Source organism: Streptomyces sp. NPDC006691, assembly GCF_042869955.1.
Lineage (GTDB): Bacteria > Actinomycetota > Actinomycetes > Streptomycetales > Streptomycetaceae > Streptomyces.
The window spans coordinates 226,962-282,768 of sequence record NZ_JBIAGW010000003.1; the positions used below are offsets into that span (position 1 = coordinate 226,962).

Annotated in this window: 54 protein-coding genes, 1 tRNA gene and 1 pseudogene (2 of these 56 only partly in view); 29 read left to right on the plus strand and 27 right to left on the minus strand. The window is 72.1% G+C overall.

Going from position 1 to position 55,807, the window contains the following annotated elements; genetic code table 11:
- The 4 genes from ACFYNP_RS07800 to ACFYNP_RS07815 form a co-directional block, all read left to right on the plus strand.
- A protein-coding gene (locus ACFYNP_RS07800) for an energy-coupling factor transporter transmembrane component T (protein WP_388783578.1) crosses the window boundary here: on the plus strand, positions 1–1,224 show its 3' portion. The gene continues 51 nt to the left of window position 1, outside the view; 1,224 of the gene's 1,275 nt are visible here — the last part of the coding sequence; its start codon lies beyond the left edge, outside the window; it ends in the stop codon at positions 1,222–1,224.
- A complete protein-coding gene (locus ACFYNP_RS07805; protein WP_388783581.1) occupies positions 1,221–2,918 on the plus strand; it encodes an ABC transporter ATP-binding protein in 1,698 nt (565 codons plus the stop codon). The genes ACFYNP_RS07800 and ACFYNP_RS07805 overlap by 4 nt, the downstream gene beginning before the upstream one ends.
- Positions 2,915–3,793 carry an ECF transporter S component gene (locus ACFYNP_RS07810; protein WP_388783584.1) on the plus strand — a complete coding sequence of 293 codons (879 nt, stop codon included), beginning with the start codon at positions 2,915–2,917 and terminating at the stop codon, positions 3,791–3,793. Before ACFYNP_RS07805 ends, ACFYNP_RS07810 begins: the two co-directional genes overlap by 4 nt.
- A 306-nt stretch (positions 3,794–4,099) precedes the next feature.
- On the plus strand, positions 4,100–4,522 hold the full coding sequence (locus ACFYNP_RS07815) for a lytic transglycosylase domain-containing protein (protein WP_388407985.1): 423 nt from the start codon (positions 4,100–4,102) through the stop codon (positions 4,520–4,522).
- Here ACFYNP_RS07815 and ACFYNP_RS07820 read toward each other — a convergent pair.
- The 4 genes from ACFYNP_RS07820 to ACFYNP_RS07835 form a co-directional block, all read right to left on the minus strand.
- The gene (locus ACFYNP_RS07820) at positions 4,468–5,763 is read right to left on the minus strand and encodes an alpha/beta hydrolase (protein WP_388783587.1); all 1,296 of its coding nucleotides are present in this window, start codon (positions 5,761–5,763) and stop codon (positions 4,468–4,470) included. The genes ACFYNP_RS07815 and ACFYNP_RS07820 overlap by 55 nt on opposite strands.
- A gap of 250 nt (positions 5,764–6,013) precedes the next feature.
- The gene (locus ACFYNP_RS07825; protein WP_388783590.1) at positions 6,014–6,430 is read right to left on the minus strand and encodes a hypothetical protein; all 417 of its coding nucleotides are present in this window, start codon (positions 6,428–6,430) and stop codon (positions 6,014–6,016) included.
- Between the two features lie 424 nt (positions 6,431–6,854).
- Positions 6,855–7,100: a hypothetical protein gene (locus tag ACFYNP_RS07830; protein ID WP_388783593.1), complete on the minus strand. Its 246-nt coding sequence runs from the start codon at positions 7,098–7,100 to the stop codon at positions 6,855–6,857.
- 244 nt (positions 7,101–7,344) lie between these two features.
- On the minus strand, positions 7,345–8,514 hold the full coding sequence (locus ACFYNP_RS07835) for a steroid 3-ketoacyl-CoA thiolase (protein ID WP_388407977.1): 1,170 nt from the start codon (positions 8,512–8,514) through the stop codon (positions 7,345–7,347).
- Positions 8,515–8,750: 236 nt separating this feature from the next.
- On the opposite strand from ACFYNP_RS07835, the gene ACFYNP_RS07840 reads away from it, so the two are divergent.
- The 3 genes from ACFYNP_RS07840 to ACFYNP_RS07850 all read left to right on the plus strand — a co-directional run bounded on the left by ACFYNP_RS07840 (position 8,751) and on the right by ACFYNP_RS07850 (position 11,849).
- On the plus strand, positions 8,751–9,998 hold the full coding sequence (locus ACFYNP_RS07840) for a cytochrome P450 (protein WP_388783596.1): 1,248 nt from the start codon (positions 8,751–8,753) through the stop codon (positions 9,996–9,998).
- A 111-nt stretch (positions 9,999–10,109) separates the two neighbouring features.
- Positions 10,110–11,045, plus strand: a complete 936-nt coding sequence (locus ACFYNP_RS07845; protein WP_388783599.1) for a phosphotransferase family protein — start codon at positions 10,110–10,112, stop codon at positions 11,043–11,045.
- Positions 11,046–11,138: 93 nt separating this feature from the next.
- Complete coding sequence (locus ACFYNP_RS07850; RefSeq protein ID WP_388783602.1) at positions 11,139–11,849, plus strand: pyridoxamine 5'-phosphate oxidase family protein; 711 nt, start codon at positions 11,139–11,141, stop codon at positions 11,847–11,849.
- Between the two features lie 283 nt (positions 11,850–12,132).
- Here ACFYNP_RS07850 and ACFYNP_RS07855 read toward each other — a convergent pair whose 3' ends face one another.
- Together ACFYNP_RS07855 and ACFYNP_RS07860 are read right to left on the minus strand one after the other, a co-directional pair.
- Complete coding sequence (locus ACFYNP_RS07855) at positions 12,133–12,636, minus strand: GNAT family N-acetyltransferase (RefSeq protein ID WP_388783605.1); 504 nt, start codon at positions 12,634–12,636, stop codon at positions 12,133–12,135.
- Positions 12,637–12,689: 53 nt separating this feature from the next.
- Complete coding sequence (locus ACFYNP_RS07860) at positions 12,690–14,732, minus strand: DHA2 family efflux MFS transporter permease subunit (RefSeq protein WP_388407963.1); 2,043 nt, start codon at positions 14,730–14,732, stop codon at positions 12,690–12,692.
- A 194-nt stretch (positions 14,733–14,926) separates the two neighbouring features.
- On the opposite strand from ACFYNP_RS07860, the gene ACFYNP_RS07865 reads away from it, so the two are divergent.
- Together ACFYNP_RS07865 and ACFYNP_RS07870 are read left to right on the plus strand one after the other, a co-directional pair.
- The gene (locus tag ACFYNP_RS07865) at positions 14,927–15,790 is read left to right on the plus strand and encodes a peptidoglycan-binding protein (protein ID WP_388783608.1); all 864 of its coding nucleotides are present in this window, start codon (positions 14,927–14,929) and stop codon (positions 15,788–15,790) included.
- A 231-nt stretch (positions 15,791–16,021) separates the two neighbouring features.
- Positions 16,022–16,696, plus strand: coding sequence for an HAD-IA family hydrolase (locus ACFYNP_RS07870; protein ID WP_388783611.1), 675 nt, complete (start codon positions 16,022–16,024; stop codon positions 16,694–16,696).
- Positions 16,697–16,787: 91 nt separating this feature from the next.
- On the opposite strand, the gene ACFYNP_RS07875 is transcribed toward ACFYNP_RS07870, so the two are convergent.
- Both ACFYNP_RS07875 and ACFYNP_RS07880 read right to left on the minus strand, forming a co-directional pair.
- On the minus strand, positions 16,788–17,369 hold the full coding sequence (locus tag ACFYNP_RS07875; protein ID WP_100576747.1) for a TMEM165/GDT1 family protein: 582 nt from the start codon (positions 17,367–17,369) through the stop codon (positions 16,788–16,790).
- A gap of 255 nt (positions 17,370–17,624) precedes the next feature.
- Positions 17,625–18,377: an ABC transporter permease gene (locus tag ACFYNP_RS07880; RefSeq protein WP_388407955.1), complete on the minus strand. Its 753-nt coding sequence runs from the start codon at positions 18,375–18,377 to the stop codon at positions 17,625–17,627.
- 514 nt (positions 18,378–18,891) lie between these two features.
- On the opposite strand from ACFYNP_RS07880, the gene ACFYNP_RS07885 reads away from it, so the two are divergent.
- The 4 genes from ACFYNP_RS07885 (at position 18,892) to ACFYNP_RS07900 (ending at position 22,752) form a co-directional block, all read left to right on the plus strand.
- Positions 18,892–19,560 (plus strand): HNH endonuclease family protein, encoded by a 669-nt coding sequence (locus tag ACFYNP_RS07885; protein WP_388783614.1) that lies wholly within the window; start codon positions 18,892–18,894, stop codon positions 19,558–19,560.
- A gap of 108 nt (positions 19,561–19,668) precedes the next feature.
- Entirely contained in the window at positions 19,669–21,345 is a 1,677-nt protein-coding gene (locus ACFYNP_RS07890; RefSeq protein ID WP_388783617.1) for an alkaline phosphatase D family protein, read from the plus strand.
- Positions 21,346–21,427: 82 nt separating this feature from the next.
- Positions 21,428–21,886: a DoxX family protein gene (locus ACFYNP_RS07895; RefSeq protein WP_388407949.1), complete on the plus strand. Its 459-nt coding sequence runs from the start codon at positions 21,428–21,430 to the stop codon at positions 21,884–21,886.
- Between the two features lie 227 nt (positions 21,887–22,113).
- Positions 22,114–22,752 carry a DedA family protein gene (locus ACFYNP_RS07900; protein WP_388407947.1) on the plus strand — a complete coding sequence of 213 codons (639 nt, stop codon included), beginning with the start codon at positions 22,114–22,116 and terminating at the stop codon, positions 22,750–22,752.
- 35 nt (positions 22,753–22,787) lie between these two features.
- On the opposite strand, the gene ACFYNP_RS07905 is transcribed toward ACFYNP_RS07900, so the two are convergent.
- Entirely contained in the window at positions 22,788–23,018 is a 231-nt protein-coding gene (locus ACFYNP_RS07905; RefSeq protein ID WP_100576741.1) for a DUF2277 domain-containing protein, read from the minus strand.
- A gap of 131 nt (positions 23,019–23,149) precedes the next feature.
- On the opposite strand from ACFYNP_RS07905, the gene ACFYNP_RS07910 reads away from it, so the two are divergent.
- Together ACFYNP_RS07910 and ACFYNP_RS07915 are read left to right on the plus strand one after the other, a co-directional pair.
- The gene (locus ACFYNP_RS07910) at positions 23,150–23,563 is read left to right on the plus strand and encodes an RNA-binding S4 domain-containing protein (RefSeq protein ID WP_388783620.1); all 414 of its coding nucleotides are present in this window, start codon (positions 23,150–23,152) and stop codon (positions 23,561–23,563) included.
- 159 nt (positions 23,564–23,722) lie between these two features.
- Positions 23,723–23,986 carry a hypothetical protein gene (locus ACFYNP_RS07915; protein WP_388407943.1) on the plus strand — a complete coding sequence of 88 codons (264 nt, stop codon included), beginning with the start codon at positions 23,723–23,725 and terminating at the stop codon, positions 23,984–23,986.
- 109 nt (positions 23,987–24,095) lie between these two features.
- On the opposite strand, the gene ACFYNP_RS07920 is transcribed toward ACFYNP_RS07915, so the two are convergent.
- The 4 genes from ACFYNP_RS07920 to ACFYNP_RS07935 form a co-directional block, all read right to left on the minus strand.
- Positions 24,096–25,181 (minus strand): magnesium and cobalt transport protein CorA, encoded by a 1,086-nt coding sequence (locus tag ACFYNP_RS07920; RefSeq protein WP_388408494.1) that lies wholly within the window; start codon positions 25,179–25,181, stop codon positions 24,096–24,098.
- Between the two features lie 85 nt (positions 25,182–25,266).
- On the minus strand, positions 25,267–25,848 hold the full coding sequence (locus ACFYNP_RS07925; protein WP_388783623.1) for a DUF1990 family protein: 582 nt from the start codon (positions 25,846–25,848) through the stop codon (positions 25,267–25,269).
- 266 nt (positions 25,849–26,114) lie between these two features.
- On the minus strand, positions 26,115–26,564 hold the full coding sequence (locus ACFYNP_RS07930; protein WP_388407939.1) for a hypothetical protein: 450 nt from the start codon (positions 26,562–26,564) through the stop codon (positions 26,115–26,117).
- Positions 26,565–26,804: 240 nt separating this feature from the next.
- Positions 26,805–28,304, minus strand: a complete 1,500-nt coding sequence (locus tag ACFYNP_RS07935; RefSeq protein ID WP_388783626.1) for an MFS transporter — start codon at positions 28,302–28,304, stop codon at positions 26,805–26,807.
- Between the two features lie 120 nt (positions 28,305–28,424).
- Here ACFYNP_RS07935 and ACFYNP_RS07940 point away from each other — a divergent pair, with 120 nt between their 5' ends.
- Positions 28,425–28,949 carry a MarR family winged helix-turn-helix transcriptional regulator gene (locus ACFYNP_RS07940; RefSeq protein ID WP_388407933.1) on the plus strand — a complete coding sequence of 175 codons (525 nt, stop codon included), beginning with the start codon at positions 28,425–28,427 and terminating at the stop codon, positions 28,947–28,949.
- Between the two features lie 71 nt (positions 28,950–29,020).
- On the opposite strand, the gene ACFYNP_RS07945 is transcribed toward ACFYNP_RS07940, so the two are convergent.
- Positions 29,021–29,092, minus strand: a tRNA-Val gene (locus tag ACFYNP_RS07945).
- Between the two features lie 182 nt (positions 29,093–29,274).
- On the opposite strand from ACFYNP_RS07945, the gene ACFYNP_RS07950 reads away from it, so the two are divergent.
- The 6 genes from ACFYNP_RS07950 to ACFYNP_RS07975 all read left to right on the plus strand — a co-directional run bounded on the left by ACFYNP_RS07950 (position 29,275) and on the right by ACFYNP_RS07975 (position 33,570).
- Positions 29,275–30,636 carry a hypothetical protein gene (locus ACFYNP_RS07950; protein WP_388783628.1) on the plus strand — a complete coding sequence of 454 codons (1,362 nt, stop codon included), beginning with the start codon at positions 29,275–29,277 and terminating at the stop codon, positions 30,634–30,636.
- A gap of 102 nt (positions 30,637–30,738) precedes the next feature.
- Complete coding sequence (locus ACFYNP_RS07955; protein WP_388407929.1) at positions 30,739–31,257, plus strand: DUF4383 domain-containing protein; 519 nt, start codon at positions 30,739–30,741, stop codon at positions 31,255–31,257.
- Between the two features lie 178 nt (positions 31,258–31,435).
- Positions 31,436–32,131 (plus strand): FadR/GntR family transcriptional regulator, encoded by a 696-nt coding sequence (locus ACFYNP_RS07960; RefSeq protein ID WP_388783631.1) that lies wholly within the window; start codon positions 31,436–31,438, stop codon positions 32,129–32,131.
- The gene (locus ACFYNP_RS07965) at positions 32,128–32,670 is read left to right on the plus strand and encodes a PfkB family carbohydrate kinase (RefSeq protein WP_388783634.1); all 543 of its coding nucleotides are present in this window, start codon (positions 32,128–32,130) and stop codon (positions 32,668–32,670) included. The genes ACFYNP_RS07960 and ACFYNP_RS07965 overlap by 4 nt, the downstream gene beginning before the upstream one ends.
- Positions 32,671–32,901: 231 nt before the next feature.
- Positions 32,902–33,168: a PfkB family carbohydrate kinase gene (locus tag ACFYNP_RS07970; protein WP_388783637.1), complete on the plus strand. Its 267-nt coding sequence runs from the start codon at positions 32,902–32,904 to the stop codon at positions 33,166–33,168.
- Positions 33,169–33,354: 186 nt separating this feature from the next.
- The gene (locus ACFYNP_RS07975; RefSeq protein WP_388407923.1) at positions 33,355–33,570 is read left to right on the plus strand and encodes a zinc ribbon domain-containing protein; all 216 of its coding nucleotides are present in this window, start codon (positions 33,355–33,357) and stop codon (positions 33,568–33,570) included.
- Between the two features lie 133 nt (positions 33,571–33,703).
- On the opposite strand, the gene ACFYNP_RS07980 is transcribed toward ACFYNP_RS07975, so the two are convergent.
- The 4 genes from ACFYNP_RS07980 to ACFYNP_RS07995 form a co-directional block, all read right to left on the minus strand.
- Entirely contained in the window at positions 33,704–34,363 is a 660-nt protein-coding gene (locus ACFYNP_RS07980) for an O-methyltransferase (RefSeq protein WP_388407921.1), read from the minus strand.
- A 41-nt stretch (positions 34,364–34,404) separates the two neighbouring features.
- The gene (locus ACFYNP_RS07985; RefSeq protein ID WP_388783639.1) at positions 34,405–35,256 is read right to left on the minus strand and encodes an HAD family hydrolase; all 852 of its coding nucleotides are present in this window, start codon (positions 35,254–35,256) and stop codon (positions 34,405–34,407) included.
- Positions 35,253–37,742: a phosphoribosyltransferase gene (locus ACFYNP_RS07990; protein WP_388783642.1), complete on the minus strand. Its 2,490-nt coding sequence runs from the start codon at positions 37,740–37,742 to the stop codon at positions 35,253–35,255. The genes ACFYNP_RS07985 and ACFYNP_RS07990 overlap by 4 nt, the downstream gene beginning before the upstream one ends.
- A 74-nt stretch (positions 37,743–37,816) precedes the next feature.
- The gene (locus tag ACFYNP_RS07995) at positions 37,817–38,980 is read right to left on the minus strand and encodes an HpcH/HpaI aldolase/citrate lyase family protein (RefSeq protein ID WP_388783645.1); all 1,164 of its coding nucleotides are present in this window, start codon (positions 38,978–38,980) and stop codon (positions 37,817–37,819) included.
- 209 nt (positions 38,981–39,189) lie between these two features.
- Between ACFYNP_RS07995 and ACFYNP_RS08000 the strand changes: the two genes are divergently transcribed.
- Positions 39,190–39,987, plus strand: a complete 798-nt coding sequence (locus tag ACFYNP_RS08000) for a TerD family protein (protein ID WP_388407910.1) — start codon at positions 39,190–39,192, stop codon at positions 39,985–39,987.
- 28 nt (positions 39,988–40,015) lie between these two features.
- Here the strand turns inward: ACFYNP_RS08000 and ACFYNP_RS08005 are convergent, their stop codons facing one another.
- The 6 genes from ACFYNP_RS08005 to ACFYNP_RS08030 form a co-directional block, all read right to left on the minus strand.
- A complete protein-coding gene (locus tag ACFYNP_RS08005; RefSeq protein WP_388407909.1) occupies positions 40,016–40,753 on the minus strand; it encodes a Tellurium resistance in 738 nt (245 codons plus the stop codon).
- 151 nt (positions 40,754–40,904) lie between these two features.
- Positions 40,905–42,047: a DUF475 domain-containing protein gene (locus ACFYNP_RS08010; RefSeq protein WP_388407906.1), complete on the minus strand. Its 1,143-nt coding sequence runs from the start codon at positions 42,045–42,047 to the stop codon at positions 40,905–40,907.
- 160 nt (positions 42,048–42,207) lie between these two features.
- The gene (locus ACFYNP_RS08015) at positions 42,208–42,783 is read right to left on the minus strand and encodes a TerD family protein (protein ID WP_053727176.1); all 576 of its coding nucleotides are present in this window, start codon (positions 42,781–42,783) and stop codon (positions 42,208–42,210) included.
- 91 nt (positions 42,784–42,874) lie between these two features.
- The gene (locus ACFYNP_RS08020; RefSeq protein ID WP_345260924.1) at positions 42,875–43,450 is read right to left on the minus strand and encodes a TerD family protein; all 576 of its coding nucleotides are present in this window, start codon (positions 43,448–43,450) and stop codon (positions 42,875–42,877) included.
- Between the two features lie 173 nt (positions 43,451–43,623).
- Positions 43,624–44,082, minus strand: a complete 459-nt coding sequence (locus ACFYNP_RS08025) for a peroxiredoxin (protein ID WP_100576725.1) — start codon at positions 44,080–44,082, stop codon at positions 43,624–43,626.
- Between the two features lie 114 nt (positions 44,083–44,196).
- On the minus strand, positions 44,197–44,619 hold the full coding sequence (locus ACFYNP_RS08030; protein WP_388407902.1) for a DUF3052 domain-containing protein: 423 nt from the start codon (positions 44,617–44,619) through the stop codon (positions 44,197–44,199).
- A gap of 440 nt (positions 44,620–45,059) precedes the next feature.
- Here ACFYNP_RS08030 and aceE point away from each other — a divergent pair, with 440 nt between their 5' ends.
- The gene (gene aceE / locus ACFYNP_RS08035) at positions 45,060–47,792 is read left to right on the plus strand and encodes a pyruvate dehydrogenase (acetyl-transferring), homodimeric type (protein WP_388783648.1); all 2,733 of its coding nucleotides are present in this window, start codon (positions 45,060–45,062) and stop codon (positions 47,790–47,792) included.
- A gap of 209 nt (positions 47,793–48,001) precedes the next feature.
- On the opposite strand, the pseudogene ACFYNP_RS08040 reads toward aceE, so the two are convergent.
- From ACFYNP_RS08040 to ACFYNP_RS08050, 3 genes and pseudogenes are all read right to left on the minus strand, one after another.
- Positions 48,002–48,313 (minus strand): annotated as a pseudogene (locus tag ACFYNP_RS08040) (small hydrophobic protein).
- Positions 48,314–48,365: 52 nt separating this feature from the next.
- On the minus strand, positions 48,366–48,734 hold the full coding sequence (locus ACFYNP_RS08045) for a peptidase inhibitor family I36 protein (protein WP_388407897.1): 369 nt from the start codon (positions 48,732–48,734) through the stop codon (positions 48,366–48,368).
- Positions 48,735–48,897: 163 nt separating this feature from the next.
- Complete coding sequence (locus ACFYNP_RS08050; RefSeq protein WP_388783650.1) at positions 48,898–50,496, minus strand: MFS transporter; 1,599 nt, start codon at positions 50,494–50,496, stop codon at positions 48,898–48,900.
- Between the two features lie 116 nt (positions 50,497–50,612).
- Here ACFYNP_RS08050 and ACFYNP_RS08055 point away from each other — a divergent pair, with 116 nt between their 5' ends.
- The 5 genes from ACFYNP_RS08055 to ACFYNP_RS08075 form a co-directional block, all read left to right on the plus strand.
- Positions 50,613–51,284: a TetR/AcrR family transcriptional regulator gene (locus tag ACFYNP_RS08055; protein WP_388783652.1), complete on the plus strand. Its 672-nt coding sequence runs from the start codon at positions 50,613–50,615 to the stop codon at positions 51,282–51,284.
- A 215-nt stretch (positions 51,285–51,499) separates the two neighbouring features.
- Positions 51,500–52,711, plus strand: a complete 1,212-nt coding sequence (locus ACFYNP_RS08060; protein ID WP_388783655.1) for an alpha/beta hydrolase — start codon at positions 51,500–51,502, stop codon at positions 52,709–52,711.
- 129 nt (positions 52,712–52,840) lie between these two features.
- Positions 52,841–53,707, plus strand: coding sequence for a DUF4429 domain-containing protein (locus tag ACFYNP_RS08065; protein WP_388407886.1), 867 nt, complete (start codon positions 52,841–52,843; stop codon positions 53,705–53,707).
- A 119-nt stretch (positions 53,708–53,826) separates the two neighbouring features.
- Entirely contained in the window at positions 53,827–55,131 is a 1,305-nt protein-coding gene (locus ACFYNP_RS08070) for a sensor histidine kinase (RefSeq protein WP_388783658.1), read from the plus strand.
- Positions 55,128–55,807, plus strand: the 5' portion of a protein-coding gene (locus ACFYNP_RS08075; RefSeq protein WP_388407880.1) for a response regulator. The gene runs 7 nt beyond the window's last position; the window shows 680 of its 687 coding nt (coding positions 1–680); the start codon lies at positions 55,128–55,130; its stop codon lies off the right edge, out of view. Before ACFYNP_RS08070 ends, ACFYNP_RS08075 begins: the two co-directional genes overlap by 4 nt.

Consider the following 55,807-nt stretch of genomic DNA (forward strand, 5'->3'; position numbering starts at 1 on the left):
GCGGGCGGGGAACCCAGCCCGGCCGGAGGCCGGGCGTTCACCCAGCGGTCCGCGCCCGCACGCCGTTCCCCCCGCCGGAGGCGGACGCCGGCCGCGCCCGTCGCGAGCCGGAGCAACGCCGTGCACCCCGGCGCCTGGTGGCTCTGGGCGCTCGGGCTCGCCACGGCCGCGTCGCGCACGAACAACCCCCTCCTGCTCGGCCTCCTCGTCGGGGTCGCCGGATACGTCGTGGCCGCCCGCAAGACCGACGCCCCCTGGGCCCGGTCCTACACCGCGTTCATCAAGATCGGCCTGTTCGTGGTCGGCATCCGACTCGTCTTCAACCTGGTCCTCGGTTCACCGATCCCCGGCAGCCACACCCTGTTCACGCTGCCCCAACTCCCGCTCCCCGACTGGGCGAAGGGCATCCGCGTCGGCGGCCGGGTCACCGCAGAGGGCATGCTCTTCGCGTTGTACGACGGCGCCCGGCTCGCCACCCTGCTGATCTGCGTGGGCGCGGCGAACGCGCTCGCCAACCCCGCCCGCCTCCTCAAGTCCCTGCCGGGCGCGCTGTACGAGGCGGGCGTCGCCGTGGTCGTCGCGATGACCTTCGCGCCGAACATGGTCGCCGACGTCGTACGGCTGCGGACCGCGCGCCGGCTGCGTGGCCGCCCCACGGGCGGTATCAGGGCGATCGCCCAGATCGGCCTGCCGGTACTCGAAGGCGCCCTGGAGCGCTCGGTCGCGGTGGCCGCCTCGATGGACGCCCGCGGCTACGGCCGTACCGCCCAAGTACCGACCCCCGTACGTCACTTGACCACCGCCCTGACCCTCGGCGGTCTCCTCGGCGTCTGCGCGGGGACCTACGGACTGCTCGCCTCCGAAGGTGCCGGGTACGGCATCCCCGTCCTCGCGGCGGGGCTGGCCGCCTCCCTCGCCGGGCTCCGGCTCGGCGGCCGCCGCCAGCTCCGCACCCGCTACCGGCCCGACCGCTGGGGCGCCCGGTCCTGGCTGGTGGCGGGTTCCGGCGCGATGGTCGCGGCGCTGATGCTCTGGGCGGGTACGTACGCACCGGACGCCCTGACCCTCGGGGTCGTCCCCCTGAGCGCACCGGCCCTGCCCCTGTGGCCCGCGCTCTCCCTGCTCGCCGGCCTGCTCCCCGCGTTCGTCGCACCCGTACCGGCCGCATCACCCGTACCACCCGCGCCGCCCGCGCCGCCCGCGCCACCGAAGGAGTCCGCGTGATCCGGTTCGAGAACGTCTCGGTCACCTACGACTCCACGCCGGAGCCGACCGTACGGGGAGTCGAACTGACCGTCCCCGAGGGCGAGTTGGTCCTGCTCGTCGGCCCGTCCGGAGTCGGCAAGTCGACCCTCCTCGGCACGGTCTCCGGGCTCGTCCCGCACTTCACCGGGGGCACCCTGCGCGGCCGGGTCACGGTGGACGGCCGCGACACCCGCACCCACAAACCGCGTGAACTCGCCGACCTGGTCGGCACGGTGGGCCAGGATCCGCTGGCGCACTTCGTCACCGACACCGTCGAGGACGAACTCGCCTACGGCATGGAGTCGTTGGGGCTCGCCCCCGCCGTGATGCGCCGTCGGGTCGAGGAGACCCTCGACCTGCTGGGCCTCGCCGAACTGCGCGACCGCCCCATCGCCACCCTCTCCGGCGGCCAGCAGCAGCGGGTCGCGATCGGCTCGGTCCTCACCCCGCACCCGAAGGTCCTGGTCCTGGACGAACCGACGTCGGCACTCGACCCGGCCGCCGCGGAGGACGTCCTCTCGGTCCTCCAGCGCCTCGTGCACGACCTCGGCACGACGGTCCTGCTGGCCGAGCACCGCCTGGAGCGGGTGATCCAGTACGCGGACCAGGTGATCCTGCTCCCCTCCCCCGGCGAGCCCCCGCTCCTCGGCACCCCCGCCGACATCATGCGCGTCTCCCCTGTCCAGCCCCCGGTGGTGGCCCTGGGCCGCCTCGCGAAGTGGAACCCGCTCCCGCTCTCCGTACGGGACGCCCGCCGCATGGCGGGCCCGCTGCGCGACCGGCTCTCAACGCTCGCACCCTGCGCGCCCACCGCCGAAGGCACCGAGCCGCCGGTGGCCGCCCCTCGGCCCGCGGCGGCGCGGCGCACCCTCGCCGCCCTCTTCCGCCGCCCGCCGGGGCACCCCGGCACCCCCGCCACAACGGCGCCGGCCACCGCCACCGCCCTCGGCGTGCGACGCGGCCGGGTGGAGGCCCTGCGCCGCGTGGACCTGACCGTCGCCCCGGGCGAGACCATCGCCCTGATGGGCCGCAACGGCGCCGGCAAGTCCACCCTCCTCGCCACCCTCGTCGGCATGATCGAGCCCACCTCGGGCTCGGTGACGGTGGCCGGCCGCACCCCGCACCGCACCCCGCCGCGCGAACTGATCCGGGAGGTCGGCCTCGTACCCCAGGAGCCGCGCGACCTCCTGTACGCCGACACCGTCGCCGCGGAGTGCGCCGCCGCGGACCAGGACGCCGGGGCTGCCCCGGGAACCTGCCGCGAGCTGGTGTCCACGCTGCTTCCCGGCGTAGCGGACGACACGCACCCCCGCGACCTGTCCGAGGGCCAGCGCCTCGCCCTCGCGCTGGCGATCGTCCTGACCGGCAGGCCTCCCCTGCTCCTCCTGGACGAGCCGACCCGCGGCCTGGACTACGCGGCCAAGGCCCGCCTGGTCACCGTGCTGCGCGCACTCGCCGCCGAGGGGCACGCGATCGTGCTCGCCACCCATGACGTGGAGCTGGCCGCCGAACTCGCCCACCGGGTGGTGATCCTGGCGGGCGGCGAGGTCGTCGCGGACGGCCCGACCGCCGAGGTGGTCGTCTCCTCGCCGGCCTTCGCCCCCCAGGTCGCCAAGGTCCTGGCCCCCCAGCACTGGCTCACCGTCGCGCAGGTGCGCGAGGCCCTTTCATGAGCCGCACGAACGCCACGGGCGTGAGCCGCACGAACCGCACAAGCCCTACGAGCCGCACGAGCCGGGACGTCACGAAGGCGGCCCGGGCCATCCGCCTGGGCCCCCGCGCGGTGGTGGCCCTCTCCCTCATCACCCTCATCGGCATCGCGGCCTTCGGCTGGCCGCTGCTCGCCGACGCCGACTCCGGTCTCGCCCACGCCCAGGACGCCCCCTGGCTCTTCGCCGCGCTGCTCCCGCTCCTGGTGGGTGTGGTGGTCGCCACGATCGCGGACGACGGCATGGACGCCAAGGCCGTCGCGATGCTCGGCGTGCTGGCCGCGGTCGGGGCCTCGCTGCGCCCGCTGGGCGCGGGCACGGCGGGCCTGGAGCCGATGTTCTTCCTGATGGTGCTGAGCGGCCGGGTCCTCGGGCCGGGCTTCGGCTTCGTGCTCGGCTCGGTGACGATGTTCGCGTCCGCCCTGCTGACCGGCGGGGTCGGCCCGTGGATGCCGTTCCAGATGCTCGCGATGGGCTGGTTCACGATGGGCGCCGGCCTGCTGCCGGGCCCGCACCGCCTGCGCGGCCGGGCCGAACTGGTCCTGCTCGCCTTCTACGGCGCCCTCGCCTCGTTCGCGTACGGGACGGTCATGAACCTTCAGGGCTGGACCTTCATCGGCGGGATGTCCTCGGGCGTCTCCTTCCACCCCGGCGCCCCGCTGTCCGAGAACCTGGTCCGCTTCTTCACGTACTGCGCGGCCACCTCGCTCGGCTGGGACCTGGGTCGGGCGGCGCTCACCGTGGTGCTGACCCTGACGCTCGGTGCGACCGTCCTCAAGGCACTGCGACGCGCGACGAGGCGTGCCGCCTTCGAGGCCCAGGTCACATTCGAGGCCTGAAAAGGGTCCCTCCGGGGTGAGGCGCCCCACAGGACCTTCGTCCTCTACGAGGCGGAATAGGGGCCCACGGCCATGATCCAGAGGCCCCTCCGCAGCCACGTTGACCTGGACTTATGCATCCCTTACACCCCCGGGGACGTTCCACCCCCCATGCGACTCCCACTAGTAAATGGGGTGATTGCGGACCTCCCGGGGACCCGGTTACAACTGTTCGAGTCGCCGGAACCGCACGGTCCACACACGGGCCACTCACATCGGGTTCCCTCGCCAAGGAGGTCCTTGAACCTCCGGCGGAGTGCGACCCCCATGTCCCCGACGTTAGGTTTCGCGTTGTCTTTCGCCGCCCGCATCTCCGCTCGCAAGAAGTCCATCGCCGCCGCCGGCGCCACGCTGCTGGCCGCCTCCGGCATCGCCATGGCCGCCGTCCCGGCCCAGGCCGCACCGACGAGCGCCCAGGCGATCGCGCAGCAGATGATGCCGTCCGACCAGTTCCAGTGCTTCAGCAAGATCGTGACCCACGAGTCCGGCTGGAACCCGTCCGCCACCAACTCCTCCTCCGGCGCCTACGGCCTGGTCCAGGCCCTGCCCGGTTCGAAGATGGCCTCCGCCGGTGCCGACTGGAAGTCCAACCCGGCCACCCAGATCAAGTGGGGCCTGAACTACATGAACGACCGCTACGGCAGCCCGTGCGGCGCCTGGAACTTCTGGCAGCAGAACAGCTGGTACTGAGCCGTACCGGCAACGGAGTCGAAGAGCCGCACGATCCGCGGCACCGACTTCTTGAAGGCCCCGTCGTGGCCGACCGCTCCCTGGTCGGCCACCGGGGCCTTCTTCCCGTGTGCGGCCAGCTGCCGGGCGCAGCTGAGCGTGTTGCCGATCGGGACGTCGGTGTCGCCGCTCGCGGTGTAGAGCCGCACCGGCACGTCGGGCTTCCAGTCGCAGGTGTGGTCGTTGTCCCGCAGGGCGTCGAGCAGGGCGCCGCGGGGGTGCTGGAGCCGTGCGTAGAACTCCGGCGTGAGCATCTCCTGCACCGTGCCGGGCAGCGCCCCGAGTACCTCCTCCGTGGTGTGGTGGCTGTCCAGGAGCTCCTCGACGACCCGGGCGTACGGCTCCCGGAAGGCGTTCCCCGTGTCTCCGTACAAGGGGCGCAGCCTGTTCTGCGCGGTGAGCCAGTACGCCATGTACAGCACCCCGCTGGTGTCGTTCACCCGCCCGTCGAAGAGTGCGGGCAGCTCCTGTCCCGCGATGTCGTACGGCCCCGAGACCGGCGCGAGCGCCTTCAGCCGGAAGTGGGTGTCCGCGCCCCGGCTCAGCGCCCGGCCGAGCGCCATGGCGACCTGGCCGCCCTGCGAGAACCCGGTCCCGTAGACGTCCCCGGTCAGCGGGCGCCCCAGCTCGCGGGCGGCCGTGCGGGTGGCGCGCAGCATGTCGAGCGAGGCGGACACGGCGGAGGCGGTGTCCATGTACGGGTGCCGCCCCGGCCCCTTGCCGAGCCCCAGATAGTCGGGCGCGGCGACGGCCCGCCCGGCCGAGGCGTGCAGATACGGCGAGAGCCGGCCGTCGTCCTCGCCGACGGAGGGCGCGTAGTCGCGGTCGACCATGGTGCCGTGGGTGTCCGCGACGAGATCGAGCCGGGTGTGGCGCCCGTCGTCGGGCAGCACGAGCAGGCCGGTGGCGGTGGTGCGGCTGCCCTGCGGGGTGATGGTGCGGTACGTGAGCCGGTATCCGCGTACGCCGTAGCGGACCTGGGCGCTGTCGATGCCGGCCGACGTGAGGAAGGCGGAGACCTGGGTGGGGGTGCGGGTGGACACGTCCTCGACCGAGACGAGGTCGCCGCGGTGGGCGGCCGGCTGGGCCCGGGCGGGGTGCGCCCGGGCGGCCGGCTGGGCCTGGGCGGCGGGGGCGTAGCCCCCAACTCCCGCTGCGAGGAGGGTGGTTACCGCGGAGATACGGATGCCGATATTGACCATGCTTCGACGGTAGGCATCCGCGCGCACCGCGGACATCCGGCGGTCCCCCGCCCCGAACGGGCCCTGGACCCCCCTCCGAGGGGGGCTTGCCCCCACCTCCGAGGCGCGGGTCACGAACGTGCCCGTACCGGAGCGCGAGCCCACCCGGTGGTGGGCGAACACCCTGCGGGACGTGCCGGCCGGGGCTGCCCCAACGGGACGGAAGGTCCCACCGGGGCGAGCCGGTCCGCGACGGCCAGGGCGCCCGTGGTCACTGGACCTCGATGGTGACCTTCCACTGCCGGACCGCGGAGGGGCACTGCGACCCGGGCTTCGGGACGCACCGTCCGGTGGAGGTGATGTCGCTCCTGCCGGTCTTCACGGCGCGGAAGACCGCGGTGGCATCGCCGTTCGGGGCCGTGGCGCCCTGGTTTCGGTGCAGGGCGGCGGGGTCGCCGGCCACCGGCACGCTCCACGCCCATGTGCCGCCCTGCGCGGGACCGCCGGTCAGCCGGACCCTGATGTCGTCGCCGGCCCGTACGGTCACGGCATGGCCGTTGTCCGCGTTGGTCAGGGTGACCGACCTGAGAACGCCGGCGAGGCCGTTGCGCGACGGGGCGGGGGCGGCCAGGGAGGTCGATGCCGTGGCCGCGGTCAACGCCAGACCGAGGATCAGCGGAAGGGTCACACACCTAGCGGTTTTCAAGAGGGCTCCCGGCGATGGACGAACGTGGTGGGGCCCGTCATACCCGCCTGGGGCGCCGGACCGGGACGCCCTCCCTTCCCCTTCACCCTTTTCCGTTAACGACCAGGCGTGCGGATGGTCCATCGGCACACCCACCCGACCGCTCCCGATCCGTCGGGCAGGCCCTGGCCCGGCGACAAGAGGCCCTGCTCCGGACGGTCGTTCACGTGGTCGGCGACGGGCGAAGCGGTTCGATGCCGGTGGACGGGCCGATTCCCCGGCGGACGAGGGGGACGCGGACCGGGTGCGCCCGGTGTCCATCCGTGGCGAGGACGGGGACGACGGTGTTCGCATCCCGCGCCACGGCTGCCGCGGACCGAAGAGGCGTACGGACTTCGCGGACTTGGGGATCGCTGTAGCCCTCCGGCTACTTCCACGCGTCGGTGTGGATGGCTTCGACGACGAGTGCGTCATTCGGGCTGAGCCGCGCCGTACGGCGGACACCGGCAGGAGAGCCGAGGGCCACGTAGGTGTGCGACAGAGTCGTCAGCGTACCGGGCCCGACCGGCTGAACGGGATCCGCCTGCCGCACTGCCGCGTGTGCGCTGACGGCCACGGACAGTACGGCCACGGCGGGGACGAGAGCGGCAAGTGCTCGCTTGGTGTGGTTCATGCACGGCGAACGATCTTGGACCACGGGAGTCACCACGCCCACGCCCCGCCCCGGTACGGATTCGGCGTGCCGTACCGGGGTCGGCCGGGGCGGTCATGCACGCGCCGGGCCGCGCATGCTCCGGTGGGGGACAGCTCTTCGACCGCCTGGTTTCCGGCCGTCGGCGGGTGCGCCTTCACCCGCGTATCCCGGCCGCCTGCCGCGCGGTTCCCCACGCCCCTCGGCGGCACCGGTGCGGGAGCACCTACAGCCGCTGCACAATCGTGGCCGTGGCCAACGCCCCACCCGCACACATCGTGACCAGCGCGAACTCCTTGTCCCGCCGCTCCAGCTCATGCAACGCCGTCGCGATGAGACGGGCCCCGGTCGCCCCGACCGGATGCCCGAGCGCGATCGCGCCCCCGTTCACGTTCACCTTCTCCAGGTCCTGCTCGAAGACCTGCGCCCAGCTCAACACCACCGAGGCGAACGCCTCGTTGATCTCGACGAGGTCGATGTCCCGCAGGGACATGCCCGCCTTGCCGAGCACGGCCCGCGTCGCGTCGATCGGCCCGTCGAGGTGGAAGTGCGGGTCGGATCCGACGAGCGCCTGCGCCACGATCCGCGCCCGCGGCTTGAGCTTCAGCGCGCGGGCCATCCGCTTGGAGGCCCACATGATGGCGGCCGAACCGTCCGAGATCTGCGAGGAGTTGCCCGCCGTGTGCACCGCCGTCGGCATGACCGGCTTGAGCCGCCCGAGCGCCTCCATGGTCGTGTCGCGCAGCCCCTCGTCACGGTCGACGAGCCGCCACATCCCCTGCCCGGCCGCCTGCTCCTCTTCCGTCGTGGGCACCTGCACGGCGAACGTCTCCCGTTTGAAGCGCTCCTCGCTCCATGCGGTGGCCGCCCGCTCCTGCGACAGCAGGCCGAGGGAGTCGACGCGCTCCCGGGTCAGCCCCCGGTTGCGGGCGATCCGCTCGGCCGCCTCGAACTGGTTGGGCAGGTCCACGTTCCACTCGTCGGGCCACGGCTTGCCCGGGCCGTGCTTGGACCCGGAGCCGAGCGGCACCCGTGACATCGCCTCGACGCCACAGCTGATGCCGACGTCGATGACCCCCGCCGCGATCATGTTCGCGACCATGTGGCTCGCCTGTTGCGACGATCCGCACTGGCAGTCGACGGTGGTCGCGGCGGTCTCGTACGGCAGCCCCACCGCGAGCCAGGCGTTGCGTGCCGGGTTCATGGACTGTTCGCCGGCGTGGGTGACCGTACCGCCGACGATCTGCTCGACGCAGTCGGCGTGGATGCCGGTGCGGCCGAGGAGTTCGCGGTAGGTCTCGCCGAGCAGATAGGCGGGGTGCAGATTGGCGAGCGCGCCTCCGCGCTTGCCGATGGGCGTGCGTACGGCTTCGACGATGACGGGTTCCGCGGCCATGAGCTCGTCCTCTCCTGACACAGCCGCTGGGTGTCCCGGCACCGCACGGCCACGAACTGATACGCGTTCTAGTTCTGAGTGCAGTCTTATGAGAGCTACCCCGGGTACGCAAGGGTTGTGCACGCCCCGCGTGGGGAGTTCAGTGGCAACAGATGCTGCCGCGAGCCTTGCTTGTTGTAGAACCCGTTACTACCTTTCGGACAACTTCTGATGGACCGTCAGACATGGAGTGACCGATGCGTTGCCCCCACCTGCCCGACGGGTTCGACTTCACCGACCCGGACCTGCTCCAATCCCGCGTGCCGCACCCGGAGTTCGCCGAGCTGCGCGGGACCGCCCCGGTGTGGTGGTGCGCCCAGCCGACCGGCATCTCCGGCTTCCAGGACGACGGCTACTGGGCGGTGACGCGGCACGCCGACGTCAAGTACGTGTCCACGCACCCGGAGTTGTTCTCCTCCCACACCAACACCGCGGTGATCCGCTTCAACGAGTCGATCAGCCGCGAGCAGATCGACGTCCAGAAGCTGATCATGCTGAACATGGACCCGCCCGAGCACACCCGGGTCCGCCAGATCGTCCAGCGCGGCTTCACCCCGCGCGCGATCCGCTCCCTGGAGGGCGCCCTGCGCGACCGCGCCCGCTCCATCGTGGACGCGGCGCTCGCGGAGGCCGGCAAGAACGACGGCGCCTTCGACTTCGTCACCAACATCGCCGTCGAACTCCCCCTCCAGGCCATCGCCGAGCTGATCGGCGTCCCCCAGGAGGACCGGACCAAGATCTTCGACTGGTCCAACAAGATGGCGGCGTACGACGATCCGGAGTACGCGATCACCGAGGAGATCGGCGCCGAGGCGGCGATGGAGCTGGTCTCGTACGCGATGAACCTCGCGGCGGCCCGCAAGGAGTGCCCGGCCAAGGACATCGTCTCGCAGCTGGTGGCGGCCGAGGGCGAGGGCAATCTGCTCTCGGACGAGTTCGGCTTCTTCGTGATCCTGCTCGCGGTGGCCGGCAACGAGACGACCCGCAACGCGATCAGCCACGGCATGCACGCCTTCCTGACCCACCCCGAGCAGTGGGAGCTCTACAAGCGCGAGCGCCCCGCGACCGCCGCCGAGGAGATCGTGCGCTGGGCGACCCCCGTGGTCGCCTTCCAGCGCACGGCGACCCAGGACACCGAACTGGGCGGCCAGAAGATCAAGGCGGGCGACCGCGTCGGCATCTTCTACTCCTCGGCCAACAACGACCCCGAGGTCTTCGAGGAGCCGCACCGCTTCGACATCACCCGCGACCCCAACCCGCACCTCGGCTTCGGCGGCGGCGGCCCGCACTTCTGCCTCGGCAAGTCCCTGGCCGTGCTCGAAATCAACCTGATCTTCAACGCGATCGCCGATGTCCTGCCCGACCTGCGCCTCGCGGGCGACCCCCGCCGGCTGCGTTCGGCCTGGCTGAACGGCATCAAGGGCCTCCAGGTGACACGCGGCTGACCCGCCCACCCGGAACCGGGAGGCAGGGGCCATCCCCCCTACGCCCCGCCCCTGTCTCCTGCCCGGCGAAACTCCCGGGCGAGGCTCCCGGGCGACAACTACGCTCGCCGCATGACCGATCGGGACCGGAACGCGACCCTGGGCTGGGTCGAGAAGAACGTGGGCGCACCCGTGACGGGGGCGGTCGCGCTGCACGGCGGCTGGACCTCCGAGATGCGGCGCCTGTCCGTGGGCGGCGAGCGGCCGCGCGCCGTGGTGCTTCGCTCCTTCGTCAAGGAGTTCTACCTCCGGCACGCCCCCGGACTGCTGCGGCGCGAGGCGGACGTGCTGACGCTGCTCGCCCGCACCGACGTGCCCGCCGCCGAACTCATCGCCGTCGACCCCGAGGGCACGTACTGCGAGCACCCCTCGCTGCTCATGTCGCTGCTGCCCGGCGAGGTGCGCGTCGACCCGTCCGGTGCCGGACGGCGCACGCCGCTGCTCGCCCGGCAGCTCCTCGACATCCACCGCGTCGAGGTGGACGAGGCGGACCGGCCGCGCGACTACGAGCCCTGGACCTCCGCCGACAGCGTCCGGATGCCCGAAGACACCCGCCGGCCGGCGCTCTGGCGGCGTGCCGTCGACGTCATCCGGCACGACCCGCCCGCCCACCAACCGGTCTTCCTGCACCGCGACTTCCACCCCGGCAACGTCCTCTTCACCGGTGCCGCGACCGAGCCGCGCGTCAGCGGCGTGGTCGACTGGGTCGAGACGTCCTGGGGTCCGGCCGACCTCGACGTGGCCCACTGCTCGACCAACCTCGCCCTGCTCTACGGCGTGCCGGCGGGCCTCGCCTTCCCCGGGCAGTACACCGCCGCCGGCGGGCGGCTCTCCGCCGATCCGCACGACCTCGCCTACTGGCTGCTCCTGGACGCGCTGGCCTTCGCCCCCGACGCCGAGAAGGTCGCCGACCCCTGGCGCGCGCTCGGCCGCACCGACCTCACGCCGGGGCTCGTCGCGGAGCGCCTGGAGGACTACCTCCAGGCCGTGCTCGACCTCACCCGCTGATCCCGCCCGTGCGGGGCCATAGCCCTTGATACACCCACCCTCCTGCTGAAACAGTTGCCGAAGCCCCGACCCGGCAACCGAATCGGCAGGAAAATGGACGTAGAGCAACCGGATCAGCACTCCGCGCAGGATTCGGCGGAGCTGGCCGTCACCGAGCGGACCCGGCACCGGCGGCTGCGCGAGCAGGGCAGTACGCGGGCCGCCGATCTGGACGCGATCCTGCGGGGCGGTTTCGTGTGCCACCTCGGGGTCGTCGTCGACGGCACCCCGATGGTGGTGCCGACCGTGTACGGCGTGGACTTCGGCACGCGCACCCTGTTCGTGCACGGGTCGGTGGCCAGCCGCAGCATCGTGCGGGCGCCCGAGGCCGAGGTCTGCGTGACCGTGACGCACATCGACGGGCTCGTGCTCGCCCGCTCGGTGTTCGAGCACGGGGTCAACTACCGCAGCGCGATGGTCTACGGCGTGCCCCGGCTCATCACCGACGGGGACGAACTCCTGCACGGGCTGCGGGTGCTGACCGAGCACTGCGCGCCGGGGCAGTGGGACTACGCCCGAGGCCCCAACTCCAAGGAACTGGCGGCCACTTCACTGCTGGCCCTGCCCCTCGACGAGGCGTCGGTGAAGACGGCTTCCGGGCCGCCCGAGGACGGGGACGGGCCCGACGGCGAGCTCGGCGTGTGGGCCGGGGTGGTGCCGCTGCACACCTCCTTCGGGGCACCCGAGGCGGATCCGGCGCTGCCCGCCGGCATCTCGCTGCCGGTCCACATCAAGGCTCTGGGCGGCGGCAGGCCCGGCGGCTGAACGCGGCCCGGCGCGATCCGACCCGGCGCGATCCGACCCGGCGCGATCCGGCCCGGCGCGGGCACCGCCGTGCGCCGGGACTGCGCCCCGGACCCCGTTCGCGCCTGAGGGCCGCTCGTCCTCAGTCGCCGGAGGGGCTGAAGACGCCCATGCCGACCAGCACCACTACGGCCGGGGTGCCGGGCCACCCGGAGGGGCGCGGGGCCATCCGCAAGGGGGCGAGGGCCGCGCGCACGGCGGCCCCCACGGTCCGCGGCCGGAAGCGGGGTTGGAGGGCGGGCCCTCACAGCTCCTTGGCGAACCAGCGTTCGCTGTACGGGCCCTGGCTGTAGGGCGCCACCTCGCGGAAGCCGTGCTTCGCGTAGAGCCCGCGCGCCTCGACCAGATCGTGCCGCGTATCCAGGGCGACCCGCCGCGCGCCGAGGCGCCGAGCCGCGTCCTCCAAGGCCATGAGCAGCGCTCCGCCGCCGCCGGTGCCGCGCGCGAAGGGGCGGACGTAGACGCGGGTGAGCTCGGCCGTCGCCGGGGCCGTACCGTCGATCACGGGGGCCTCGGCGCACAGCCGCACACCCCCGCACGCGGCGGGCCGCCCCCCGTACCGTCCGACCACGAAGTCGCCCGTGGGCAGCCGGAGTTGGGAGGAGCCGTCGTCGGCGAGGCCCTGCTCGACCTCCGCGTCGGTGGCGGGTCTGCCGTACCACCGGCTCGCCACCTCGTCGTAGTAGTCGCGCCGCAGCAGGCTCGCGTCGGGGGTGTCGGGCCGCTCGGTGGTCATGATCCAACTCATGGCCACTGCCTATCCCGGGCAGCGCCGGCCCTGCCACCCAATTAACGGGCTGCTCACGCCGCGTGGTCGCGTCGGGCGGCCGGGCCCGTCGGCCGTTCCGACTCGGAACCGGAAAGCTCCGAGGACAGCTCCTCGATCAGTTTCACCAGGTCCCGGGGGCGTTCGGGCCCCCACCAGTCGCCGAGCAGCTCGGCCAGCGACTCCTCGCGGGCCGCGCACAGACGCACCGCGACCTCGCGGCCCTCCTCGGTCAGCACCAGCGGCAGCCCGTCGCGCCGGGCGAGCCCGCGCCCCTCCACCTGGCAGGCCGCCTCGGTGATGACGTGCAGCGGCACGGGGGCGCGCTCGGCGAGCACCGCCGGGTCGACGGAGCCGTGCTTCCTGATGCGCAGCAGCAGCCAGCTGGCCGCCGGGAGGAGGTCCAGGTCCGCCTTGGTGGTGATCGTCCGGTAGATCTCCCGGCGCCCCTCGCGCGTACCGAGCACCGAGAGGGCCCGCGCGCACTCGTCGTACGAGGACCGCTCGACGGGGTTGGAGGCGAGGGTCTGGCTGGTGTCGGGCGCGGTGACCGCGCCGCGCAGCTTGTCCTCCTTGAGGAACCACGCCGTCACGAAGGCGAGGAGGACGACCGGGGCCGCGTACAGGAAGACGTCGGTGATGGACGAGGAGTAGGCGTGCAGCACCGGTGGGCGTGCGGCGGGCGGGAGTTGGGCGATGGCGTGCGGGTCGGCGGAGATGGTGGCGGGGCCGATGCCGGGCGGCAGCGGCTGTCCGGCCAGGGCGTCGGAGAGCTTTCCGGTGAGCCGGTTGGTGAAGATCGTGCCGAAGATGGCCACGCCGAACGAGGCTCCGATGGAGCGGAAGAAGGTGGCTCCCGAGGTCGCCACGCCCAGGTCCGCGTAGTCGACCGCGTTCTGCACGACCAGGACCAGGACCTGCATGACGAGTCCGAGTCCGGCGCCGAAGACGAAGAAGTAGGCGCTCATCTCCCAGGTGGAGCTCGTCTCGTCGAGCCGGTGCAGGAACAGCAGGCCGATCGCCGTGATCGCCGTGCCCAGGATGGGGAAGACCTTCCAGCGCCCGGTGCGGGACACGATCTGGCCGGATGCCGTGGAGGTCAGCAGCAGGCCGAGGACCATCGGCAGCATGTGCACGCCGGACATCGTCGGCGAGATGCCCTGCACGACCTGGAGGAAGGTGGGCAGGTACGTCATCGCGCCGAACATCGCGAAGCCCACGATGAAGCTGATGACGGCGACGAGGGTGAACGTACGGATGCGGAACAGCTTCAGCGGAAGCACCGGCTCGACGGCCCTGCGCTCCACCGCGACGAACGCCACGAGCAGCACCACGCCGAGCACCGCGAGCCCGATGATCTGCGCCGAGGCCCAGGGCCAGGTCGTGCCGCCGAGGGAAGCGACCAGGACCAGGCAGGTCGCGACGGAGGCGATGAGGAAGGTGCCCAGGTAGTCGATGGTGTGCCGGGTGCCGTGCGCCGGGATGTGCAGTACGGCGGCGATGACGAGGAGCGCGATCACGCCGATGGGCAGGTTGATGTAGAACACCCAGCGCCAGCTGAGCTGTTCGGTGAAGAACCCGCCGAGCAGCGGTCCGAGCACACTGGTGGCGCCGAAGACGGCGCCGAACAGGCCCTGGTACTTGCCGCGTTCGCGGGGTGAGACGAGGTCGCCGACGATCGCCATGGACAGCACCATGAGGCCGCCGCCGCCCAGGCCCTGGAGCGCGCGGAAGCCGATCAGCTGGCCCATGTTCTGCGCGATGCCGCACAGCGCGGAGCCGACGAGGAAGATGACGATCGCGACCTGGAACAGCTTCTTGCGTCCGTACTGGTCGCCGAGCTTGCCCCACAGCGGTGTCGCGGCGGTCGAGGCCAGCATGTACGCCGTCACGACCCACGACAGGTGTTCCATGCCGCCCAGGTCGCTGACGATGGTCGGCAGCGCGGTCGAGACGATGGTCTGGTCGAGCGCGGCGATCAGCATGCCGAGCAGCAGCGCGCCGATGGCGACCAGTACGGTCCGCCGTTCCTGCCCCGCACCGGGGGCGACGGTGGCGGGAGCGGTTCCCTGAGCCATGGCCACGTCCCCTTCGTGTGTGTGCTCCGACTCGCTCCCACCATCTTGGTCGGAATGTACGGAAATGGCCTGCCGGACCGGCCGTACGGCCCCCGGCGCCCGAGCCCCGCCCGGCATAATCGCTCGGAGTTTCCTGGGGAGGGGACCCGACGATGACCCGACAGGGCTGTCCCGCATGCGGTGCGGAACGCGGGGTGGACGGCAGACCCGGCTGCGCCTGCGCCGAGCGCGCCGCCGAGACACTGCACGCCGAGCGCTCGGCCGAGGCGGCCGCCTCGGAGGACTTCGACCCGCTGCGGATCCGGCCGTACGTGCTGCTGCCGAACGCGGCCGGGCCGGAGGAGGAGGTACCGGCCGTGCCGGAGGGACCCGCCGAGCGGACGGTGCGGCTGGGGGCGGTGGTTCCCCCGGCGGAGCCCGCGCCCGGTCCGGTGGAACGTTCCGCGTCCCCGGGCGCGGGGCGGACTCCTCGCGGGCGCCGGACGGCCGCGTTGACCGTCGGCGCCGTCGCGGTGGTCGCGGTCGCCACGGCGGCGTTCGCGAGCACCCTGTTCGCCGACGACGCGACGCCGAAGCGGGCACTGCCGGAGGCCGCCGGGACCGTCGCCCCCTACAGCGGCGACGGCTCGCCGTCCGCCGGGGCACCCTCGGCCGTCGCGTCCCGTACGAAGAAGCCGAGCCCGAGCCGGCCGGCCGCCGCGCGGCCCCCGGCGTCGCCGTCCGCGTCCGGGCCGGCCTCGCCGACCCCGTCGAAGCCGGCCCCGACGCCCTCCGCGTCCGCGTCCGCGCGGCCCTCGCACTCCCCCTCCCCCCAACCGCTCGTACCGTCCGCGAGCAGCACGCTGCGGCGCGGCGACAAGGGGCCGGCCGTACTCGAACTCCAGCAGCGGCTCGCCCAGTTGGGGCTCTACGCCGGCAGCATCGACGGCGGCTTCGGCTCCCGGACCGAGCGCGCGGTACGGGACTTCCAGGCGTACCTGGGCGTCGACGGCGACCCGGCCGGGGTCTACGGGCCGGCGACCCGCCGGGCCCTGGAGTCGGTGACCCAGCACCCCTGAGGACGCGGTGCCCCCGCCCGCCGGGGAGACCCGTCCGCCGAGCACACCGGGGCACCCCTCCGCCAAGCACAAGGGGGCCGGGTGGCACAACCCCCTTCGCGTTTTGTATCGTGGAGGAACAAAGTGATCCCTGCCTGTACTCCCTGACCGGCGGGCGGGGGTCACCTTTGTTTTTCCGTACCGCCCGTCTGTTTTCCCGTGCCACCCGCTCCCGTGCCCTGGAGTCCGCCGATGTCGGCCAGCACCACGACCACCACCGTCCTGACCGCCCGCGCCCTCCTGCTCGACATGGACGGGACGATCGTGAACTCCGACGCCGTCGTGGAGCGCTGCTGGCGCCGCTGGGCCGAGCGCAACGGCCTCGACCCGGAGGCCGCGCTCAAGGTCGTGCACGGCCGCCAGGGCTACGCCACGATGGCCGTGCTGCTCCCGGATCGGCCGATGGAGCAGAACTACGCGGACAACAAGGTGATGCTCGCCGAGGAGACCGCCGACACCGAGGGTGTCGTCCCGGTCGCCGGAGCCCCCGCCTTCATGGCCGCCATCGCCGGTCTTCCGCACGCCCTGGTCACCTCGGCCGACGCGGCACTCGCGCGGGCCCGTATGACGGCCGCCGGACTGCCGATGCCCGAGGTGCGGGTCACCGCCGAAAGCGTCGGCGCGAGCAAGCCGGACCCGGAGGGCTTCCTCAAGGGCGCCGCCGAGCTGGGCTTCGACCCGGCGGACTGTGTCGTCTTCGAGGACTCCGAGGCCGGCATCGCAGCAGGCCGGGCCGCTGGGATGCGGGTCATCGGCGTGGGCCCCCGGGCGAACGCGCACGAGCCCACCGCGTACGTTGCCGACCTCATGCACCTCACCGTCACCGCCGAGGCGGACGGCACCCTGCGCCTGGAGATCAACGGCTGAGCAGGCCGCCCCGAGGCGCCCACCCCGAAAACGAACGGCCCCCGTCCTACCACGGGGGCCGTTTTCGTCGTCCGCATACGGGCGGCGGGGGTCAGCCCGCGATCGCCTCGAAGAGGCTGAAGCCGGCCAGGGCCAGCATCAGGCAGGCCGCGACCTTGGTGATCAGGCGCAGCGGCACCCGCTTCATCAGGGTCCGTCCGCCCAGGATGCCGAGTCCGGCGACGGCCCACAGGCCGAGCACCGCGCCGATGCCGACGGACAGCGGGTTGTCGTAGCGGGCGGCCAGGTTGGCCGTCATGATCTGGGTGAGGTCACCGAACTCGGCGACCAGGATCAGCATGAAGCCGGCTCCGGAGACCTTCCAGAACGACTGGTCGGCGGGCGGCTTCACGTCCTCGTCGTCCTCGCCCTTCTTGAAGAGCAGCATCGCCGCGCCCGCGAGGAACAGGACGCCCACGATGGCCTGGAGCAGCCGCTGCGGCAGCAGGGTCAGCACGCTGCCCGCCGCGATGGCGAGGACGACGTGGACGGCGAAGGCGGCGGCGACGCCGACGAAGACGTAGGAGGCCTTGTAGCGGGTGCCGAGCATCAGTCCCGCGAGCGCGGTCTTGTCGGGGAGTTCGGCGAGGAAGATCACACCGAAGGTGATCGCCATGATCGTAAGGCTGAGCACGGAAGGGGTTCCTCAATCGGTCGGGCGGGCCGCACCGAGAGCAGTTCCGAGCTGGATTCGGGGTCGCTTCGGCACGACAGCGCCATGAATGGTCATGTCACTGCGGCCGAAGGTCTCGCTGGCGGGTCCCTTGCGGGTACTCGCCTCCGGGCGCCGGCCAAGAACCCCTGAGGGACTCGGCAGTATGTCGACGTTCCGGCGAAGAGCTACTCCCCTTCTGCGTCCACAAGGGTACGGCATGCCGCGCGCTCCCCATCAGGGACCAAGGTCCCGGACCTCGCGGTGCACCTTGCCGCGTGCCACGAGTTCGAGCACCACCGACACCGCGATCGCCTGGACGCACATGAGCGCGACCAGCACGAACAGCTGGACCGCGCCCGCCTGGACCGGGGAAGCGCCGCCGAGCAGCATGCCGACGAAGGCGCCGGGCAGGGTGACCAGGCCCACGGTCCTGGTCTGGTCGAGGCCGGGCAGCAGCGCGTCGGAGGCGGCGGGCCGGGCGATCTCCAGGCGGGCGTCCCGGTCGAGCAGCCCGAGCGCCATCCCGGCCTCCACCTCCCCACGCCGCGCGGTCAGCTCGTCCAGCGCACGCCGCCCGCCGAGCACGGTCGCGGTGAGCGCGCCGCCGATGAGGATGCCGGTGACCGGGATCAGCGCGATGCCCTTGACCGGGACGAGCCCGGTGAGCAGCAGCGCCGCGACCACGGGCGCGACCCCGGCCGCGATGGGGGCGGCCGCCCACCACCAGGTGGCGTTCGCGGTCATCCGGCGGCCCGCGGTGCGCACCGCGACGGCGAACATCAGCGCCAGGAACCCGAGCAGCAGCGGCACCGAGCCGACCACCCAGTGGATCGCGAGGGCGACCACGGCGAGCTGAACCGCCGCCCGCACCCCGGCGATCAGGATCTCGCGGTGGCGCCCCAGGTGCGCGGCGGCGGCGACACCGGCGGCGGCGAGGAGCAGGACGACCAGAACGGCCCCGAGCGTGACGTTCACGGGCAGCAGCACGCGCCCACCGTACGACGCACGGCCCCCGGCGAGGGCGGACCGCTCCCACCGCGAGCCGGTGCCGGAAGACCCGCCACTCGCACCGCGAGCCGATGCCGGAAGACCCGCCACTCGCACCGCGAGCCGATGCCGGAAGACCCGTCACTTCCCCAGCGGGCCGCGTCGTGCGGCACGCCCCTCGCCCGCGCGCCGGTGCCGAACGGCTCGGGCCGCGTCCGCCCGGCCGCCCGCGCGGACGCGGCTGCCACTCCCGCCGCGGGCCCGTCCCGGACGGCCCGTCGCTCCCGTCGTGCGCCCGTGGCGCCGGTCCGGCGTGCGCGCCGACGGATGCCGGTCGTGCGCCGACGGTGCGTCAACTCCCCTGCCGTTCGGTGCCGTCCGGGCTCTTGATCTGACGTGCCCATGTCGCCACGCTGTTACCTGGCGCCCATCCCCAGGCAACCCGGCGCCGTCACGCTGGCCGGGCCGCCCATCCCGTGGCCGGTCAAGTGCCCCCCACCTCAAGGGAGTTCATATGTCAGCCGCCATAGGAACGCGTACGCCCCGCGTCTACGCGCGTCGCTCCGCCGTCCTCGCCGCCGCTGCCGCACTCGCCGCGGGCGCCGCCCTGATCACCGCCCCGGCCGCCGAGGCCTCGCCGCCCACCCCGGTGAGCGCCGCCACCGCCCGTACCTATCTGGGTCAGCTCACCGAGCGGGCCGAGGGCTCGCTGACCGGCTACAGCCGGGACAAGTTCCCGCACTGGATCACCCAGTCGGGCACCTGCAACACCCGCGAGGTGGTGCTCAAGCGCGACGGCACCAACGTCACCACCGACTCCAACTGTGCGGCGACCAGCGGCAGTTGGTACTCCGAGTACGACGGCGCCACCTGGTCCGCCGCCTCCGACGTGGACATCGACCACATCGTGCCGCTCGCCGAGGCCTGGCGCTCCGGGGCGAACACCTGGACCACCGCCCAGCGCCAGGGCTTCGCCAACGACCTGACCCGCCCCCAGCTGATCGCGGTCACCGACAACGTCAACCAGGCCAAGGGCGACAAGGACCCCGCCAAGTGGCTGCCGTCGCTGACCTCCTACCGCTGCACGTACGCCCGGATGTGGGTCGACGTGAAGCACTACTACAGCCTCACGGTCGACTCCGCCGAGAAGAACGCGCTCCAGGGCATCCTCAACGGCTGCTGACAGCACAGCGGACGGACAACAGGCTTCGTTCACAGGGCTGTTGAAACCTGTCGTACCCCTCCGTCGTTCCGTACCGTACGAACGGACCGGCGACGGAGGGGGCATCACATGGCCGGGCTGCGCCTGGGGCCGCTGCTGAGACATCTCGACCCGCACGGGGCCGCCACGGTGTGGGTCGAGGCCGACCGGCCCTGCACCGCCCGGGTGCGCTGCGCCGACGGCACCGAGGGCGAGTCGAGCACCTTCCAGATCGCGGGGCACCACTACGCCCTGGTCGCGCTGGACGGTCTGACGCCGGGCACCGCCACCCCGTACGAGGTGCTGCTCGACGGGCATCCGGTGTGGCCGCCGCCCGGCTCGCGCTTCCCGCCGAGCACCATCCGCGTGCCGGCGGCCGACGCCCCGCTCCGCGTCGCCTTCGGCTCCTGCCGGCGCGCGCCCGATCCCACCGCCACGGACGCGCTCGACGCGCTCGCCACCGGCATCGCCGCCGACCCCGACGCCGAGCGGCCCGATCTCCTGCTGCTCCTCGGCGACCAGGTGTACGCGGACAACGTCTCGCCGGACACCCGGCGCTGGCTGGCCGCGCGCCGGGACCTGCGCGACGCGCCGGGTGCCGAGGTCGCGGACTACGAGGAGTACACCCGGCTGTACTACGAGACCTGGCTGGACCCCGAGGTGCGCTGGTTCCTCTCCACCGTGCCGAGCTGCCACATCTTCGACGACCACGACGTGATCGACGACTGGAACACCAGCGCCGCCTGGCTCACCGAGATGCGCGCCACGCCCTGGTGGCAGGAGCGGGTGCTCAGCGGCCTGATGTCGTACTGGGTCCACCAGCACCTCGGCAACCTCTCCCCCGCCGAGCTCGCCGACGATCCGCTGTATACGGCGGTACGGGACGCGCCGGACGGCACCGAGGCGCTGCGCGCGTTCGCGGCCCTGGCCGACCGGGACCCGGCGACGGTGCGCTGGAGCTATCGGCGCGACTTCGGCCGCACCCGGCTCGTGATGGTGGACAGCCGGGCCGCCCGGGTCCTGGAGGAGGGGCGGCGGGCGATGCTCGACGAGGGCGAGGCGCGCTGGCTGGGCGACCAGATGCCGGGCCCCGACGAGTGCGACCACCTGCTGATCGGGACGTCCCTGCCGTGGCTGCTGCCGCCGCTCATCCACGACGCGGAGCAGTGGGACGCGGCGCTGTGCGCGGGCTCGCGCGGCCGGCGCTGGGCGCGCTTCGGCGAGCGGCTGCGCCGCCGGGCCGACCTGGAGCACTGGGCCGCGTTCCCGGACTCATTCGAGCGCCTCACCGAGCTGATCGCCCGCGCCGGCTCGGGTCCGGGTGCGCCCGCCACCATCAGTGTCCTGTCGGGTGACGTCCACCACGCATACGTGGCCCAGCCCTTCTGGCCAAATTCCGTACCCCAACCCACTGCCCGTGTCTGCCAGTTCACGTGTTCGCCGGTCCACAACTCGGTTCCGGCCCCGGTGCAGGCCGGATTCCGCTTCGGCTGGAGCCGGCTTGGGCGCGGTCTCGGCCACGCCCTCGCGCGGCACGCGCGCGTGGTTCGGCCGGTGTTCGACTGGCGGAAGACCGGCGGGCCGTGGTTCGGCAACCAGCTCATGACCCTTACGCTGCACGGCCGTTCCGCACGGCTGCGGCTGGATCGGGCACGCCGCACCGGCCCTCTGCGCAGTGGTCCAGTCCGACTGAGGACCGTCATGGACCGGCCGATCGCACCCGACGGCACACCTGGCTCAATTCACCCAGCCGAAACAAGACATTAAGAATGTTGAACTTGCAAGCACTAGTGAGGGCTGCCTAACCTGTGGACCCCATCGGTCACGTCCCCAACCGAAGGAGCCCCCCATGGCCTCCCCCACGCTCGACGCCGAGCGCGCGCGCCCCTATGCGCTCGCCCTCTTCCGCATAGTCATCGGCCTCCTCTTCGCGTGCCACGGCGCGGCCTCCCTCTTCGGCGTCTTCGGCGGCGCGATGGGCGGCGGCTCGATCCCCGCGGGCACCTGGCCCGGCTGGTACGCCGCCGTGATCCAGCTCGTCGGCGGCGTCCTGGTGCTGACCGGTCTGTTCACCCGCGCCGCGGCCCTGGTCTCCTCCGGCTCGATGGCGTACGCCTACTTCAGCGTCCACCAGTCCAATGCGCTGCTGCCGCTGCAGAACGGCGGCGAGGCCTCCGCGATGTACTGCTGGGCGTTCCTCCTCCTGGTGTTCACCGGTCCCGGGGCGCTCGCGCTCGACCAGCTCCTCGGCGCCCGCCGCACCGCCCGGCCGGCCTCCGACACCCAGCGCGAGACCGTCGCCGCCTGAGCGGACGCACCAGCCTGCACTCAACGCGCCCGCCGCTGCCCGGAGTTCGGTCCCGAACGCCGGGCAGCGGTGTGTCGCGACGCGCCGTCGAACCGCGACGCCACCCCTGGCAGAAAACTTCTGCACGGCCGGGCGTACGCTGTACGGCTGTACCGCTGCCCCTGCCGCTTCCCCGCGACACCGCGGTATTCAGTCCCGGGGAACCGACAAGCCGCAGAGGAGCGAACGTGCTGGAGAGTGTGGGGGCGTTGACGTCCAGCCCCTGGATCTACGCCGTCGTGACCCTCTGCGTCCTGCTCGACGTCTTCCTTCCCGTGCTGCCGAGCGGCGTCCTGGTGATCACCGCGGCGACCACGGCCGCCGGCTCCGCTACCGCGGCCGGCGCCGATGCCGCGACCCAGGCCGGCCACGCCGATCTGCTGGCCCTGGCCGCCTGCGCCGCCACCGCCTCCGTCCTCGGCGATCTGGTCGCCTACCGCCTCGCGCTGCGCGGCGGCGCCCGCCTGGAGCGCGCGATCGCCCGCTCCCGCCGGCTGACCCGCGCGCAGGAACGACTCGGCATGGCGCTCAGCCGGGGCGGCGGCAGTCTCGTCGTCATCGCGCGCTTCGCCCCCGCCGGGCGTTCCGTGGTCTCCCTCGGCGCGGGTGCGGCCCACCGCAAGGTCCGCGAGTTCCTGCCCTGGTCGGCGCTCGCGGGCGTGGCCTGGGCCACCTACAGCGTGGGTCTCGGCTACTTCGGCGGGCAGTGGCTGGGCGCGACCTGGCTGGGCACGGGCGTGTCCCTGCTCGCCCTGTTCGCGGCGGGCGGCCTCGCCGCGTACGTCGTGAAGCGCCCGGGCGCGGCGACGGCGGCCCCGGCGGCCTGAGGGAGCGCGGGCCGCCGGGGCCCCTGACCCTCCGGCTAGGCCGGCTTCCGCGCCGCGGCCCCCCGCACCTCAAGGCCGTCGAGCAGCGCGCGGGTGGCCTCGGCTATCTCGTCCACCGCACGCTCGAACACCTCCCTGTTGTGCTCGGCGGGCGCCCGGAAACCGGACACCTTCCGCACGTACTGGAGGGCGGCGGCCCTCATGTCGTCCTCGGTGGCCTCCTCCGGCATGGCCGGGGGCCTCAGCGTCTTGATGCTTCTGCACATGCCTCCAGTGTGACCGACACCACTGACAACGCCCCGGCCCTTCCGGTCGGGGCCCCGGGACCGGCACCCGATCCCCGTCCTGGTCCGAAAAGCGCGGGGCTCCGCCGCGTCCGCGGATTAGAGTCGACGGCATGGCGGAAGCAGCGAACGGCACCAGCACCGGCCCCGTACGCGTCGACAGCTGGATCTGGTCGGTCCGGCTCACCAAGACGCGCTCCCAGGCGGGCACGGCCTGCCGGGCCGGGCACGTCCAGGTCAACGGCGAGCGGGTCAAGGCGGCCCACCAGGTCAAGGTCGGCGACGAGGTGCGGCTGCGCACCGACGGCCGGGAGCGGATCGTCAAGGTCGTCACGCTGCTGCGCAAGCGGGTCGGCGCCCCCGTCGCCGTCGAGGCGTACATCGACAAGAGCCCGCCGCCGCCCGCCCGCGCCGACGCCCTCGCGGCAGGCGTACGGGATCGGGGCCTGGGCCGGCCCACCAAGCGCGACCGGCGCGAGATGGAACGCCTGCGCGGCCTCTCGGAGAGCCGGCGCAGCGCGGGCTGAGGGCGGCGCACGACAGAGGGCGGGCGCGGGTCCCTCCGGGAGCGCCTCCGCCGGAACTCGGAGGCCGATTCCCGCCCATGCGGAGTAGCTTGGAGGCTTGCACCGGGCGCCAGGGGAACCTCCCGGTCCGTCCCTCAAGGACTCGCAATGATCCTCTTGATGATCCTTCTCGCTCTGATCCTGCACGGAATCGGTCTCGGTCTCGGCGCCACCGCGCTGTCGGTGGCGGTCGCAGCCCTGCTGTACACCTTCCTGCGCCGCTCCGGCGGCGGTTCGTCCTCCGGCGCGGGAGGCGGTGGCGGCGGAGCCGGCCGGGTCGACTCCGACTACCGCGCCTACCGCGCCCGCCGGGACCGGATGGACCGCTGGGAGCGCCGCTACCGGCGCGAGCGCCAGGGCCTGTTCTCCCGGCGCCGCAACTGACGGCGGAGCAAAGGGAGTTCGCCGGAACCGACGGCAGCACAACTGACGTAACAGCAACCGGAGCCGACCGCGGGCATCCGCGCTGTGACCGGGTCCGACCAGGAGCCGGTCACAGCCAGCCGTTGCGCCGGAAGCCCCGGTGGATGACGAAGCAGGCGGCCGCCATGAGCCCGAGCGCCATGAAGTAGCCGTACCGCCAGTGCAGTTCGGGCATGTTCTCGAAGTTCATGCCGTAGATCCCGCAGACCATGGTCGGCACGGCGACGATCGCCGCCCACGCCGTGATCTTCCGCATGTCCTCGTTCTGGGCCACCGTGACCTGGGCGAGATGGGCCTGGAGAATGGAGTCGAGCAGCCCGTCGAAGGCGGCGATCTGTTCGGTGGTGCGCAGCAGATGGTCGGCCACGTCCCGGAAGTAGGGCCTGACCTGCGGGTCGACGGAGGGCACCGGCTCACCGGCGAGCTTCTGGAGCGGCCGGTCCAGGGGCCCGACCGCCCGCTTGAGTTCGAGGAGTTCGCGCTTGAGCTGATAGATCCGGCCCGCGTCGCCGCGGCCCGCGTTCTCGGCGAAGACCGCGGTCTCGACCGCGTCCATGTCGCTCTGCATGGCGTCGACCACGGCGAGGTACTCGTCGACGACGTGGTCGGCGATGGCGTGCAGCACCGCGGAGGGCCCCTTGGCCAACTGCTCGCGCTCCCGCTCCAGTTCCTCGCGCAGCGGCCCGAGCGAGCCGTGCATGCCGTGCCGCACGGTGATGACGAAGTCGCCTCCGGTGAACACCATCAGCTCGCCGGTGTCCACCACCTCGCTGCTGGCGGTGAGTTCCTCGTGCTCGACGTACCGGCACGTCTTGAACACGGAGAACAGGGTGTCGTCGTACGGCACCACCTTGGGGCGCTGGTGGGCGGTGACGGCGTCCTCGACGGCCAGCGGGTGCAGCCCGAACAGCTGGGCCAGGCCGGCGAATTCCTCCTCGGTCGGCTCGTGCAGCCCGATCCAGACGAAGGCCCCGTCACCGAGCCCGCGCACCCGGCGCAGCGACTCCTCGACCGGGCAGTCGTCCTTCTGGCGCACCCCGTCGACGTACACGGCACAGTTGACGACCGCGCTCCCCAGGGGCGAGCGCGCCGGATGGCTGAGGTCGACGGTCCGCCGGTAGGCACGGCGCACCGCCCTCCGCAGGTTCCGCATCATCGCCACGACCAGCTTCCCTTCACCGAATGAGCGGCCAGTGTGCCACCGCCCCCTGTACGTCCACGCACCCCCTGCGAGACGCGCCTCACCGCTGCCGCGTTCCCCCGCGGGCGGCACGGGACACGGCCCGGAGGTAGCGGCGGGTGGCCAGGTCCTGGCACAGCCGGGTGAGGGGCCCGCCGAGCCGGGCGTACCAGGTGGCGGGCCGGGAGAACGCGGCGACCTCGAACCACACGAGCCCGTCGGCCTCGCGCCCCACCACGAAGGACTCCTCGCCGCGCTCGGGGTGGCCGGGGAGCGTGCCGTAGGCGAAACCGACGCGTTCGGCGGCGCGTACGGTCCACACCACGCGGCACGGGATGACCAGGCGCGGGAACGGCAGCCCGGGCAGCCGCAGGACGACCAGCGCGGTCGCGCCGGGCACGGCGGGCGCGCCGGGGTGCACCCCGAACCCGGCGCCGCGCTGCACGCCCCACCCCATGACGCAGTCGCCGGCCCGCTCGAAGACCTCCTGGCCGTACCCGATGCGGATCCGGTGCCGGAACACGCGGTATCCGGCCTCGCCGCCGGGCAGCGCCGGCCGGCCGGTCGCGCCGGCCTCCGGGTAATCGGGCTCCGTCGCACAGGCCCGTAGGTAGGCCGCCCGCAATCCCCTGCCGACCGTCATCACAACCGCCCCCTCTCCCCCGGCTCCGGCGCGGAAACCGCACACCACCACACCGGAACCACCAAGCCCCCGGAACGCCGTGGCTCCGTCGGGGCCTCATCATGCACAGGGGTTACGTTTCAGCCAAGCACGGGCGTAATCTCAGCCATCCGGCGGTGTCCTCCCCGCTCCTGACCCGCCGGATCCCGGCGCCGCGCGTTGACCCCCGAGCGCGCAGCGGTGCCGGCCGAGAAGCCCCGTCCGCACCCTGACGGGGCTTCCCGCCGTCACACTCCGACGATCGAATACGTCGCGTCGCGCGGCGTCCGGGCGGGGGTGCCGGCCGTGTAGTGCACGTGCAGCACGGTGAAGTACGGCTGGCCCGACTGGCCCGGCCTCGGGCGAACGGTGTCGAGGCGGACCGTCACGGGATAGGTGTGGAAGCGGCCGGCCGCGCAGTAGGGGATGCAGTCGTTCACCACGTCCGAGCCCCGGCCTTCGGCCGACTCCGCTCCCCACTGCGTCCATTCCATGGAGACGAGGCCGTTGTTTCCGTCACCGCAGGCGATCAGATAGCTGCTCGGCCGGACCTGGGGCTGCCCGGAACAGTCGACCACGACGGTGTGGGGCTCTCCCGCCCCGCCGGTGGCAACGGCGGGGCCGGCCGGCCCGACCGCCGCGACCAGGGCCGCTACCGCGCCGATGAGGACCGCTGACTTGACCTTCTGCCGACCCATGTCTGCTCCTCGGACACTCCAGCTGGAAGCGGGTCGCGCCGCGCGAGTGCCGGGGGCGGCGCAGTTTCCATTGTCCGCATCCCGCCGCGCGGCGCGACCGCGCGGCGGGGGTGGGCGGTCGCCCGGTACTCCGCGGGCGGGCCGGGCCCGCCGAAAGCCCGCTGCCCCGCGCGACCCGCGGGCGACCGCGCGCCCCGGGCCGGGTTTCAGACGGTGCCGGGTTTCAGACGGTGCCGGGTTTCAGACGGTGAGGTGCCGGCTGTCGGAGTCGCCGGCCGCGGGCTCGCGGGTGATGCCGTGCTGCTCCTCCTCGGGGCGGGCCTTCCCGGGCAGCAGGAAGGTGATCGCGAAGAAGGCCGCCAGCAGACCGGCCTGGACGATCAACGCTCGCTGGAAACCGGTGGTGAAGTCGCCGGTCTCGGCCCTGGCGAAGAACACCGAGCCGAAGACCGCGACGCCGATGGAGCCGCCGACCGCCTGGACCGCCGACAGGACGCCCGAGGCGGATCCGATCTCGTCGTCGCCGACCGCGGCGAGGATGAAACCGAACAGGGCGGCGATCACCATGCCCGCGCCGATGCCGGCCACCGCCACGCCGGGTGCGATGTCCCGGACCGAGAACGAGGTGGCGTCGAGCCCGTCGAGTTCGAACCACAGCAGGGCCGCGCCGGCCAGCTGGACCAGCGGCCCGATCTGGAGCACCTTGCGGCCGATCCGGTCCGCGAGGAACGCACCGCTGACGGCGCCGCCGATCGCGGTTCCCACGGCGAGCGGCAGGTTGCCGAGACCCGCGTCGCCGGCGGTGAAGTGCCGGCCGATCTGGAGGTAGAGGGTCAGCACGAGCTGGGTGCCGATCAGTCCCCCGAAGAACAGGGCGATGCCGCCGAGTCCGACCGTGAACGCGGGCTTGCGCAGCAGGCCCGGGGTCACCAGCGGTTCGCGGCCGGCGGCCGCCGTTTGGCGCTGCCGCACGGCGAACAGGGCGAACCCGAACGCCGACGCGGCCATGCACAGCCAGGTCCACAGCGGCCAGCCGGCCTCCTGGCCCTGGTTCAGCGGCAGTACGAGCAGGGCGCAGGCCGCCACCACCAGGCCCGCCCCGGTCATGTCGATGCGCACCGTGCGGTCGCCCGCCCTCCGCGGCACGAACGTCGCGGCGACGATCAGTGCGGCGATGCCGATGGGCAGGTTGACCAGGAACACCGACCGCCAGCCCAGGCCGAAGAAGTCGCCCTCGATGAGGAAGCCGCCGAGTACGGGGCCGACGATGCCGCCCAGGCCCAGGACGGGACCGAAGATCGCGAAGACCTTGGTGAGTTCGGGGCCGGAGAAGTTCTCCCGGAGCAGGCCCAGGCCCTGGGGCAGGAGCATCGCCCCGGCGACGCCCTGGAGCAGCCGGAAGGCGATCAGCGACTCGATGGTCGGCGCGACGGCGCACAGCAGCGAGCTCCCGGTGAAGGAGGCCAGGCCGATCAGGAACATCCGGCGCCGGCCGTAGCGGTCGCCGAGCCGGCCGCCGAGGACCAGACCGGCCCCCAGGGTGAGGGCGTAGCCGCCGATCACCCATTGCAGGCCGACGGAACCGGCTCCGAGGGACCTCTCCAGATCCGGGCCGGCGACGTTGACGATCGAGGCGTCGAGGAGGTCCATGATCTCCGCGACGAGCATCGCCACCAGGACCAGCCATCGCCGGCGACGGGGTCCGGCCGTCCCGTCCGGGCCGGGGGAAGGAGTGATCACGCCAGTTACCTCCATGGTGAAGTATCTTTATCGTGAAGGTAAAGCGGTGGCGGTAGGTTGTCAAAAAAGGGCGGCTCCGTACGGACCGCGCGAGCAGGGGCGAAGGGCGGAGGGTCGGCCATGGAGGAAGCCGTGCGGGACGGTGTCGCACAGCGGCGTGAGCGGCTGATGGAGTCGCTGCGGGTCTACGGCGGCCACTACACCGAACTCGGCCGCCGCTTCGCCGCCTGGCTGGGCCTGCACTCCACCGACGCGACCGCGGTCCTGGAGATCGCCGCCGCCGAGGAGCGCGGCACCCCCCTGTCACCGGCGCGCCTGAGCGAGCGGATCTCCCTGTCGACCGGAGCCACCACCGCACTGCTGAACCGCCTCGAAGCGGCGGGGCACATCACCCGCGCCCGTGAACACGCGGACCGGCGCGTCGTCACCCTGCGCAGCGGCGGACACATCCAGGAACGGGCGGACGAGTTCTTCGGCCCGCTCGCCCACCGCATGGACACCGCGATGTCGCACTACCCGCCCCGGCTCCTGGAGCAGTTCGAGGCGTTCCTGGCCGACCTGAACAGCACCATGGAGACCCACCTGAAGGAACAGGGCGCCCAGCCGCCGCACCCCTCCGCGGCCCCCGGGAGCGGCACTCGCTGACGGGGCATCAAAAAGGCCCTCCGGACCGGGTCCGGAGGGCCTTTCACCTGCTGGGTGCCTGATCGGCACGGTGGGCGTGGACGGTTTCGAACCGCCGACATCTGCTTTGTAAGAGCAGCGCTCTACCCCTGAGCTACACACCCGTGGATGAGGGAACAGCGTACATGGCCCCGGGGGTGCCGCCGCAAACCCGATTCCCGGGCGGGAGCGGCGGAGGGGAAGCGGCGGAGAAGGGGCGCGGAAGCGTGAACCGACCGGGCCGTGTGTTCGTCCCTCCCTGGTGGGAGAATGGACCGGGCAGGGCCGGACAGCACGGGAGAGGGATGTGACGGGGACACACGCGCGGCCGTACAGCAGAGCGGGTGCCACCGTCCGGGACGTGCTGGCGCTGATCGCCTTCCCCGTGGTGCTCGGCGCCGCGGCGCTGCCGGGCGCCTTCGCCGGCGGCGGTACGCGCCGCTGGTTCGGCGGGCGCGGCGAGAGCGTGCGGGCGGACGCGCAGGCGGCCAAGGACGCGGCGGCCGCGGCGTTCTACGAGCTCGACACCGCCCAGCGCGATCTGCGGATCTCCATCGAGACCATCACGGCCGTGGACAGTTCGCCCGGCGCCCGGCGTGCCGTCGACGACTTCACCGCCCTCGGCCGCCGCATCGACGAGGTGTCCAACCAGTACATCACCGCGGTCGACGCCCACGATCTGGACCGGGACGACCTGGACGCCTCGGTCGCCGCCCGGGCCCGGACCGAACTGACCGCCGCCAAGGACGAACTCGTCCGCGTCAAGGGCGAGTTGGACCGCTACGAGCAGAACCTGCGGCCACTGCTCGACACCGCGGAGACCCAGCTCGCCCGGCTCGCCCCCGCCATCGAGCGGGCCCGGCACGCGCTGCTCGGCGCCAGCACCGCCCTGGACGCGGTGCGCGGCTCGGGGCTGCGCGCCGACGACCTCGCGGCCCGGCTCGCAGCCCTGGGGCCCGAGCTGACCAAGCTGAACCAGGGCGCGGGCCGGCACGGCGTGGCCGAGACGCTCCAGCGCGCCGACCGGGTGCTGCGCGACGCGGAGGCGCTGCGGGCCGAGGCCGGGCAGCTGCCCGAGAAGGCCGCCGAGATCGACCGCAGGCTGGTCTCGCTCCGCACCCGCGCCCAGGCGCTCACCACCCGGGCGGGCGGGGTCGACCCGGTCCTGAGCGAGCTGCGCCGGCGCTTCTCCACCGCCTGCTGGCAGGACCTCCAGCAGGTGCCCGCGCAGGCCGCCGCCTCCGTGCGGCAGGCGGAGGACAAGCTCAAGGAGGCGGCGCGGGCGCGCGAGGAGCAGCGCTGGCCGGACGCCACGTCGCTGCTCAGCACGGTACGGGCGCTGCTCAACTCCACGGACGAGGCCGTCTCGGCGGCGGGCGACCGGCTCCAGCGGCTCAACGCCGTCGCGAAGGACCCGCAGCAGGAGATCCAGCGCACCCGGTTCGCGATCCGCGACGCCCAGCGCCTGGCGATGTCCGGCCGCACCACTCCCGACCCCCGGCACGCCGGGCCGCTGGACGAGTCGGTGGCGCGCCTGGAGCGGGCGATCGGCACGCTCGAAGGCCGCCACCCGGACTACTGGCACTTCCTGACCGAGACCGAGGCGGTGCGCCGCACGGTGGCCGATGTGGTGGCCCGCATCCGCGAGGAACTCGGCCACGGCGCCTGAGCTCCGCGAGCGACCGACCGCCGCTGAGTTGTTGGGGGCCCCGCCCGGGCGGATCCTTGAGTACGTACGCCCTGCGTGCCCAGGAATGAGGAGGGCCCCACCATGGCCGCCCACACGATCTCGCAGCGCTTGAACCACAACCGCGTCTCGCTCAACGAGCACCTGCCGGTCGACCACCGCCTCAACCGCGTCTACCGCTACGGCGCCGGAGCCATGGGGGTCGTCCTGCTGGTCTTCGGCATCCTCGGCCTGATCCACCGGATCGGCTTCTTCGACACCGGCGGTGACACCGTCGCCGGGCTCAACACCAATGGCGCGCTGAGCGTCATCTCCATCGTCGTCGGCCTGCTGCTCCTGTACGGGGCCTTCCGCGGCGGCAACTTCGCCTCCACGCTCAACATCGCCCTCGGCGTGCTGTTCCTGATCAGCGGGTTCGTGAACCTCGCGCTGCTCGACACCTCGCACAACATCCTGGCGTTCCGGATGCAGAACGTGCTGTTCAGCTTCGTGGTCGGGCTGCTCCTGATGGTCTTCGGGATGTACGGCCGCGTCACCGGCTTCCTGCCGCACGACAACCCGTACTGGCGCGCTCGCCACGAGCAGGCCGACGAGCAGAGCTGACCGACCCGCCTCCAGCACGTGAGCACGGCCCGGCCCGGGACGCCCGAAGTCCCGGGCACTGCCGTGTCGCAAAGCCCGCACATTAATTGCTAATTAACCAGTACTTGTGCAACTCTTTACCTCACCAAGAGGAAGCTTTGACCCTTGCCGGTCCGGGCGAGCGAAGAGGAGCCACCACGTGAGCGAGGCCGCCTACGTCGGGCGCGGGGTCCACCGGACCGCCGTCGAGGGCCTGGCCCTGCGGATCTTCGACGGGACGTACGACGAGGGCGACATCCTCGAACTGCCCACGCTGATGGCCGAGTTGGGCGTCAGCCAGACCGTGCTGCGCGAGGCCGTCAAGGTGCTCACCGCGAAGGGGCTGCTCGACGCCCGGCAGAAGCGCGGCACCTTCGTCCGGCCGCGCGCGGACTGGAACCTGCTCGACAGCGACGTGCTGCGCTGGAAGCTGGCGGCCGGGGCGCCGCCGGACTTCTTCGCCGACGTCCTGGAGCTGCGCCGCGCGATCGAGCCGGCCGCCGCCTCGCTGGCCGCCGAGCGGCGCACGGACGAGGACCTGGCCGCCCTGGACGGCTCGCTCGCCGCCATGCGGGCCGCGGGGAGCGACCCCGTGCTCGCGGTGCGGGCGGACACCTCGTTCCACAGCGCCCTGCTCACCGCCTCGCACAACCGCTTCTTCGCCCAGTTGCGCCGGGTGATCGTGCCCGCGCTGGTGGCGCGGGGCGGCCACGGCCGCTCGGACGGCCGGGGCGGCCCGGTCCCGGCGCACGCCGAGGTCGTCCGGTCCGTACGGGAGAGCGACGGGGACGGCGCCTACATGGCCGTGCTCGAACTGCTCGGCCTTCCCGCGGACGGCCAGGGGGCCGGCGCGTGAGCGTGTTCACCTTCGGGGAGACGGTGCTGGCGCTGCGCGGCAGCGGGCCGCTCGGGCTGGGCGGCGCCATGGACGTCACGGTCACCGGCGCCGAGTCCAATGTGGCCACGGGCCTCGCCCGGCTCGGGCACCAGGTGCGCTGGGCGGGCGCGGTCGGCGCCGACGAGGCGGGCGAACTCGTGCTGCGCACGCTGCGGGCCGAAGGCGTCGACGTGTCGGCGGCCTCGCGCGACGAGGGGGCGCCCACCGGCCTGGTCCTCCTGGAGCCCCGGCCGCCCGGCCCCACGCGGGCGCACCCCTACCGAACGGGGTCGGCCGCGTCCCGCATCCGCGCCTGCGCCATCGCCGAGGCCTTCGCAGCCGCCCCGCCCACCCTGCTGCATCTCACCGGCATCACCCCGGCGCTCGGCCGATCCGCCCAGTCGGCGGCCTGTCTGGCGCTCCAACTCGCCGCCGAACACTCGGCGATGGTCTGCCTGGACGTCAACCACCGCCCGGAGCTGTGGAGTTCGCGGGACGCGGCCGAGGTGCTGCGGTAGTGGGCACCCAGGGCCGACGTCCTCGTCGCCACCGAGGACGAGCTGGCGCTCTGCCTGCCCGAAGGACCGGAAGGACTGGAAGGACCGGAAGGGCCGGAAGGGCCGGAAGGGCCGGAAGGGCCGGAAGGGCCGGAAGGGCCGGAAGGGCCGGAAGGGCCGGAAGGGCCGGAAGGCACCCCGGACGGCACCGGGCGGCGGGCCAGGGAACTGCTCGCGCTGGGCGTCGGCGAGGTGGTGGTGCGGCGGGGCGCGGCCGGGGCGACCGTGTACGCGGCGCAGGGCCGGCTGCTCCACCGCCCCGCCCGCGCGCCACGGGCCCCGGGCGCGGCCTGGGCCGGCGACGCCTTCGTGGCGGGCTACCTCTCGGGGCTGCTCGACGGCGTCCCGACGGCCGCCCGCCTGGAACGCGCGATGGCGGCGGAGGCCTTCGCCGCCGCCTCGCCGGGTGACTGGGAGGGCACACCGACCCGTGCCGAACTCGCCCTGCCGACGGGCTGAGACGCACCCCTCGAACCCCTCCGGGCCGGGCTGCGGCGGTGGCCCGCCCCGGAGGCCCGCCCCTGGGGCCGGAGGTGGACGGACCCCCGGCCCCAGGTCTGCCTTGGGCCCTGCCCCGCGGATGCCGTCCGGGGCGAGCGCCCGGGACGGCGACCACATCCGCCGGACAGGACCTAGTCTTGCCCCATGCCTCGCTACGAATACCGCTGCCGCTCCTGCGGCGACACGTTCGAACTCAGCCGCCCGATGGCCGAGTCCGCAGCCCCCGCGATGTGCCCGGTGGGCCACGACGACACGGTGAAGCTGCTTTCCGCCGTGGCCGTGGGCGGCTCCGCCAAGCAGGGCCCGGCGGCTCCCTCCGGCGGCGGAGGCGGCTGCTGCGGAGGCGGCTGCTGCGGCTAGCCCCGAGGGACCCCGGGGCTCCAGTACGGCGGGCCCCGCCCTGCGCGCGCGTGCACCCGGGCCCACCTGCCAGGAGCGCGGGGAACCGCGCGAACACCCCGGCTCCCCCGGACACCCGCCCTCCGGCGGGGGGCTACCGGCGCCGGGACAGCGTCAGGCCGTCCGCCACGGTCAGCAGCACGCTGTCCATCCGCTCGTCCGCGACGACATGGTCGTTGAACGCCCGGATCGCCGCCGGCGCCCCCGTCGCCCCGGGGTCCAGAACACGCCCGTGAAACAGCACGTTGTCCGTGGCGATGAGCCCCCCGGGCCGCAGCCGGGGCACCAACTCCTCCCAGTACGCGATGTAGTTGCCCTTGTCCGCGTCGAGATACGCGAAGTCGATGTGCGGCTCGGCCGGCATCGCCCGCAGCGTGTCGAGCGCCGGCGCGATCCGCAGCTCGATGCGGTCCGCGACACCCGCCTTGGCCCACGCCTCCTTGCCGTACGCCGTCCACTCCTCGGAGACGTCGCAGGCGATCAGCTTCCCGTCGGCCGGCAGCGCCTGCGCCATGGCCAGGGCCGAGAAACCGGTGAAGGTGCCGACCTCGACGACATGACGGGCGTTCACCAGCCGTACCAGGAAGGCGAGGAGCGGCGCCTGCTCCTCGGCCGACTGCATGCCCGCCTGCTCCGGGAGCCGGGCGTACGTCGTCTCCACCAGATCCCGCTGGACCGCGTCGAGCGGTGGATTGTGGGCCAGCATGTAGGCGTACAGCTCATCGGTGATGGTGGTGCTGTTTCCCTTGGTCATGCGGCGACCGTATCCAATACCGCAACGCTGCGGCAGGCCCTTCAGGACGCCGCGCGGGCCAGGAAGCGCCGCAGGATCTCCTCACCCGCGAGGACCCCGCGCTCGGCCAGCGCCTCGGTGCCCGGGGCCTGCCAGCCGGCCTCGGCGAGCTCGCCGTGGCCCGGGCGCCAGCCCTGGTCGGCGGCGAGCAGGAGGTCGGCGTCGAGCAGCGAGTCCCCGGCGGCCAGGGTGAGTTCGGCCCCGGTGCGGCGGGCGACCTCGCGGACCGCCGCGCTCTTGGTGAGCGGCTTCGGTACGGCGTAGATCTTGCGGCCCTGGAGCGAGACGGTCCAGCCGCGCGGTTCGGCCCACAGCGCGAGCTCCTTGACCCATCCCTCGGGCAGCAGCTCCCGCTCGACCACCAGATAGGCGAAGAGGTCCTCGGCGATCCGTTCCTTGCGCAGCCAGGCCGGGTCGGCGACGGCCCGCAGATGGGCCCGTACCTCGTCGAGGGAGACGCACTCGGCGGCGATCCGGTCGGCCACCGAACGCGCCCAGTCCGGGTCGGACACGCCGTCCACGAGCAGATGCCCGCCGTTGGCGCAGATCGCGAACCGCGAGGGTGCGCCCGGGAGTTGGATGCGCTGGTACTGCTTGCGCGTACGCGTCGTGGTGGGCACGAACACGGTCGCGGACTTCAGCTCGGCGAGCAGCCGGGCCGCGTGTTCGGTGACGTACGAGAGGGGCTTGTGTTCGTGCACCTCGACGCACAGGAGCCGCGGCGCCCGGTGGTCGGGCATGGTGAGGGCGAGGGCCGCGGCCGAGTAGATCAGGGTGCGGTCGAGGTCGCTGGCGACCAGGACGGGCGGGGTGTGGTCGAGGCCGCCTGCGACCGGGACGGGCGGGGTGCTCACTTGGCGGCCACCGCCTTGCCGTCGGCGCCGGTGGCGCCCCGGGTGTACTGGGGGTGGATCAGGCCGACACAGCTGTACGGCAGGCCGTCCACCTCCTCGACGGGCACCCCGCGCTGCTCGGCGAGCAGCCGGACGTGGTCGAGGTCGGCCCCGGCGCCGCGCCCGGCGAGGATCTTCCAGGGGACCCGGCGCAGCAGCACCCGGGTGGTCTCGCCGACGCCGGGCTTGACCAGGTTGACGTCGTGGATGCCGTACTCCTCGCTGATCCGCTCGACGGCCGCCCAGCCCTCCCAGCCCGGGGTGCGGTCCGTGTCCCGCAGCGCCTTGGCCTCGCGGTCCACCGCGTCGGCGACCGTCTCGAAGCGCGCGGCGACGGTGTCGAGGAAGGCGCCCGACACATCGGCGCCGGCCAGCTCGCGGTAGAACTTGGCGCCGTGGAAGTCGCCCGGACCGATCAGGTCCTGGCGCAGCACGGTACGCGAAATCAGCCCGGAGACCGTCGAGTTGAGGCAGGCCGACGGGATCAGGAAGTCCTCGCGGGTGCCGTAGGTGCGGACACAGGAGCCGGGGTCGGCGAGCACGGCGATCTCCGGGTCGAACCCCGCGAACTCGGGGAACTCCCCGATGGCCGCGGCCAGTTCGCGGGTGATGGCGCCCTTGCCCGTCCAGCCGTCGACGAACACGACGTCGGCGGGGTCGTGGTGGGCGGCGAGCCAGCGCAGCGCGTTGGGGTCGATGCCCCGGCCGCGCACGATGGACACCGCGTAGTGCGGCAGGTCCAGGCCGTGCCGGTACTGGGCCCAGCGCCGCATCAGAACCCCGACGGGCGTGCCCGCGCGGGCCAGCGAGACGAGCACCGGGCGGGGTGAGCGCTCGGCCAGGACCGTCTCGGTGACCACGCCGACGGCCCGCGCGATCCGGTCGGCCGAGGCGTCGAGCGCGGCGCGGAACAGCTCCTGGTACTGGGGGCTCGGCTGGTACTCGACCGGCAGCGACTCCGCGTAGTGCGCGCCGCCGCTCTGGATGGCCTCCTCGCGCTCCTCGGTGGGCGCTTCGAGCTCGACCCCGGACAGGTCCTTGAGCAGCCACCCCACCTCGTCGGGGGCGTAGGAGGAGAAGGCGGGACCGCGCAGCGGCTCGGGCATGGGGGCACCTTCGGGTACGTACGAGGGCAGCACGGCGAGCACGACGTGCGGGACATGGGCGCCGAGCTGGGCCAACAGGCCGCCGGGTGCGTGCAGTTGGGCGGTGTCGGCGGCCGAGTCGACGACGGCCACGACCGCGTCGAAGCCGCCGCCCGCGACGTTGTACGCGTACCGCTCACCGGGGCCGTCGGCCGGGTCGTCGTGGGCGGGGAAGACGAGCCTGGTACGGATGGCGTACCCGGGGTCGTCGAGGGCGAGCACGGGCGAGCGGGTGGTGGTGGAGTAGCGCACCTCGGCGCCGCCGCGCTCTTCGAGGGCGACGGCCAGCCGCAGCGGCGCGTACATCAGCTCCTCGAAGCCGAGGACGAGGACGCGGCGCGGGGTCTCGCCACCGGCCGCGAGGGCCTCGGCCAGCCTGCCCGCCAGGTCCGGCAGCGCCGCCTCCAGGACGGCCCGGTGGACCGGGGTGAAGCCGTGCCGCCCGCCGTCGGGAAGGCCGGAGGGCCAGCACAGGTCGGCGCGGTGCGCCCGGCTCAAGGGCTGAGCGCTGCTCTCGCCCAGCAGACGCCCTTGGCCCGCCGTCTCCCCGCACACCCCGCCCTGAGCGCCTCCCGGCGACAGCGGGCCCGGGGCAGCCGCCGCCTCGTACTCCTCCACCAGCGCGCGCCCCTTCTCAAGGACCCCCTCCGGCAGCCGTACCGTGCCCGACGCCGAGGCGACCAGGTCGACGCGGGCGCCGGTCTCCGTCGCGAAGGCGGTGAGTCGGTCGCGGTCCTCCGGGGAGCGCATGTCGACGAGGGCGACGATCACATAGTGGTCGCGGGGATGGCGCGCGTGCAGGTCACGGATGGTGTTGAGGACCGTGTTGCCGGTGGAGAACTCGTCGTCGACGAGCACCAACGGACCGTTTCCCGCGAGGAGTCGGGGATCTTCGGGGAGCAGGAGGTGGGAGGTGGCGTGGGAGTGGGCCTCCTCGAAGCCGCCGGCCGCGGCCACGCCCGGGACCGGGCGACGGGTGGAGTGCAGATACGGGGCCAGGGCCAGGCCGTCGGCGACGGAGTGGCCGAGCCCGGTCGCGGTCTCGGCGTATCCGAGGACCACGGCCCGAGCGGCCGCCTCGTCGCCGAGCAACCGCCTTACGCGTACGCCCAGTTCGCGCCCGGCGCCCCACACCACGGAGGGCGCCTGCGGCACGTGCTTGCCCAGGACGTTGGAGACCAGCAGATGGGCGCGTTTCGGGTTGCGGCGCAGGGCCAGGCCGAGCAGGGCGCTCAGCCGCTCGTCCCCGACGAGCTCGACCCCGAGCCGCTCGGCGACCCACGTTCCCGACCACTCAACCACGTTGCTGCGTCCTTCTGTTGGTACGTCCTGTTGGTACGTCAGGCGGCCCGTCCGCCTGTGGGTCCGGCCGTTCGTCAAAGGGCCAGACCGGCCGTCAGGAGGTCGACGAAGCCGACGTCCGCGGCGGCGACGCCGAACACCTCGGCCCGCAGCAGCGTCCGCTCGGCCCAGGCCCGGTGCGGCTTCACCTCGTTCATCTTGTTGGTGTACGCCGAGCGCAGCACACCGCCGCCGCCCCGTTCGGGCCGCAGGATGTCCCGGGCGTCGGTGAACTCCTCGTGGCTGACCACCGACAGGGCGTGCACGGGCATCACGTGCGAGGGATGGATGCAGGTCTTGCCGAGGAGGCCGTTGGCGCGGTCGAGCTCGATCTCACGGAGCAGGCCGTCCAGGTCGTGCTCGATCAAAGCGGTGCGCAGCTCCTCGGCGCGGCCCTCCAGGAAGGGGCTGCGGCGCAGCTGGGGCTTGAACATCCGCTCCTGGAGCCGGAAGTACTCCCACACGGGGCCCGTGATGGTGAAGCCGCTGCCGTCGGCCCGGCCGAGGACGTTCACCACGTCCGCGATGACGCCGGCCACGATCTGGACGTCGTAGGCGGTCATGTCGGGCGAGCGGCGCAGTCCGTAGCCGGAGCAGAAGTCGGTGACGCCGAGGCGCAGGGCCAGGATGCGCTCGCGGTACTTCTCCACCGTGCGAGCGATTCCGGCCAGGGTCTCGGCCCGGGTCTCCAGGTGGAGCAGCTCGGGCGATTCCAGGACGGGCATCGCGAAGAGCCGGCGGCCGCTCGCGGACTCCGCGGCGGTGAGCGCCTCCAGGAAGCCGATGCCGCGGTCCTCGGTGAACTTCGGCAGCACGAAGCCGCACAGCAGCCGGGCCGAGGCGCCGAGGCGGTGCACCAGGTCGGGTATCTGGAGGGGGGCGCGGACCCGTATGAACAGGAGCGGGACCTCTTCGCCGCGGGCGTCGAGGTCGGCGAACTGGCGCACCAGGTTGGCCTCGGCGGCCACCACCTCGGCGTCGTCGATCGAGTCCTCCAGGCAGAGCACCATGGACACGACACCGCGACGGGCCTGCTTCAGGACGTCGTCGGCGAGCGCGGGGCGCGTCGCCGGGCTGTAGAGGGTGGCGCCGAGGGCGGCCGACAGCACGCGCGCCGGGGAGCCCGCGGTGAACTCGCACGGCTCCTGATGAAAGAGGCGCTTCCGCTCAGCCGGCGGGAGGTGCCCGAAATGCCGCATATACATCCCCCGTACTGCCTGGACGGCCGAGATTTTGGGTGGCCGGTAATAGTACGTAGGAACACGTGTCAAGAGTTCCCCAAGTGCGTGAAATTCAGGTAACTCGTCTGCATCAACCGCCCCGTACGGGCTCCGCGCCCACGCCGCGGACCGTATCCGGCCGGGCCCCGCGTTGTCCGGGGGGCCCGCGGGAAGGCAGGATGACGGGCATGACGCACGCGATGCTGAAGGGATCGAACGTCCCGCTGGAGGCCCCGGCCGTACGGGCGGTGCTCCGCTGGTCGCCGGGCGCCGACGTCCCGGACGTGGACGCCTCGGCGCTGCTGCTCGGTGCCGACGGCCGGGTGCGTTCGGACGAGGACTTCGTCTTCTACAACCAGCCGCGCCACCCCTCGGGCCTGGTGCGCCGGCTGCCCAAGAAGCGTGTCGCGGAGGGGCTCACCGACACCGTCGAGGCCGATCTGGCCGCGCTCGACCGCTCCGTCGACCGGGTCCTGATCACCGCCTCGTCCGACGGCGCCACCTTCCGTGCCGTACGCGACCTGCGGATCCTGCTGTTCGACGCGGCGGTGTCGGGGGGCGAGCCGGTCGCCCTCTTCGATGTGAAGCCGGAGACCGGCGAGGAGACGGCGATCATCTGCGGCGAGCTGTACCGCCGCGGCGACGGCTGGAAGTTCCGCGCGGTGGGCCAGGGCTACCCGACCGGCCTGGTGGGCCTCGCCACCGAGTACGGCATCTCGGTGGACGACGGCGACGAGGACAGCGCGCCGAGCACGCCCGGCGCCTCGTCCGTGCCCCAGCCGCTGCCGCGAGACATGGCCCAGCCCGCGTACGGCTACCCGCATCCCGCTCCACCGGCGCACCCGCCGGCCGTACAGCCGTCCTACGGCTATCCGCAGCCGGCCTCGCCGCAGCCCGCGTACGGCTATCCCCAGCCGGCACCGGTGCCCGCGCCGGACCCGGCGTTCGTCCTGCCGCCGATGGGGCCGCAGTTCGTCCGCCAGTAGGCCCGGCGGCGACGCCGGCCGCCCCCGCTCAGGCCTTGGTCTTGTAGCCGCGGCCCCATTGGAGCCCCCAGCCGTACAGCCGGTCCAGCTCGGCCTGGAAGCCGTAGACGAACTTCACCTCGCGCCGCACCACCATGTCGCCCTTGACGTTCTCGATGGAGACCACCGCGCAGGAGCGGGCCTCGGGGGCGCGCTCGTCCAGCTCGATCTCGATGCGCGGGCCGTTGCTCGGGTAGAGCGTCACCTTGGCGTGGGTGCGGTCGAAGGCCGGGGTCTGGTCGTAGATGTAGACGAAGACGAGCAGCCGCTTTATCTCGTCGCGATGGTCAAGGTTGACGAAGATCGTCTCGCCCGAGGCCGAGCCGAACCGGTCGTCCCCGCTGCACTCCACGTAGGGCGCCTTGTTGGTGGCGCCGAAGAAGTTGCCGAGCGGCTGGACCACGCCCTTGGTGCCGTCCTGGAGCTCGTACAGACAGCCGAGGTCCAGGTCGACGTTGACCATGGACTGGGTGTGGCCCTGGACCATCTCCGGCTTGAAGAACTGGAGCGGGTGGCGCAGCAGCCGCCCGCCCTGCTCCGGCTTTCCGCCGAAGTCGGAGGTCCGCATCCGCCAGGACAGGTTGACCCGCAGACTGCCGGTGTTGGCTCCCTGCTTGCCGAGGGAGACCGTGTTGTGCCGTCGGGTCAGCTCGATCGTGTTGGTCGCCGCGCTGCCCGAGTCGAACTGTGAGGCCCTGCCTCGCCACAGGCCGTCCCAGAACGCCATTGCCCCCACCCCATAGGTCCGTGAACCGTCCCCGCACACCGCACTGCGGGGCGGCCGGCGAGGTTCGAGCCTCGTGACCGCCCCGCAGAGAGCGTTCCTCAATCCGGACCGGATCACACGCGCCAGGGCGTGCGCTCCGGAAGCACCGGGGTCACACCCCGGAGCCGACTTCCGCCGGTTCGCCCGCGCCGTCACCGCCGGCTGCCGCCAGGCGCCGGTTGCGGCGCACGGAGGAGAGGAAGGACCAGGCGATGAGGACGACGCCGACCAGGCCGGTGATGACCTCGTTGATCTCGTACTGGATGGTGACGAGCAGAATCACGGCCAGCGCACCGATCGCGTAGTGCGCCCCGTGCTCCAGGTAGACGTAGTCGTCCAGGGTTCCCTGGCGGACCAGGTAGACGGTGAGCGACCGTACGTACATCGCGCCGATGCCGAGGCCGAGCGCCATCAGGACGATGTCGTTGGTGATGGCGAAGGCGCCGATGACGCCGTCGAAGGAGAACGACGCGTCCAGGACCTCCAGGTAGAGGAACATGAAGAACGCGGCCTTGCCGGCCATGGCCACCGCGGAAACCTTGCTGCCGGTGCGCCTGGCCTCCTCCTCGGCCTCGTGCTCGCGCTCCTCGTCCTCTTCCAGACGGTTCTCGAAGTAGCCGGAGAGGCCGCCGACGACCAGGTACGTGATGAGGCCGGCGATGCCGGAGATCAGCACCGTCTGCGCCTTGTCGACGTGGGCTCCGCCGTGCTGGTGGGCGTGGGTGGCGAAGGTCATCGAGGCGACGAGCAGGACGATCATCGCGATGCAGACGGACAGCATGTCGATCTTGCCGAGCTTGGCCAGCGGGCGCTCCAGCCAGGCCAGCCACTTGATGTCCCGGTCCTCGAAGATGAAGTCGAGGAAGATCATCAACAGGAACATGCCACCGAAGGCGGCGATCGACGGGTGCGCGTCGGTCACCAGCTGCTGGTAGCGGTCGGCGTCGTTCAGTGCCAGGTCGACCGCGTCGATCGGGCCGACCTTGGCGCTGATCGCGACGATGACGACGGGGAAGAGCAGTCGCATGCCGAAGACGGCGATGAGGACGCCGATGGTGAGGAAGATCTTCTGCCAGAAGGCATTCATCTTCTTCAGGATTCCGGCGTTGACCACCGCGTTGTCGAAGGACAGCGAGATTTCGAGCACGGCCAGGATGGCGACGACCCCGAGGGCCGTCCACCCGTCATAAAGGACGGCCAGGGCCAGGCCGATCGCGGTGATCACGAATGACCAGCCGAAGGTTTTCAGAAGCACTGACTTCCCCATCGTGTAGAGCGGGCCGACCCCACGTAGAGCGGAGGTCCCCCCGCACCGCGCACGGCTTGACGCTGCTGTCTCCCGGGGGAGGTCCCCCGGACCCCCGGAAGGGAACGCCCCGGCCTGCACTCGATTTGAACGCAACCGGGCGATCTCTTTAGGAGACGTTGACCCCGAAGTCTAGAGCGATGCCCCGCAGACCCGACGCGTACCCCTGGCCAACCGCACGGAACTTCCACTCGCCGCCGTACCGGTACAGCTCGCCGAAGATCATCGCCGTCTCGGTCGAGGCGTCCTCGCTCAGGTCGTAGCGCGCGAGCTCCTGGCCGTCGGCCTGGTTGACGACGCGGATGAAGGCGTTGGCGACCTGTCCGAAGGTCTGGCCGCGGTTGTCCGCGTCGTGGATCGAGACCGGGAAGACGATCTTGTCGCAGGCGGCGGGCACCTTCGTCAGGTCGACGATGAGCGACTCGTCGTCGCCCTCGCCCTCGCCGGTCAGGTTGTCGCCGGTGTGCTCGACCGAGCCCTCGGGACTCTTGAGGTTGTTGTAGAAGACGAAGTACTCGTCGCCGAGCACCCGCCCGTTCGCGCACAGCAGGGCGCTGGCGTCGAGGTCGAAGTCGGCTCCGGTGGTGGAGCGCGCGTCCCAGCCGAGACCGACGAGCACCTGGGTGAGGTTCGGTGCGGCCTTGGAGAGGGAGACATTGCCTCCCTTGGCGAGCGTGACGCCCATGATCGTGTCCTCCCCGAGAAGTGGAACAGGTAGTGAGCGCGTCCGGCGCCGCACCACAGGGGTGCGGCGCCGGACGGAGGAGCGGGTCGGCTCAGACGTTGACGCCGAAGTCCTGCGCGATGCCGCGCAGGCCCGAGGCGTAGCCCTGGCCAATGGCACGGAACTTCCACTCCGCGCCGTTGCGGTACAGCTCGCCGAAGACCATCGCGGTCTCCGTCGAGGCGTCCTCGCTCAGGTCGTAGCGGGCCAGCTCGCTGTTGTCCGCCTGGTTCACCACGCGGATGTAGGCGTTGCGGACCTGGCCGAAGGACTGCTGGCGGCTCTCGGCCTCGTAGATCGAGACCGGGAAGACGACCTTGGCGACGTCGGCCGGAACCGCGGCCAGGTTCACCTTGATGACCTCGTCGTCGCCCTCGCCCTCACCGGTGAGGTTGTCCCCCTGGTGCTCGACGGAGCCGTCGGGGCTCTTGAGGTTGTTGAAGAACACGAAGTTCGAGTCGTTGGTGACCTTGCCCTGGTCGTTGGTCAGCAGGGCGCTGGCGTCCAGGTCGAAGTCACCCCCGGTGGTGGTGCGTGCGTCCCAGCCCAGACCGACGATGACCGCGGTCAGGTTGGGGGCGGCCTTGGTCAGCGAGACGTTGCCGCCCTTGCTGAGGCTGACTCCCACGAGTCCTCCCAATGGTGTGAGGGGGCCGGCTTGGTCAGCGTCCCCGTCGTGCGTTGGCATCGGATCAACGAATGGATCCTAGTAACCGGTTCCCGGGTCAAACAGACGATTCGGCCGAATGATCACGCGGTGCCGGCCGGTCACCGGCCGGTGGTGCACCCGGGTCGAGCTGCTCAGATGGTGTCGAGCGCCTTGAGGTACTCGTTCAGGTCGCGCGCGTCCGGAAGGCCGTTCACGACGGTCCAGCGGACCACGCCCTCCTTGTCGATGATGAAGGTGCCGCGCACCGCGCAGCCCTTGTCCTCGTCGAAGACACCGTAGGCACGGCTGACCTCGCCGTGCGGCCAGAAGTCGGAGACCAGCGGGTACTCCAGGCCCTCCTGCTCGGCGAAGACGCGCAGGGTGTGGATGGAGTCGTTGGAGACGGCGAGCAGCTGGGTGTCGTCGTTGACGAACTTCGGCAGGTTGTCGCGCAGTTCGCACAGCTCGCCCGTGCACACGCCGGTGAAGGCGAACGGGTAGAAGAGCAGCACCACGTTCTTCTCGCCGCGGAAGTCGCTGAGCTTCACGGTCCGGCCGTGGTTGTCCTTGAGCTCGAACTCCGGGGCCTTGGTGCCGACCTCGATAGCCATGGAAACGCCTTCCCTTCGATGGGCCGATCTGGTGACACCCACCCTACGCACCCCCCTATGCACAGGGCCCCCTCAGGCTGTGCCTGAGGGGGCCCTGTGGGGCGTGAGGAGGGATCAGCGCTTGGGGGACTTCAGGCGGGTGCCCGACCAGTCCTTGCCCACGCTGACGCTCTTGGCCGCCGACAGGCCGGCGGTCTGCGCGGCATCGTTGACGTCACTGGGCTCGACGTATCCGTCGCGGCCCGTCTTCGGGGTCAGCAGCAGGACCGCGCCACCGTCCTCAAGGAGACCGATGGCGTCCACCAGGGCGTCCGTAAGGTCGCCGTCCTCGTCGCGGAACCACAGCAGTACGACGTCGGCGACGTCGTCGTAGTCCTCATCGACGAGTTCCTGGCCAATCAGGGACTCGATGCCCTCGCGGAGATCCTGGTCGACGTCTTCGTCGTAACCGATCTCCTGGACCACCTGTCCGGGCTCGAACCCCAGCCTCATGGCCGGGTTGGTCCGCTCCTCCGCGTGGTCCGCGGTCGCGCTCACGGCTTGCCTCCTGATCTTGATTCGGTAAGTTCTGCAGCCGCGCGCAGGCGCGTGGCATTGGGCGTAGTCCACACGGGCGGGACGAATCTCGCAAGTACCCGGCACCCGAACCCGCCCTTTGGGGGCCAGTGTGGCCGTGTTCAGGGACATCCGCATCCCCGCCGGTGATTCATCCCACACGATTGGTGACTGTTTGCACCGTTGTGTTCCTTCGGGTACTCCAATCGGGGCCGAACACCCTTCGGGAACTGGTGGCCGGGTTGAGCGTAAGGTTGCGATTTGGCCCGACCCGTCCAGGCCCTGAGCCTACTTCCTGCTCCGGTGACGGTTACCTCTCAGTTACCTCTCAGTAGAGATGACGTTTGCGCCCCAGCGGTACACGATGGGATGCGGCGCAGAATTGGCTGTCTTCCGCATCCCCCCGACAGTGAAGGAACAGCGTGGCTTCCGGATCCGATCGCAACCCGATCATCATTGGCGGCCTGCCGAGCCAGGTCCCGGACTTCGATCCCGAAGAGACCCAGGAGTGGCTCGACTCCCTGGACGCCGCCGTCGACGAGCGCGGCCGGGAACGAGCCCGTTATCTGATGCTCCGGCTGATCGAGCGGGCCCGCGAGAAGCGCGTGGCCGTGCCCGAGATGCGCAGCTCGGACTACGTCAACACGATCGCCACCAAGGACGAGCCGTTCTTCCCGGGCAACGAGGAGATCGAGCGCAAGATCCTCAACGCGACCCGCTGGAACGCGGCCGTGATGGTGTCGCGTGCGCAGCGCCCGGGCATCGGCGTCGGCGGCCACATCGCCACGTTCGCCTCCTCCGCCTCCCTGTACGACGTGGGCTTCAACCACTTCTTCCGGGGCAAGGACGAGGGCGACGGCGGCGACCAGATCTTCTTCCAGGGCCATGCCTCGCCCGGCATCTACGCGCGCGCCTTCCTGCTCGACCGGCTCAGCGAGCAGCAGCTCGACGCGTTCCGCCAGGAGAAGTCGAAGGCCCCGTACGGACTTTCGTCCTACCCGCACCCGCGTCTGATGCCGGACTTCTGGGAGTTCCCGACCGTCTCGATGGGCCTCGGCCCGCTCGGCGCGATCTACCAGGCGCGGATGAACCGCTACATGCAGGCGCGTGACATCGCCGACACCTCCAAGTCGCACGTGTGGGCGTTCCTCGGCGACGGCGAGATGGACGAGCCCGAGTCGCTCGGCCAGCTGTCCATCGCGGCCCGCGAGAACCTGGACAACCTGACCTTCGTGGTCAACTGCAACCTCCAGCGCCTCGACGGCCCGGTACGCGGCAACGGCAAGATCATCCAGGAGCTGGAGTCGCAGTTCCGCGGCGCCGGATGGAACGTCATCAAGCTGATCTGGGACCGCAGTTGGGACCCGCTGCTGGCCCAGGACCGGGACGGCATCCTGGTCAACCGGATGAACACCACGCCGGACGGCCAGTTCCAGACGTACGCCACCGAGACCGGCGGGTACATCCGGGACCACTTCTTCGGTGACGACCAGCGGCTGCGCGCCATGGTCGAGGGGATGACCGACCAGCAGATCCTGCACCTCGGGCGCGGCGGCCACGACCACAAGAAGATCTTCGCGGCGTTCGCGGCGGCCAAGGCGCACAAGGGCCAGCCGACCGTGATCCTGGCGCACACCGTCAAGGGCTGGACGCTCGGCCCGAACTTCGAGGGCCGCAACGCGACCCACCAGATGAAGAAGCTGACGGTCGACGACCTCAAGGGCTTCCGGGACCGGCTGCACATCCCGATCACGGACCAGGAGCTGGAGTCCGGCGCGCCGCCGTACTACCACCCCGGACGCGAGTCCGAGGAGATCCAGTACATGCACGACCGCAGGCGCGGGCTCGGCGGCTACGTGCCGACCCGTGTGGTGCGTTCGAAGCCGCTGGCGCTGCCCGAGGACAAGACGTACGCGGTGGCCAAGAAGGGCTCGGGGCACCAGTCGATCGCCACCACGATGGCGTTCGTCCGCATCCTGAAGGACCTGATGCGGGACAAGGAGATCGGCAAGCGCTTCGTGCTGATCGCCCCCGACGAGTACCGCACCTTCGGCATGGACGCGTTCTTCCCGAGCGCCAAGATCTACAACCCGCTGGGCCAGCAGTACGAGGCGGTCGACCGCGAACTGCTGCTCGCCTACAAGGAGTCGCCGACCGGGCAGATGCTGCACGACGGCATCTCCGAGGCCGGCTGCACCGCTTCCCTGATCGCGGCGGGTTCGGCGTACGCCACGCACGGCGAGCCGCTCATCCCGGTGTACGTCTTCTACTCGATGTTCGGTTTCCAGCGCACCGGCGACCAGTTCTGGCAGATGGCCGACCAGCTGGCGCGCGGATTCGTCCTCGGCGCGACCGCCGGACGCACGACGCTGACCGGCGAGGGTCTCCAGCACGCGGACGGGCACTCGCAGTTGCTCGCCTCGACCAACCCGGCCTGTGTCGCCTACGACCCGGCGTTCGGCTACGAGATCGCGCACATCGTCAAGGACGGTCTGCGCCGGATGTACGGCCCGGACAGCGAGGACGTCTTCTACTACCTCACCGTCTACAACGAGCCGATCCAGCACCCGGCCGAGCCGGCGGACGTCGACGTGGACGGCATCCTGAAGGGCATCCACCGCTACAGCGCGGGCACTTCGGGCTCCATCCCGGCGCAGATCATGGCATCGGGCGTGGCCGTGCCGTGGGCGATCGAGGCGCAGCGGATCCTCGCCGAGGAGTGGGACGTACGGGCCGACGTGTGGTCGGCGACCTCCTGGAACGAGCTGCGCCGCGAGGCCGTCGAGGTGGAGGAGCACAACCTCCTGCACCCGGAGGAGGAGCAGCGCGTCCCGTACGTCACGCGGAAGCTCCAGGGCGCGCAGGGCCCGTTCGTGGCCGTGTCGGACTGGATGCGGGCCGTTCCCGACCAGATCGCGCGCTGGGTGCCCGGCACGTACCAGTCGCTCGGCGCGGACGGGTTCGGCTTCGCGGACACGCGGGGTGCGGCCCGGCGCTTCTTCCACATCGACGCGCAGTCGATCGTGCTGGGTGTCCTCACGGAGCTGGCCCGGGAGGGGAAGGTCGACCGGTCGGCGCTCAAGCAGGCGGTCGACCGGTACCGGTTGCTGGATGTGACGGCGGCTGACCCCGGGGCGGCGGGCGGCGACGCGTAGCTTCGGGGCGGAGTGCGGCGGGGCGGTGGGTGCTGCGGGGTTCCTCCCCGGGTCCCCGCCCGCCGCTTCCGCGGGGCCGCTGTCGGCTGCGGGTTGAGTGCGGCTGGTCGCGCAGTTCCCCGCGTCCCTTGTAGGTGAGCCGGGTTGTAGGGGTGAAGGGTGGCGGCCCCCGTGAGGGGCCGCCACCCTTCGGTCGTTCCACGGCACGGTCAGCACATGCCGTTGCCCGAGGAAGCCGCCGCCATCAGCGCTATGACGGCCAGAACCGTGTCGGTGGCTCCGAGGACCACGGCTACCAGGGCCGGCGCCGAGCCGCTGTTCCAGCGGCGTCCCATCGCCAGCCAGCCGCAGGCGATCGCCACCGGACCGAGCACGATCCCGAGGACGAAGAATCCCGCGACCGCGCAGACCAGTCAGACGATGGCCGGCGTCGCGCGGTCCGGCCCGGTCCGGGGCCTCATGCGGTTCCGTGACCGGGGGGTCCTGCGCGTAGAGGTGCTGTGTCCGAAGCCCGCCGGCATCACTCCCTGAAGGTCGGTCGACTCGGCCTCCTTGAGAGTCGGGTACCACGGCTCAGCTCTCCCACACCTTGAACGCCCTTACCCGGTAAGGAACTTGGGGCACCCAGGTGCCGCCACCCGGATATGTGTCGAACTCGGCCGTCTCCTGGCACTCGTCGGACTGGTACGCGGTGACGGGCCGGCCCGTGCGGTTGGCGAGGGACTGGACGTCGGTGCCCGGGGGCAGCGGGGTGCAGCTCTCGATGTCGATGCGCGTCAGGTCGTACACCTGCCGCGGCCCCTTGAAGGCGGCCTTCGTCCACAGGCACAGCTCGCCCGGCGCGCAGTCGCCGATGCGCGGGGCCGCGGCGGCCGGGGCGGCCCCGGGCAGCAGGAAGGCGGTGGCGGCGAGCAGGGCGAGCGTGGTCGTCGTTGTACGCATGAGAGGTCAACCCCCGTGTCGATTCGATCAGTTGGAATCGGAAAACGGCTGGCGCACGGGGTCGGTTCCGCGCCGCGGGGCCTGCCGCGCACAACCATCCGAATAGGTGAAAGCCCCGCCGGATCGTGTCCGGCGGGGCTTTCGGGTACGGGAGTCGACGGGATCAGATGTGACCCACGCCCGCGCCCGCCTCGGCGTTGACACCGCGCTTGGTGAACATCGCGACCGCGGCGGCCAGGACCGCGACGACGCCGGCGACGGTGAAGGCCGTGCTCATGCCCGACACGAACGTGTCGTGCGCGACGCCCGCGATCCTGGCCGCGATCTCCGGCGGAGTGTTCGGCGGGACCGGGCCCAGGCCCACCTCGACGGCCTTGGACAGGTCCGAGGTCTGCCCGGGCGTCATGGGCGGCAGCTTGGCGGCGGCCCAGTTGTCCGGGAGCCTGGAGGTGACCTCGGAGGACATCACGGCGCCGAGCACCGCGGTGCCGAGCGAGCCGCCGACCTGCATGCCGGCCTGCTGGAGACCGCCGGCGACACCCGACAGCTCCAGGGGCGCGTTGCCGACGATGACCTCGGTGGCGCCGACCATGACCGGGGCCAGGCCCATGCCGAGCAGCGCGAACCAGATCGACATGGTGAAGGTGCCCGTGCCGATGGTGAGGCGGGACATGCCGAACATGGCGACGGCGGTGCAGACCATGCCGCCGACCAGCGGGACGCGCGGGCCGAGCTTGGTGATCAGGGCGCCCGCGATCGGCGAGGCGACGATCATCATGCCGGTGAGCGGCAGCAGGTGGAGACCGCTGTCGACGGCCGACATGCCGTGCACGTTCTGGAGGTAGAACGTGACGAAGAAGAGGCCGCCCATGAAGGCGAACGCCATCAGGATCATCAGGATCGTGCCCGCGGACAGCGGCACGGACCGGAACAGGCCGAGCGGGATCAGCGGCTCCTTGACCTTGGTCTCCCAGAAGGCGAAGAGCGCGAAGCCCACCACGGCGCCCGCGATGAGCAGCAGGATGCCGGTGCTGCCCCAGCCCCACTGCGACCCCATGATCAGGGCGTAGATCATGCAGAACATGGCACCCGAGAGCAGCACGATGCCGAGGACGTCGAAGGACTTCGGGGCGTTCTCGGCGCGGTGGTCGCGCAGGATCAGCAGGCCGAGGGCCAGGGCGATCAGGCCGACCGGCACGTTGATGAAGAAGACCGACTGCCAGTTGACGTGCTCGACGAGGACACCGCCGAGGATCGGGCCGCCCGCGGTGGAGGCGCCGATGACCATGCCCCAGATGCCGATCGCCATGTTCAGCTTCTCGGCCGGGAAGGTGGCCCGCAGCAGGCCGAGCGCGGCCGGCATCAGGAGCGCGCCGAACAGGCCCTGGAGGACACGGAAGGCGATGACGAAGGTGACGCTGTGGGAGAGGCCGATGGCCCCGGAGGCGGCGCCGAAGCCGACGACACCGATGAGGAAGGTCTGGCGGTGCCCGAACCGGTCCCCGAGCTTGCCCGCGGTGATCAGGGAGACGGCCAGGGCCAGCATGTAGCCGTTGGTGATCCATTGCACGTCCTGGAGCGAGGCTCCGAGGTTGTGCTGGATCGCGGGGTTCGCGATCGCCACGATGGTGCCGTCGAGCGCGACCATCATCACGCCGATGGCCACGGCGAAGAGCGTCAGCCAGGGGTGGCCGCGCAGCCCCTTGGCCGGCACCGGTATCTCGTCCTGTGGCGCCTTTTCGACGGTGGTCTGACTAGTCATGCGATCGAGGGTAGTGTCAGCCACTGACACTTGACCAATCATTTCACAAGTCGGTAGCTGTCAGGTAGCTCACAGCTAGACTGAACACGCCAGATTGACCGAAAGAGGACCCTGAAGTGACGGTGGAGCAGCGGCCGATCGCATCCGCGGGCGCGTCCGCGGGCGGCCTGCGCGAGCTGAAGAAGCAGCGCACCCGTGACGCCCTGCTGCGGGTGGCCCTGGAGCTCTTCACCACCAAGGGGTACGAGCGGACGACGGTCGACGAGATCGCGGACGCCGTCGACGTCTCCCAGCGCACCTTCTTCCGCTACTTCGCCAACAAGGAAGCCGTGGTCTTCGCGGCCCAGGACACCGTGGAGTGGCACTTCGTCGACGCGCTCCGCGAACGGCCGCCCGCCGAGGGCCCGTTCACCGCGATGCGCCGGGCGGCGCTCTCGGCCTGGGACAGCATCGAGGAGCGGCTCTCGCCCGTGGTGCCGGTCACGCTCTACATGCGGACGTACCAGGTGATCGAGTCGACGCCGGCGCTGCTCGCGATCCATCTGCGCCGCTCGGCGGAGCTGGAGGAGCACGTCGCGCGGCTCATCGCCGAGCGCGAGGGCCTCGACATCGACGCCGACCCCCGGCCCCGGGTGGCGGTGGCCGCCTTCACCGGGGTGATGCGGGTCGCGGGCGGCCTCTGGGGCCAGGGCGGGGACCCGAGCGTGACGGCGATCCGGGAGCTGACGGCCGGCTACCTCGACCACCTCGGCCCGGCGCTGGCCGACGACTGGCGCGAACCCGCCTGAGCCCGCGGCCCCCGGACGCGGGCCGCGGGCTTCCGGCCCGGCCGGGAGCGCTCTTCGGCCCTATGACGCACGTCTCCCGGACGTGCGGAACTCGCCACCCCGATCGCACACAGCGTGCGCCCGCGCGCGCTCTTGGTGAGACCACTCCCCGCTCAAACGTGATCTGAGTCACTGTCACCCCAGTGGACCTTCAGGGTCTCCTACTGTGGTCAGCAGTGACTTCCTTCGACTCCTCCCCCACACTGAACGCCTGGCGCGCGCTGCTCGCGCTCGCCGTCGTGTTCGTCATGCTCGCGACCTCCGGCTGGACGGCGATCCGCGGCCACTCCGGCGACTCCGAGCCCCGTGCCAAGGCCCTCGCCACCTGGGCCCGCGACACCATAGACGGCCACAAGCTGCCCAGGGCGGACGCCAAGGCCACCGAGCTCACCCGGTTCTTCGGCTCGCTGACCGCCGCCGAGCGCGACCGGCTCGCCGACCACTACCCGCTGGTCGTCGGCAACCTCAACGGCGCTCCCGTATCCCTGCGCTACCGGGCCAACCGGGTCGCGCTCACGGATGCCCGCGCGGTCGAGAAGAAACGCATGGTCGATCCCCGGCTCACCGCCGACGGCCGCCAGGACGCGAGCCGCCGCATGCACCGGTTCGACTCGCTGCTGGACGACGGCCGTCAGATCCTCGCCTTCGACCCCGCCGACACCGGCCGGGTCGCGGAGGTCTTCGGTGACCTGGACCGCGCCCAGCGGGTCTCGGTGATCGTCCCCGGTGTCGACACCAACGTGCTGACCTTCGAGAAGAGCAGCCGCGCCAACACCGCTCCGGTCGGCATGGCGGAGTCGCTGTACGCGGCCGAGCGTGCCGCCGCGCCGACGACCCGGACCGCCGTGATCGCCTGGGCCGACTACACCGCTCCGGCCGGTCTCGGCGTGGACGCGGCCATCGGCCGACTGGCCGAGGAGGGCGCCGTGCGGCTCTCCGCGATGGTGGGCGCACTGCCCGGGAAGTCCTCGGTCGAGCTGTTCTGCCACAGCTACGGCTCGGTGGTGTGCGGGGTCTCCTCGCGGGAGCTTCCGCCCCGCGTGAGCGACATCGCGGTGGCCGGCAGCCCCGGCATGCGGGTACGCAACGCCGCCCAGCTGGGCACCGGGGCCCAGGTGTGGGCGATGCGCGACAAGGACGACTGGATCCAGGACGTGCCGTACCTGGACGTGGCGGGGCTCGGCCACGGCGCCGACCCGGTCTCCTCGGCCTTCGGCGCGCGGATCCTGTCCGCCTCCGGAGCCATCGGCCACACCGGATACTTCGAGCCCGGCACGCAGAGCCTCGCCAACTTCGCCGCCATCGGAGTTGGCGCGTACCAGACGGTCGGCTGCGCCGCCTACGACACCGACTGCGGCAGCGGAATTTCCGCGCGTACGGCGGCTTGACGGGCACATCGACGCTCGGACGCGCGTAGAGGCCGCGCGATCGCCCGGACACCCGTCTTTCGCGGAGGGCGACAGCGGGGTTCCCTCCGAGGGGGGACGCGCGGGCGCGCGCCGCCTACGATGAGGCGCATGGGTGATGTGCTGGCCGGAATTCATGCCACCTGGGAGTTCGAGTCCGACTCCGTGCTCATCCGCTTCGAACGGGGGATCCGCGCGCCGAAGCTGTTCCAGGCGCTGCGCGAACGGCGCATCCCCCACGAGGCGTTGGAGTCGGTCTCACTGACCCAGGGCAAACGCGGCACCGTGGTGCTGCACGCGGTGCCGAGACCGGGCGCCGATCCGCTGATGGATGCCGCGGCGGGCCAGTTGAAGGAGTCCTGCGACCCCTACCGTCTGGTCCTGCCCGCCGAACGCGAGACGCTCGCCGAGTACTACGCGGACGAACTGCGCACCGCTCTGGTGCCCTACGCCGCGGAACCCGCCGACCGCCATCTGGTGGACGCGCCCGAGACCCCGCTGAACTTCAAGGCGTACGACGGCAGGGCCGCCTTCGACGGGCGGCAGGTCACGTTCCGCTGGTTCTGGACGGGCGCCTCGTCGGAGAAGTGGAAGGCCGGCGACCAGGCCTTCCCGATCGCCGCGCTGAGCGGGGTCGAATGGCGCTCCCCCGAAGTCTTCGACGGCCACCTGCGACTGCTGCGCCGGGACGCCGAGGGCGGCCCCGCGCAGGCCGACCGCGATCCGGCGTCCGTGGTCTTCGGCCTCGGCTACGGGCCCGTGCACGAGTCGCTGCCGTTCGCGGCGGCGGTCCTCGCGGCGGTACGGGGCGGCGGCGGGGCCTCGATCCCGTTGCAGGCGGTGCCGGTCGCGGCGGGGCGGCGCGACCCCGCCGACATCGCGGAAAGGATCCGCCACCTCGGTGATCTCCACCGGGCGGGTCTGGTCACGGACGACGAATTCAGCGCGAAGAAGGCCGAGTTGCTGGCGGAGCTGTAGGGGCGGCGCCCCCGGCGGCGGCCGGGGACCGGGCCGGGGACCGATACCCAGGTCCGGGGTGCGGGTGGCACCCCGGTATGACGCGCGGATGGCCCGGTCCTGCCTACGCTGGCCGGGCCATGAAGACCACACCCCTCTCGCGCCGCGCACGCGACCTGCTGCGGCCCCCGGCCGCAGCCACCCGGCCCCTGTTCGCGCGGGCACCCCGGCGCTGGCAGCGCTGGAGCCCGTACGTCGTCACGGGCGGCTTCGTGGCCGCGCTGCTGCCGGTCACCATCACCGTCCTGGCCAACGACTACCGGCTCGGCGGCGGCTGGGCCGGGGCGCTCGGGGTGGGCCAGACCGTACCGCTGCTGCTCGCCGTGACCCGGCCGCTCCAGGCCTGGGTGATCGTCCTCGCCTTCGACGTGCTGGGCGCGCTCCTGCTGTACGGGGCCGACACGACCGCGCGGGCCTGGCCGTGGACGCCGACGGTGATCGTCGGCTACCTGGTGCTCATGGCGGCCCTCGGGCTGCGCGAGCGGACGCGCACGCTGGTCACGGTGTGGCTGGTGACCGGCGCGGCCGGCCTCGCGCTGGGCGTCTTCCCGCCGGGCGGCTCCACCAGTACGTACGTCCTGCTGATCGTCCTGGCGGGCGTGGTGCTGGCCGTCACCGGCGCCGTGCACCAGCGCGAGGAGGCCGAGCGGCTACTGGCCGAGCAGGAGACCATCAGCGGGGCCGAGCGCGCGCGGCGCACCCTCCTGGAGGAGCGCGCCCGGATCGCCCGCGAACTGCACGACGTGGTGGCCCACCACATGTCGGTGATCACCGTGCAGGCCGACTCGGCGCCGTACCGGCTGACCGGGCTCGACGAGGCGGCCCGCGGGGAGTTCGCGTCCATCGCCTCCAGCGCCCGGGAGTCGCTGAGCGAGATGCGGCGGCTGCTCGCGGTCCTGCGCAGCGACGGGAGCGGCGAGGACGGGGGCGAGCGGGCGCCCCAGCCCGGGGTGGACCGCCTCCAGCAGCTGGTCGAGGCGACCGTACGCTCCGGTCAGCCCGCCACGCTCTCGCTGGCCGCGGACCTGCCCGCGCTGCCGCCCGCGGTCGACCTGTCGGCGTACCGGATCGTGCAGGAGGCGCTCGCCAACGTCGTACGGCACGCGCCGGGCGCCCCCACCCGCGTCTCCGTCACCGGTGACGAGCGGCATCTGACGGTGGTCGTCGTCAACGGCCCGGCGGCGGGCCGCCCTTCACCCCTTGAGACCACGGGGACGGGGCACGGACTCGTCGGCATGCGCGAACGCGTACGGTTGACCGGCGGCTCGCTGGACACCGGGCCGCTGCCGGACGGCGGCTTCCGGATCGCGGCACGCCTGCCCCTGGACGCCCCGTCGGCATCCGTCCCTCCCGCTGCCAACTCCCGCCCCGAGGACGCCCGTTGAGCCCCATTCGAGTGATCATCGTCGACGACCAGGCCATGGTGCGCGCGGGGTTCGCCGCGCTGCTCTCGGCGCAGGCCGACATCGACGTGGTGGGCGAGGCGCCCGACGGCCGCGAGGGGGTGGCCGTGGCCCGCGCCACCCGCCCCGACGTGGTCCTGATGGACGTCCGCATGCCCGAGATGGACGGGCTCGCGGCGGCCCGCGAGATCCTGGACCCGCCGGTGGGGGTCGTGCACCGCCCGAAGGTGCTGATGCTGACCACCTTCGACGTCGACGACTACGTGTACGAGGCACTGCGCGCGGGGGCGTCGGGGTTCCTGCTCAAGGACGCGCCGCCCGCGGACCTCATCGGGGCGGTGCGGGTCGTGGCGGCGGGCGAGGCGCTGCTCGCGCCGTCCGTGACGCGGCGGCTCATCGCGGACTTCGCCGCGCAGCGGCCGGCGCCGCGGCGGGGGCCGGCCGCGCTGCGCCTCAACGGGCTGACGCCGCGCGAGACGGAGGTGCTCGAACTGATCGCCCGGGGTCTGTCCAACCAGGAGATCGCGGGACGGCTGGTGCTGGCGGAACAGACGGTGAAGACGCATGTGGGGCGGGTCCTGGCGAAGCTGGACCTTCGGGACCGGGCCCAGGCGGTGATCTTCGCCTACGAGGCGGCCCTGGTCCGCCCCGGCGACCC

What these genes read in the sequence shown, in the direction of transcription:
- ACFYNP_RS07810 (WP_388783584.1), top strand. Translation starts at nt 2,915, where the DNA reads ATGAGCCGCACGAACGCCACGGGCGTGAGCCGCACGAACCGCACAAGC.
- ACFYNP_RS07815 (WP_388407985.1), top strand. Translation starts at nt 4,100, where the DNA reads ATGTCCCCGACGTTAGGTTTCGCGTTGTCTTTCGCCGCCCGCATCTCC.
- ACFYNP_RS07820 (WP_388783587.1), bottom strand. Translation starts at nt 5,763, where the DNA reads ATGGTCAATATCGGCATCCGTATCTCCGCGGTAACCACCCTCCTCGCA.
- ACFYNP_RS07830 (WP_388783593.1), bottom strand. Translation starts at nt 7,100, where the DNA reads ATGAACCACACCAAGCGAGCACTTGCCGCTCTCGTCCCCGCCGTGGCC.
- ACFYNP_RS07835 (WP_388407977.1), bottom strand. Translation starts at nt 8,514, where the DNA reads ATGGCCGCGGAACCCGTCATCGTCGAAGCCGTACGCACGCCCATCGGC.
- ACFYNP_RS07840 (WP_388783596.1), top strand. Translation starts at nt 8,751, where the DNA reads ATGCGTTGCCCCCACCTGCCCGACGGGTTCGACTTCACCGACCCGGAC.
- ACFYNP_RS07845 (WP_388783599.1), top strand. Translation starts at nt 10,110, where the DNA reads ATGACCGATCGGGACCGGAACGCGACCCTGGGCTGGGTCGAGAAGAAC.
- ACFYNP_RS07850 (WP_388783602.1), top strand. Translation starts at nt 11,139, where the DNA reads ATGGACGTAGAGCAACCGGATCAGCACTCCGCGCAGGATTCGGCGGAG.
- ACFYNP_RS07855 (WP_388783605.1), bottom strand. Translation starts at nt 12,636, where the DNA reads ATGAGTTGGATCATGACCACCGAGCGGCCCGACACCCCCGACGCGAGC.
- ACFYNP_RS07860 (WP_388407963.1), bottom strand. Translation starts at nt 14,732, where the DNA reads ATGGCTCAGGGAACCGCTCCCGCCACCGTCGCCCCCGGTGCGGGGCAG.
- ACFYNP_RS07870 (WP_388783611.1), top strand. Translation starts at nt 16,022, where the DNA reads ATGTCGGCCAGCACCACGACCACCACCGTCCTGACCGCCCGCGCCCTC.
- ACFYNP_RS07885 (WP_388783614.1), top strand. Translation starts at nt 18,892, where the DNA reads ATGTCAGCCGCCATAGGAACGCGTACGCCCCGCGTCTACGCGCGTCGC.
- ACFYNP_RS07890 (WP_388783617.1), top strand. Translation starts at nt 19,669, where the DNA reads ATGGCCGGGCTGCGCCTGGGGCCGCTGCTGAGACATCTCGACCCGCAC.
- ACFYNP_RS07895 (WP_388407949.1), top strand. Translation starts at nt 21,428, where the DNA reads ATGGCCTCCCCCACGCTCGACGCCGAGCGCGCGCGCCCCTATGCGCTC.
- ACFYNP_RS07905 (WP_100576741.1), bottom strand. Translation starts at nt 23,018, where the DNA reads ATGTGCAGAAGCATCAAGACGCTGAGGCCCCCGGCCATGCCGGAGGAG.
- ACFYNP_RS07910 (WP_388783620.1), top strand. Translation starts at nt 23,150, where the DNA reads ATGGCGGAAGCAGCGAACGGCACCAGCACCGGCCCCGTACGCGTCGAC.
- ACFYNP_RS07915 (WP_388407943.1), top strand. Translation starts at nt 23,723, where the DNA reads ATGATCCTTCTCGCTCTGATCCTGCACGGAATCGGTCTCGGTCTCGGC.
- ACFYNP_RS07920 (WP_388408494.1), bottom strand. Translation starts at nt 25,181, where the DNA reads ATGATGCGGAACCTGCGGAGGGCGGTGCGCCGTGCCTACCGGCGGACC.
- ACFYNP_RS07925 (WP_388783623.1), bottom strand. Translation starts at nt 25,848, where the DNA reads ATGACGGTCGGCAGGGGATTGCGGGCGGCCTACCTACGGGCCTGTGCG.
- ACFYNP_RS07930 (WP_388407939.1), bottom strand. Translation starts at nt 26,564, where the DNA reads ATGGGTCGGCAGAAGGTCAAGTCAGCGGTCCTCATCGGCGCGGTAGCG.
- ACFYNP_RS07940 (WP_388407933.1), top strand. Translation starts at nt 28,425, where the DNA reads ATGGAGGAAGCCGTGCGGGACGGTGTCGCACAGCGGCGTGAGCGGCTG.
- ACFYNP_RS07955 (WP_388407929.1), top strand. Translation starts at nt 30,739, where the DNA reads ATGGCCGCCCACACGATCTCGCAGCGCTTGAACCACAACCGCGTCTCG.
- ACFYNP_RS07975 (WP_388407923.1), top strand. Translation starts at nt 33,355, where the DNA reads ATGCCTCGCTACGAATACCGCTGCCGCTCCTGCGGCGACACGTTCGAA.
- ACFYNP_RS07980 (WP_388407921.1), bottom strand. Translation starts at nt 34,363, where the DNA reads ATGACCAAGGGAAACAGCACCACCATCACCGATGAGCTGTACGCCTAC.
- ACFYNP_RS07995 (WP_388783645.1), bottom strand. Translation starts at nt 38,980, where the DNA reads ATGCGGCATTTCGGGCACCTCCCGCCGGCTGAGCGGAAGCGCCTCTTT.
- ACFYNP_RS08000 (WP_388407910.1), top strand. Translation starts at nt 39,190, where the DNA reads ATGACGCACGCGATGCTGAAGGGATCGAACGTCCCGCTGGAGGCCCCG.
- ACFYNP_RS08005 (WP_388407909.1), bottom strand. Translation starts at nt 40,753, where the DNA reads ATGGCGTTCTGGGACGGCCTGTGGCGAGGCAGGGCCTCACAGTTCGAC.
- ACFYNP_RS08015 (WP_053727176.1), bottom strand. Translation starts at nt 42,783, where the DNA reads ATGGGCGTCACGCTCGCCAAGGGAGGCAATGTCTCCCTCTCCAAGGCC.
- ACFYNP_RS08025 (WP_100576725.1), bottom strand. Translation starts at nt 44,082, where the DNA reads ATGGCTATCGAGGTCGGCACCAAGGCCCCGGAGTTCGAGCTCAAGGAC.
- ACFYNP_RS08045 (WP_388407897.1), bottom strand. Translation starts at nt 48,734, where the DNA reads ATGCGTACAACGACGACCACGCTCGCCCTGCTCGCCGCCACCGCCTTC.
- ACFYNP_RS08050 (WP_388783650.1), bottom strand. Translation starts at nt 50,496, where the DNA reads ATGACTAGTCAGACCACCGTCGAAAAGGCGCCACAGGACGAGATACCG.
- ACFYNP_RS08065 (WP_388407886.1), top strand. Translation starts at nt 52,841, where the DNA reads ATGGGTGATGTGCTGGCCGGAATTCATGCCACCTGGGAGTTCGAGTCC.
- ACFYNP_RS08070 (WP_388783658.1), top strand. Translation starts at nt 53,827, where the DNA reads ATGAAGACCACACCCCTCTCGCGCCGCGCACGCGACCTGCTGCGGCCC.